A 57,511-nucleotide genomic window follows, 5' to 3' on the forward strand; every position below is an offset into this window, starting at 1 on the left:
CCACCGCCCTGCGGGCGGACCGGAGCGGGAGGAACCACCCGCTCGAACAGCTCGTACAACTCGTCCGGCACCAAACGCTCAACCATCGACACCAGCCCAGGCTACCGAGCCAAATGAGATGACGTCTTAGGCCGTGTCCTACGTGGTCGTTTGGTCGTTGGGTCTGCATGGGGACTTCGGGGTGGGATTGGGTCGTTCCTGATGGACTGTGGGACATAGTCAGGCCGTTGCTGCCGCCGGAGCGTTTGCGTCCGCAGGGCGGCGGGACGCGGAACATCGACGACGAGGCCGTGTTCGCGGCGATCGTCTACGTGCTGACGACCGGGTGTGCGTGGCGGCATCTGCCGCCGTGCTTCGGGGCATCGAAGTCGACGGTGCACCGGCGCTTCACGATCTGGTCGGATGCGGGGTTGTGGGGCCGGCTGCACCGCAGGCTGCGTGAACTCCTGTCGGACAGCGGGCTGGTGGACCTGTCCCGGGTCCTGGTCGACACCGCGCACGTCCGCGCGAAAAAGGGGGCGGACTCACGGGTCCGAGCCCCGTCGACCGCGGCAAACCCGGTTCCAAGCTGCACGTCCTGTCCGACCGCACCGGGCTGCCGCTCGTCGTCGGGGTCTCCGCGGCCAACTGTCATGACTGCAACGGCCTGACACCGCTCGTCGAAGCACTCATGGCAAAGCACGACCCGCATCGCGGCCGACCGTGGAAGCCCGGCAAGCTCCACGCGGACAAGGCCTACGACCAGCCGCCGCTACGGCGCTGGCTGCGCGGCCGGCGCATCGGCATACGGATCGCCCGCAAAGGCATCGACACCTCCCAACGCCTCGGCCGGCACCGCTGGGTCATCGAACGCACCATGTCCTGGCTCACCGGCTACCGCCGCCTGACCATCCGCTACGAACGCCGATCCGACCTCTTCCTGGCTTTCACGACCCTGGCCGCAGCCCTGATTTGCTTCAAACGACATCGAGGCCACACCACGTAGGACACGGTCTTACTGCCTTTCAGCGGGAACCAAAGGCAGACTCGAAAGTGGCAGTGGCGACCGGGGTGACGTGGAGCTGGTCGAAGTGCCGCTCAGGATGGCGCTGTGGCGCCGCGGCCACGAAAGAACCCCCATCGGAAGGGGCCCGTTGATCCACCACAGCGACGCAGGCAGTCAAGGTGGATTCAACCGTTCGTAGCAACACCGGATTCTGGAGGTGTTGTGTGGGCAGGCCGGCGGGGGAATACGGCGATGAGGGGACCCGGCGCATCTCGCACGAGGCGATCTACCAGGCTCTGTTCGTCCAAGGCGCCGGAGCGGTCAAACGCGAGTTGGTTGCCTGCGTGCCGACCGGGCGCGAGCATTGCCGGCATCCGAGGTTCGGGCGGGCGGCGGTAGCACCTTGCAACGTCCACCGGGCACCGGCGGAGGACCGGACGGCTTCGGCAGAGCTGGCGCGCGAAGTGCTCGGACGCGCTGTCGGGACCAACAGCGGTGAGCCAGCGTCGGGGAGCCTGGTTGCTTCTCACGCATCGTGCGCTGCGGCGCGGCGAACGAGGTAGGCGGCTGCGCCGGCAGCGAGAACCGCCGTGCCTGCGGCCACGGAGGCGGTTGGGAGTGCAAACGCCAGCGCGAGGCACCCGGCGAGCCCGAGCACGGGTATGAAGCGTCTGGGACGGCCTTCAGCGGGGGTTAGCGTCCAGGCCGAGGCGTTGGCGATGGCGTAATACGTGAGTACTCCGAAGGACGAGAATCCGATGGTGCCGCGCACGTCCACGGTGGCCGCAAGGACGGACACCGTGGCGCCAACCGCGAGTTCAGCCCGGTAAGGGACCTTGAATCGAGGGTGCACGGCGGCCAAACAATGGGGCAGGTTCCGATCGCGGGCCATTGCCAAGGTGGTACGTGAAACCCCCAGGATGAGGGCGAGCAGCGAACCGAGGGCGGCTACGGCGGCGCCGATTCTGACCACCGGGACCAGCCAGCATGCGCCCGCGGCGGCGGCCGCGTCCGACAGCGGCGTGGTCGTGTGCGCGAGTCGCCCGGGGCCGAGCACCATCAGGACTGCGATGACGATCGCCGCATACAGGGCCAGCGTGATGCCGAGTGCGATCGGTATCGCTTTGGGGATAGTGCGTGCGGGGTCACGGACCTCTTCGCCAAGGGTGGCGATACGCGCGTACCCGGCGAACGCGAAGAACAGCAGTCCTGCGGCCTGGAGCACCCCGGTGAAGGTCGCGTCCGCGCCGACGTGAAGCCGCTCCGTGTCTGTCGTTCCGCAGGTGAGCGCCACGACGATCACGGCGCCGAGCACCACGAGGACCACCGCGACGATCGCGCGGGTGGCCACCGCGGACTTGTGCACCCCCACGTAATTGACCGCCGTCAGCACTGCTACCGCCGCCACCGCTATGGCGTGCGCGTGGTCAGGCCAGATATATACGCCCACCGTCAGCGCCATCGCCGCGCACGAGGCTGTCTTGCCGACCACAAAGGCCCAACCGGCTATGTAGCCCCAGAACGCCCCGAGCCGTTCGCGGCCGTAGACGTAGGCACCGCCGGAGACTGGATAGCGGGTGGCCAGCCGCGCGGACGAGGTGGCGTTGCAGTACGCGATGACTGCCGCGAGGGCCAGTCCTGCCAGCAGTGCGGAGCCCGCCGCCCGCGCGGCCGGTGCGAGCGCCGAGAAGACCCCAGCGCCGATCATCGCCCCCAATCCGACCACTACTGCGTCGCCCACCCCTAGACGCCGCTGGAGCCCGTCCGGAATCCCGGAGCTGCTTGACGGCATGCTCATGGGCTCACTCCTCGGCAGCACAACCAGCGTTGACGAAATCCGAGATCGGAAAGCGATACCTCAGTCGTGCCAGGCCGCTGTTTCCCCGGGGGGCGACGCCAGAGCGCGGGAACCCTGGGCGGGTTCCCGCGCTCTGGCGATGAGAAGGCGTGCACGTGGCTAGACCGCGGCCGTCTCTTCGATGTCGGTCCGTGACGTCGGCCTTGTCTGCGAACGCCCACGTCCGGGCATCCACCAGTTGGCGTTGCCGCACAGCTCCATGACCGCCGGGACGAGGACCATGCGGACGATGGTGGCGTCAATGAGGACGGCCACCGCCATACCCAGGCCGATCTGCTTGACGGAAACGTCGGGACCGAGCAGGGATGTCGTGAAGACGGCGATCATGATGGCCGCCGCCGCGGTGATGACTTTGGCGGTCCGCGCCAGTCCGGAGGCGACAGCGGTGCGGGTGTCGCCGGTGCGGTCGTACTCCTCGCGGACCCGGGAGATCAGGAAGACCTCGTAGTCCATGGACAGGCCGAACAGCAGCGGGAACATCATCATCGGCACCCAGGTCGTGATCGGCATGTCGGTGGGGAAGCCGAAGGCGGAGCCGAGCCATCCCCACTGCACGATCGCGACCAGCACGCCGTAGGAGGCGGCGATCGACAGCAGGTTCATCACGGCGGCCTGGAGCGCGATCGTGACCGAGCGAACCAGGGCGACCAAGAGCACCAGGGACATCGCGATGACCACCGCGATCATCCAGGGAAGCCGCGAGCCAGTGTCCTCCGCGAAGTCGATCGCGCCCGCGTTCGGGCCGCCGACGTACACCTTTGCGCTGCCTGCTGCCTTGGGGAGAACGTCGTCGCGGAGTTTGTGGACCAGGTCTGTCGTCGCCTGGTCCTGGAATCCGGTCGTGGGGAAGGCCATGAACGTGGCGGCCTGCGCGTCGTTGCTGATGCGGGCCGGTGTGACGCGGGCGATGCCGTTGGTCGTGCCGACTGCTTCGAGCACCGGGCGCAAGTCGGTGTCCGGGGAGTCGATTCGGGTGGCGAAGATCAACGGTGCGCCGTAGCCGGGGCCGAAGCCCTCGGAGACGATCTTGTAAGAGGTGTAGCTGCTCCGGTCGTGGGGCTGGACGCTCGCGTCAGGCAGGCTGAGCCGCATCGACAGCGCGGGGGCGGCGAGGACGAGCAGTCCCACGCCGGCCAGGATCGCGGCGGCCAGCGGTTTGCGCTGCACCACGCTTGCCCAACGCTCCGCCGGCGTACGGCGCCGGAGGGACGGGGTCTCGCCGATCCCTGGTCGACGAGACGCACGGCGGGGCAGCCTCAGCGAGTCGATCTTGCGTCCGGTGAAGCCGAGGAACGCAGGCAGCAGGGTCACCGCGGCGATCATCGTCACCAGCACGGTCGCCGAGGCGCCGATGGCCACGCCGGTCATCATGCGCTGTCCCATCGCGATGAGGCCCAGCAGCGCGATCACGACGGTGGTGCCGGCGAACAGCACGGCATGGCCCGCGGTGGTGATGGCTTTGACGGTGGCGGTCTCCGGCTCGTCGCCGTCGTGCAAGCTGTCCTTGTAACGGGTCACGATGAACAGGGCGTAGTCGATGCCGACGCCGAGTCCGATCAACGCGGCGACGAGCACGGTGAAGTCCGGTGACGGCACCAGATGCCCGACGAGCTTGGTCAGGGCGATGCCGCCGACGATTGCCATGAGTGCGGTCGCGATCGGCAGGCCCATCGCGACCAGCGACCCGAAGGCAATGAACAGGATTACCGCTGCGGCCAAGACCCCGACGCTCTCGGACGGGCCTGGTGCTGGGGTTTCGGCCCGCTCCGCCTGCTTCCCGCCCAGTCCCAGCGTCACCTCGCCCCCGGAGGCGTCCTTGACTGCGTCCACCAGAGGCTTGACGGCAGACTTATCCGCGTCCTTGTCGTTCAGCGGGATAGTCGTCCGGGCAATGTGTCGGTCCGCTGTCACCAGGCTTTTGTCCTGGTACGGCGAAGTGACCGGTCCGGTGAGGGGAGAGGCCACGAGTTCGGCAATGACCTTCTCGATGGTCGTCCGGGCAGCGGGGTCGTCGATGCCCTTGTCAGCCTTGATCGCGAGAGTCAGCGTGTCCCCTTGCTGTTCGGGGAAGTGCTTCTCGATCAGCTTCTGGGCCTTGGCAGACCCGGAGTCGCCGCCGGAGGGGTCGTTGTCGGCGGGAGCCCCATAGCCGAAGCCTGCGAACGCGACCGCGACCACGCCCACGATCCAGACAGCCAAGACCAGGCGGCGACGCAGGAAGCAGAACCGGGCCAGGCGAGCAAGGGCACCGTCGGTCCGAGCGGTTTCGGTTGCCATTAATGCGTCCTCACGTCGTCGCGAAAAAGCTCCGCAGCCCCGTCCAGCACGGGAAGCCCCGTCCGAACGGTGCCGGACGAACGGGTCAAAGCAAGCCGGACGAGGACGATGTCGATCAGCCCCAGCATCGTGGCCACGACCGCCCCTGCACCTGCGGTTTCGGTCTCAACACCGGCGGAAGGGTCGGCCAGATGAAGCCCGACCAGAACGACGGCGAACAGCCCCGCCCCGACGGCCGCCACTGCACTGTCCGACCCGGTACCGCCTCCAGCGCGGGCAGTTATGTGGCCGGCGGCGCGAGCCGACACAAGCACACCGACAACCACGCTGGTCAACGCGACCACCGCAGCCGCGGTCGCCCCCACGCGCTCGTTGCCGATGCCGAGATCAGCGGCCATCACGCCCATCAACAGGCCTCCTGCTGAACTCATATGCCTTCCTCTGCATTCGTCTCGTGCCCAGGTTTTGGATTTAGCCTGATCGTGTCCGTCCAGGCCCTGTCCGTCGTCCCGCAGAGAGATGCACTTCGCGCTGCCGCAGATAGGTCACACGGGTACGGCGGACGCAGTAGATACCCGGCGAGATACTGCGGATGCGCCGGCACGTCGCTCACCCGCGGGGAGGACTCGCCCGTTGGCGACCTGCGGTTAAGGTGCGCGCATGAAGGTGCGACAGTCCGGTGTTCCAGCCGGAGTCAGGGACGGGGCGATCGCCGTCGGCGTAGCGGCGACGCTGCTGGCCACCGGGCTGTCGACGGACCACTCCGTCGGTCGGTTCGGCTCACTTCTCGGGTATGTGCTACTGCTGGTCGATGGCTTGGCACTGGCTGCCCGGCGCCGGACCCCGGTTCTCGTTCTGGCGGTCACCGGGTTGTGCGCGGCGGGTTACCAGGCAGCCGGTTTCGACGTGCCGGCAATCGCGTTCCTGTTCGCGGTATACGCCGCCATGCGCGAGGGGCACCGCCGCGTCACTATCGCGGCATCCGTCGCAATGTTGGCCACTCTTCCGCTGGCGGCCCTGGTTTCCCTCCACGACCTGGGCGACGCGTTCGCGCAGGCCCGAGGCGCCCTCGAGGTCGCGTGGCTGGTCGCGGCCGGCGCGGCCGGCGAAGCGCTGCGGCAAGCCGAACAGCGGGGCGACGAAGCCGAACGCACCCGAGAGGAGACCGCGCGGCGCCGCGCCCAAGAGGAACGCCTGCACATTGCACGGGAGTTGCACGACTCGCTCACCCACCAGATATCGATCGTCAAGCTGCAGGCCGAAGTTGCCGTCCACTTGGCGCGCAAGCGCAGCGAAGAAATTCCGGCGGCGCTGCTGGCGATCCAGGAAGCCGGCCGGGAAGCCAACCGAGAGCTGCGCGCCACCTTGGAGGCGTTGCGCGACGACGACACCACCCCTCCGCAGGGGCTCGATCACCTTCCCGAACTCGTCGAACGCGCCCGCGCGATCGGCCTGGACGCGACACTCACGGTCGCAGGGCAACCGCGCGACGTGCCAGCCGCGGTGCAACGGACGGTCTACCGCATCGTCCAAGAGTCCCTGACCAACATTGCCCGGCACGCCAACGCCGCCACCGCGTCGGTCCGCATCGACCACCGGCCCGACGCTCTCGCGATCCGCGTCGACGACGACGGCAAAGCCGGCCCGGACGCGGAGCCGACACCCGGCGTCGGCCTGCTCGGAATGCGCGAACGCGTCACCGCCCTCGGCGGGAGACTGCGCGCGGAGCCGCGCCACGAGGGAGGATTCACCGTCCAAGCCGAACTCCCCGTGGAGCAGACCTCGTGATCCGTGTCCTGCTGGTTGACGACCAGCCGCTCATCCGCAGCGGATTCCGTGCCCTCCTCGACGTCGAAGACGACATCGAGGTCGTGGCGGAAGCAGGCGACGGCAACGAAGGCCTCGCTCTCATCCGCAAGCACCTGCCCGACGTCGCCCTAGTCGACATCCAAATGCCCGTCGTCGACGGAATCGAGGCCACCCGGCGCATCGTCGAGGACCCGGCCCTGGCACAGGTGCACGTGGTCATCCTCACCAACTACGGATTCGACGAATACGTCCTCGACGCCCTCCGTGCCGGCGCCGCCGGATTCCTCGTCAAGGACATCCAGCCCGAAGACTTCCTGCACGCCGTTCGGGTCGCAGCCCGCGGCGAAGCACTGCTCGCACCCGCCATCACCCGCAAGCTCATCAACCGGTACGTAACCCAGGCGCAACCCGTCGCTGTCAGCGGGGCCCTCGACGCGCTGACCAACCGCGAACGCCAGGCCCTCGTCCTGGTCGCTCAGGGCCTGTCCAACGACGAAATCGCCGACCGCCTGGTCATCAGTCCGCACACCGCGAAAACCCACATCAATCGGGCCATGACCAAACTCCACGTCCGCGACCGCGCCCAACTAGTCGTCGTCGCCTACGAATCCGGCCTGGTGACCCCAAGGAACCACTAGCCTAAAGCGTGTTGCAGAATGCTGTGAGCTGCGTGTTTGGGTGGGTCCGGGGTCCGGTTGCTCAGGCGGCGTAGGTGAGGTTGTGGAGTTGGGCGATGGCTTGGGCGGCGGTGTGGAGGCCGTCGCCGTGTTGGCGGCAGTCGCGGAGGATCTTCCAGTTCTTCATCCGGCCGATGGCGTGTTCGACGCGTACGCGGACGTGGCGGTGGTCGGCGTTGTCGTCTTCCTCGGCGGGCAGCAGCGGGCGGCCTGGGCGTTTGCGGTGGGGGACGGCCATGCCGGTGTTGATGTAGGCGCTGTCGGCCATCAGGGCAACGCCGCGGCAGTCGTCGGCCAGGCCGGTGGCCCGCCAGGCCTGCGCGTCGGAGCGGTTGCCCGGCACCGGGCGGCCGGTGGCCACCACCAGCCGGCTGTCCGCGTCCACGACGACCTGCACGTTCGCGGAGTAGCGGTAGTTGCGGCTGGACGCGGCGATCCGCCGGTCGCGGACCGGGACCAGCGTGCCGTCCACGATCCACAACCGGTCCTCGGCCTGCAACGGACGCCGGACCGGCTCGACCGCCAGCAGCGGGCCCAACCGCTGGATGACCCGGCACACCGTCGCCGGCGACACCCCGAACGGCGGCGCCATCTGCCGCATCGTCAAGTTCGTGCGGTAGTACACCGCGACCAGCAACACCCTGCGGTCCAACGGCAGACACCACGGACGACCCGTCCGCGGCCCCTCACCCCCGCGCTCGCGGACCACCCTGACCAGCCGGTGAAACTGGTCCAAGGGCAAACCCGTGAACGTCTCCACCCACACCCGCTCGACCGTCAACACCCCACCCACACAAGGGAGATGCCCAGATCAGGCCGTTCTGCAACACGCTTTAAGCAGCTGCTCCCACGCGACCGCGCACGCCCCAGCCCGCTATCGGCCGTCCCCGGGGGCGGCAATGACAGCCACCAGCTCACATAAGACACCACTGGACTACTGGGGCACCGGCCAGTGGGCGGGAGCCAGCAGACCCTCAGCCCATGCACCGCCTGCTCAGATCTGGCCGCGGGTGGCACCGCAACCGCCACACGCCCCGCAGCTGTCCGTCCTGCGCCGCGGCCGAGGTCGCCATCCACTTTGCCCCCGTCGGGGTGAATGCGTCCGCTTCGCCCTCATCGCGCAACGGGTCCCCTCAGCGAGACGAACCCGAATACCTTCTCTTTTTCTTCTTCTCTTTTTTCATTTATTAACTCCGATAATCAAAAGGAACTGTGTCGTGTCGCGATTGCGGCGGAGCATGCGGATCGATTCCACTGCGCCGCGGGCCCTGTGTTCCGCGCGATCTGGATTGCCGGAAATCGCAAGCCAAGGCAATAGTTTCGACAGACTGGCTCGTCAGCTCCGGGCCTCGGGCTCACCCGGGAGCTACCCAGTTGGTAGGTGGAAATCTTCGGAGGACGTCATGGCCGCATCGATGCTGGGTTCCGGCATCTCGAATTGTCTCGCGCTGCCCGTCCAGACCCTGCCGGCCGACCAAGTCGAGCCTGTGACGCCGCCAACGACCACTGGCACGGTCACGCCGCTGTCTCCGAGCACCTACGCCGGCATCAAGAGCGGCTTCATGCAACAGCTGGGGCATGCTCGGCTGGGCCCAGTCGGGGGCGGGGACGGTCGTGGGGAGTCCCCGGTGAATGTGCAAATGGGCTCCCATGTCTAGGCGGGCAAATCCGAATGCGAATCCATGGGTGCCCTCGAGTGCCAGCGCCGAACCGGCGCCGCGACCGAAGGTTGTCGCAGCTGCAGAACCGCGTGTCACGGCAATTACCCGGGGCCTTGTTGCGCCGGTGAGCGGTGAAGGCCTGCCTCTGTGGCGAATCGCCCCTGCCATTCCCGTACCGCCATGGTGGTGGGTCGCATGCCATGGCGGCGCCGGTGCGACCACTCTGGCGACCATCCTGGGCGGCGGCGACACGGATTCCCGTGGATGGCCGATCCATGTCGACGGCTCGCGTCCCGGCGTTGTGCTGGTCGCGCGCACGAACGCGACAGGCTTGCGTGATGCGCAACACGCAGCACGTCAGTGGGCATCCGACTCGCTCGGAGCTGTCCGGCTGTGGGGGCTGGTCGCGGTTGCCGATGCCCCTGGCCCCCTTCCCGAAGTTCTGGGCCAACGACTTCACGTCGTCGGCGGCGGCTTCCCGAGGGTGTGGCTGATTCCCTGGAACGCGGCTTGGCGACTGGGGCAGGGCCTCACGCTGCCGGAGGCACCGCCCCAGCTTTCTACGCTCGCAGGCGAACTCAGGCAGGCTGCCGCACGGGCTGCTGCCCCCAACACCGAGCCGAGCCGCCCGTCGGCGACCTCGGTGTGGGCGGGGCGGTAGCAATGCCGCCGAAATCAGCAGCAGCGGAGAACCTGTGGCTACCGGGCGACCGGGTGGCCGATGTCCGTCCGGTCTCAGTGACAACGGCGCGAACGAGCCTGGGAACAAGCACACTTCCTGGGTTGGCCTTCGCGACTCGGCTGTATGAGATCCAGGACGCCTATCTACGACCGTTCGGCGTCCTGCACATGCCGGTGCCGAACCACCACACGATCGTTCTCGAATCTCCCGTTCCTGATCAATCACCCGTCGACGTCACACAGGCAGCATCCTGGATCGCTCGCTGGGTGAGGACGATTGCACTGCTCAGCGGGATTCCGGACCTGATCGGCGCAGGGCTGACGATGGACTTGGCCATGGGCGACGACGGCACGAGGACACCAATGCCTGTGCTCCCCGCGTCCGGCATCCGTGAACGGCTAGCGGCGGCCTGGGCCGGGGCACAGTCACCAACTCCACGACGGCCGGCGGTAATATCGGTAAGGATCGCGTTGACCTTCGGCAGTGCCGTACGGGGCGGCCGTTTCACCCGCGGGCCTGACACCACGACCACCTCACATCTCGGACGTAGGCTGCCGGGACTCTCCGCAAGCTTGAAGATTGCCGGGGACGAACCTGCAGCCCCGTTGAGCGGTGCCGATGTCGCCGAGGCTATCCGCGTCGCCTACGACCCCAGCATCGCGGGATATGTCAATCGATATGCCCCGGAGAGACGCGGTACATCCCCGAGTTGGGATGACGCCTGCCCGACGGTTTCGGTTGACGACTGGGATCACTATCAGCACGAGACGGCGTGCTCCGTCACCTGGAGTTCGGCGAAGCGCTCCGGGGTCGCCGAACTCCCGGAACTGGTCGCCGAGGTGCTGCGGCCCGACGGCGCGCTGCTACGAAAGCGGATCACCCTCCTGTACAAGCAGCCCGACCACGGAAAGTATTCAGCCGCGGATCAGCGCGTTGACCGGGCGAAGCTGGCCATGCACGGCCTCCTCGTCACGGCCACAGCCAACGATCGCCACGCACTTGCCGCGGCAGACCGGATGCTCCAGGAACTCCGAGTCTCGTCGCGGTTGTCGATACGCAGGGTGTTCGGTGCTCAGGCATCCGGATTCGCCGCATCGCTTCCGCTCGGAATTCTCGCGCCGGAGCATCTCAGTCCACCGCAATCGGCTCGCACGCCGACTGGTCGCCGTCGAAGGCGGCGCAGGGGCAGCGCGGCGTCCGTGTAGGGCACCGGCACCGCCGCACCAGTAGAGAATTCTCCCGCTGCCCACGGACGACGCCGACGAATGGAAGGCAGCTTCCGGCGGAGAACGGGAATCTCGATAAGGATCGTTCTGGAGGGTTCCATGTCGGGCCTCATCATTCACGTTTCCAATCATCTGTTCTCGATGTTTCCAGCCGATGGAACCGGCGGCGGGACGGGAACCGGGACGGGAACCAACACTCCCTTGGCACCGAGCGATACGGTCGACATCGGGGGAAACTTCATGACGAAGCTCAAAGATCTTCTTGGCTGGGCAAGGCTCATCGCATGGTCCGTTGCTGGTGTCTCGTGGCTGGGGGTCGGCGGCATGATGGCCTCGTCGTGGTTGACCGGGAAAGGATTCCAGGCACTCGGAAGAGCCGGATGGGTCGCTGGCGGAACGCTACTGATTGGCGGGTCGGTGGAATTGGTCAATGCTTTTCTGGTATCCAGTCCCTCGCCAGCTACGAAGTAGCGGCAGGTGCTTGACGGAGATCATGTATGTCCCGCTTTCGAAGGACGCTCACCAGGCGTCCGGTGCACAACGAGGACCCCTTCAGATCTCGCGGGTTCCTTATATCCGCAGGATTTCTGGCTGTCGTTGTGGTTCTGGGAATTGCCACGTTCGTGTCCAGCCGCAGGGGCGCCGAGCCACCTTCCTCCCGAGGCTACGCCGGGTCGAATTCCCCGGTACCCGCTGCTTCGCCGCCGACCGATACGCAGGCGGCGCCGTCGCTCCCCACAATCAACACTGCGTCCCCTTGCCCCACAACGCCGCCGAGCGATCGAGCGGTTCCCGTGGCACCGCCTGGGGGCATCATCTGGTCCCAGTTCCAGGGCGAGTTCGTGCCGTATTCGGACACGGCGGGCCCTGCCCGCCGGAAAGACGACGTGGTGCGATGCTTCGCACACACCCCCACCGGCGCCCTGATCGCGGTGGTTCAGATCAGCGTCAGGTTGACTGTTTCGCGCGACCGACGCTCCGTGTTAATGCAATCGGCGACCGGCACACAACGGGACCAGGCGCTGGCTGCACCGACGACGGCTCCTCGGCAACCCCAGGCCTCGGGCGAACTGACCGGTTTCCAGTTCCTGAGCTACACCGACGACGCCGCGACGCTCATGCTTGTCCGCACGTCGTCCGGCGGACTCACCACCGCTTCCCTGTATGCCGTGAGTTGGAGCGACGGCGATTGGAAGCTCCAGGTACAGCCTGACGGATCAGCAGCCGTGATGACCGAGCGGGACACACAACCGGCGGGGGTAATTGGCTGGTCTCCGGAGGGTGCGCGGTGACGCGAACGTCGGTGAGGTTTCGTCCCTCGCTCCGCAGACTCGGCGAGGTGTTTCTGCTCGTCCTCGTCGTGGGATTTCTCATGGGGGGCGCCGCTTCAGCCGCGTCTGCTCAGGAAAATAGTCGGTCAATACCGGCATTATTGCCAATGGGAAATTGCGGCCAGCCCTCCGGGTCTGGAGGTGAGCTTCCTCTCAACGAGAACGAATCAGCGTACGGGAGTGACAGGGATGTTTGCGACCTGGCGAATGACTATAAGAATTGGGGCAAGACTGCTGGTACCGGTTGCGACGGGTGGGGGGAGCCGGCCGGGTTTTGCGAGAACTACGCCGCCGATGAGGACAAGGCGGAACCCAACTGGCTGACCGCGTTTCCCGACTGGTGCCAGTGGCAGGTCTTCCAGCTGGCGGGGGACGTCTACACCTGGTGGACCGAGGCGAAGGATCCCGTGCTGCTGGACGGTGGCAAGATCCGTGCCAGTGTCACCGACGTCAGCGGCGGTACTGCGATCGTCGTCGTCGCGCTGTGGACGGGCGGAGTCATGGTCGCCTGCATCCGCCTGGCGATCCGTCGTGACGGGACACCCGCCAAAGACATGGTCAAATCGGGCCTGTTGGTCGTGGGGGCGTCCGGATTCGCCGTTCCCGCTGCCGATCTGCTGGTCCGCTTGTCGCGGTCGTTCTCCGATTCCTACGTCGTGCGGATCCTCGGTGCTCCGGGTGAAACCACCGGGGATGCCTCGACGGTCCTCAAGCGATCCACCGTCGGAATGCTGGATGCGGTGGACAGTGGAAGCGGCTTCTCCCTCAAGGAGATTCTCGCCGGAATCGTGTTGGTATTCATTTCCTTTGTCCTCTACATCTACATGGTCGCCAGGTATTTCCTCATCCTGTACTGGGTCGGGACAATGCCGCTGATGGCCGCCGCGGCCTCACTGGGGGAATCCGGGAGACAGGCGTTCAGGCAGCAGATCATACGCATGGTCATCTGGATCCTCCTACCGGACTTCATGATGGTGATCTTCGTTCTGGGCCATCAGGAGATCGTCGCGAATGCGCAGGAAACCGGCGCCGGAACCGGTGGCCCCGACCAGTGGCGCGGCCTCATATTGATGGCTCTCGTGACCCTGGTGGGACCGGCGACCCTCAGAGCTGCTGCGCCTTTCATGTCGCCCGCGGCGGGGTCGAGCGGAACGAATTTCGCAGCCGTGCGTGCGGGGATGGCCGTCGGCGCAGTGTCGTTGGCCGGTGCCGCCTACGTCGCCAGGAGGGCTGCGCCGCATGTGATTTCGGGCGCGGGGAATTCGCTCCGCGCAGTCCGCGCGGGCGCGGCGGAAACCGCCAGAGCCATCTCCGTCGGCACCGGTGGGCGGCCTGCGACAGGGGCCGCCGGCGGACAGGGCTCGCCTGACCGACCCGAAGGCCCAGGAAGCGATCCCCGCGACGGGGGATCCGGACCGACCGGGGGCGGAGGCGCACCAGGACCGAACACCGATGACCCCGCAGGCACCGGCGGTGGGTCCGCGGATCTCGACAACGGCGTCGAGCCGGGTCCCGACGGCGCCGGTCGGGGCGCGGATGGCAGCCTCCCCGGTTCGGTCGACAGCCCAAACGGCGGTGCCGGCGGAGGCGCCGTGCCGCCGGTGCACGAACGCTGGGCGCCCCCAGAGTCCTTGACCCGACTCGACCGGCGCACCGTCGACCAGCAGTTCCCGAACCAGCCCGTGGGCTTCGGCGCTCGCGCCGTCGATTTCATCCACAAGGACATCGCAGCAGGCCCCAATTCGTATCCCGGCGGCCCGGACGCGAGTTCGGCCACCGCACGCGCCCGCGACGCCGCCCAAGCCGCCTTGGGTGCTTCCCCTGCCTCACCCGCCACCGCCACCTTGATGCCGACGGTTCTCAATTACGCCGACCGGCTGAGCCAGGGCCAGATTCGCCGGCCGGCCAGTTTGGCAGATGTGGTGCGCGAGGAAGCCAACGGGTCGCTGGGCGAATATCTCGACCGCCTGGCAGACGGTCCCCCGGGAAGCCGGACTGTGCAACCCCCCAACTGATAAGGAAGGAGGAACCCGGTGCCGGAATCCGAAATCCGAACCTACGGCAATTGGCGCAAGCCGTCCTCACCGGGCATCGGCCGCCTGGGCCTGGGCGGGACCATGGTTCTGCTGGGTGGAATGGCCGTCGTTAGCCTGACATTTATGGCGTCCCGCGCCCTCGGAGTACTCCTGGGCATCATCATGCTGCTGATACTGGCACCACTTCAGGTCCGGGATCAGCATGGGCGCAACGGGTTGCAGTGGCTGGGCTCGCGAATGGCGTGGTTCCGTGGACTGACACTCGGCCAACACCTCTACCGCGCAGGCCCCATCGGGCTACTGCCCAATGGTGGCTGCAGTCCGCCCGGCCTCTTGGCCGGTGTCACGCTGCACGAGGCCGTCGACGGGTACGGAGCCCCTTTCGCTTTGGTGGTCCACCCGGCAACAGGCCACTACTCGGTCGTGCTGAGTTGTACTGCCGACGGCGCATCACTGGTGGATCAGGCGCAGGTCGACGTATGGGTTGCCTATTGGGGCCAGTGGCTTGCCTCATTGGCTTACGAACCGAGGCTTGTCGCCGCCGCGGCAACGATCGAAGCGGCTCCGGACACCGGCGAGCGGTTGCGGAGAGAAGTCATCGGCAACATCAATTCGCTGGCTCCGGAAATCGCCCGGGACGTCCTTGCGGATGTGATGCGTGAATATCCCGTCGGCTCCGCGGAGATCACCACATGGGTGACGCTGACCTACGCCGCCGAAGGCAAGCACAACGAGCAGCGGACACCCGGTCAGATCGGTGACGAGATCGGACTGCGGCTGCCGGGGATCATCGACGGATTGATCATGACCGGTGCGGGACCTGCCGAGCCTGCGACCGTAGGCGAGTTGGTGGAGATGGTCCGTACTGCTTACGACCCTTCGGTCAGCGCGGACGTGGGCTTCTCGCGCGAGACGAGCGTGGACTGGGAGAACGCGGGACCGATCGGCGCTGTCGAGGCATGGGACCACTACCGGCACGACGGGGCCCACTCGGTCACCTGGACCATGACCGAAGCACCACGGGGCGAAGTGTTCTCTGGCGTGCTGACGCGCTTGGTCGCGCCACACCCCGACATCGTGCGGAAGCGGGTCACTCTCGTCTACCGGCCGCACAGCCCTGGCGACTCCGCACGGCTCGTCGAGCGCGACCGCAAGGACGCCCTGTACAAGGCACAGCAATCACGTCTCGGTCAGGCCAGGGACTCGGTCGAATTGAGTGCCGCGAGTCAGTCCGCACGGGAAGAAGCGGTCGGCGCGGGGCTCGTCCGCTTCGCGCTGTTGCTGACCGCCACGGTTCTCGACGGCGACGACATGCCCAAAGCCGGCGCTGCGGTCGACAACCTGGCGGCGACCGCCCGGATTCGCCTTCGTCGCGCATATGGGGCACAGGCCATGGCTTTTGCCGCGGCACTGCCACTGGGCCTGGTGCTCGGCGATCACCTGCGCGTTCCGCGGAAGGTGCGGCGCAGACGGTGACGCACCGACCGCTCGGCGGTTCGAAGAAGACGAGACAACGAAGAGGGGCGAGGTCGTGTTCGGATATGAATCCAGGCCGCGTGGGGACCGGGCGTCGGCCTCCGAAGCCGCGCACGCAGGGCCGCGGGTGCCGGACGCGGCGCAGCGGGGGGATCCCTCGAAGCAGCGCGGATTGCGGCGAGTTGCAGGGCAATCTCAAGCTCCGAGCCCGCGTGGCTGGACCGGCTGGGGACGCGGGCGGACGTCACACGTCGAGGCACCCGTCGAATGGCGCGGGACCAGCGTGCAGGTCTGTGGTTTGTGGCCCTTCGGCGCGGGCGCGGGAATCCCCGTGATCGGCGTGCCGGTCGGCCGGTCGCTGATCAGCGGAGCCTCGCTTTGCTGCGATCCGATCAGCTGGTTCCAGCGCGCGAACCTCATTCTGAACCCGAGTGAGTTCATCCTGGGGAAGCCGGGATTGGGCAAATCAACTCTGGTTCGACGCCAGGCGCTGGGGCTTGCCGGATACGGAGTGAACCCTCTGATCTTCGGTGACCTCAAACCCGACTACGTCGATCTGGTGCGGGCGTTGGGCGGCCAGGTCATCACCCTGGGGCGGGGGCGCGGCAGCCTCAACGTCCTCGACCCGGGCGAAGCAACGATGGCGGCGCAGCGTCTCACGGGCGACGCGCGGCGCGCACTCATCGCCGATGTCCACGGTCGCCGCGTCATCACGGTGGCGTCGTTGCTGACGATCCTGCGCCAGAACCCCGTGACGGACCGTGAAGAAACGGTGCTCGACGTCGCGTTGCGCCTTCTGGACGAACGCCTGGGGCGCACTCCGGTGATGAGTGATCTCCTGGATGTCATCCGCCAGGCGCCCGACGAACTGCGCACAGCCGTCTTGGACCGTGGCGACATGGCTCGATACCGGGACATCGTGGAACCTGTGGAAGCCTCGCTGGTAGGGCTCCTCGACAGCGGACGCCTCGGAGGCATGTTCTCCCGTCCGACGTCGGAACCGATGCAGCACGACCGGCCGGTCTGCTTCGACGTCTCGAGTATCGACGACTCGGAAACCCAGGTTCAGGCTGCGGCACTGCTGGCCTGCTGGAGTTACGGCTTCGGCGCCGTCTCTGTCGCCCAAGCCCTCGCTGACGCGGGACTTGAGCCACAGCGGCACTACTTCGTGATCCTCGACGAACTCTGGCGTGTGCTCCGGGCCGGACGTGGGCTTGTCGACCGCGTGGATGCACTGACACGGCTCAACCGCCAACGCGGTGTCGGAGTCGCGATGATCACGCACACCATGGCGGACCTCTTGGCCCTCGGTGCCGAAGAAGACCGCATGAAGGCCAAAGGCTTCGTCGAGCGTGCCGGCATGGTCATCTGTGGTGGGTTGCCCGCTGCGGAGATGCCGGAGTTGACCCAAGTGGTCGGCATGACCACGGCGGAACAGCGCATGGTCACCGACTGGGCCACACCGCCGGCCTGGGACACCCGAGCAGACCGCAAGGCTCCTCCGCCCGGGCTGGGCAAGTTCATGGTGAAAGTCGGTGGCCGGCCGGGAATCCCGGTGCGCGTGGAGCTTACCCGTGCCGAGTTGTCCATCAACGACACGAATCGCCGGTGGGTGCGGTGAGCAATGTCGGAGCAACACGTCCCGGCTTGCCGTGCCGACGTACGGCGGTACGGACCTTGCGGTGTCTGCTCGGGATGCTCGCGGCCGTACTGACGCTGTCGTGGGTCGTGACACCCGCACCCGCATTCGCGGGCGACCCGGAGGGCCTGCGGGTCTACGGGGATAACTGCCTCATCGTTCCGGAGGATATATGGGGCGTCACCTTCCATTATTACTGCGCAATACCCGACACGATGGATCAATGGAACCAGTGGACTGCTTCGGACGCACAGTACGTGCCCGACGGTGAGCCGAAGACAAATCTCGATATTACACCGCCGAAATGTCGTGCCGCATCGGTCCCTTCTTGCTCGAAAGGATCGATGATGAAGTGGATGCAGGATGTGGGGACGGTAGCCGACCTGCACGAGAACCCATGCGACGGACTCCCCGCAAAATGGCGAAGCCTTTGCGTGAGCCCGGTCGGCCAAAACCCATGCCTTTCGGCGAAGTCGGATATGGCGCGAAATAAATGCCAGCAGCACTACCCCGGCTTCAAGCAATTGACACCCGGCCAGCTGAGCCCTGACGAGAGCTGTCAGAATCTCACAGGTGGCGACCGCCAAAAGTGCCTTCTCGCGCTCGGCCCGAGTCAGACAAAAAGCGAGGGGGCTGACATCGAGCTGCAGGATGGTCTCCAGGAAGGGCTCGGCTGGCTGCTGCTCGCCGCCTGCACCGCGTGCTTTGTCGGAGTTTTGCTGACCGGTGCCGGCATGGCCGGCGCCTGGTACACCGGAAACCCCGCCCTCGTTCATTTCACCCGGTTGGGCTGGGTAATTCTCGCGGCGATCGGTGTCGGATCCGCCTCCGGTGTCGCCTCGATATTCCTGCTGTGAAGCATTTCGACGGATACATTACCGGCATGATGGGAGTGGAACGTGGCTGACGGCGACAACCCTGCAGACATGCTTGCCGAGATGGCCAGTGAAAGCATCAAGGATGTGGCACAAAGCAAAAATCTGAGGAAAATGGTTCGCGACGTCACCAGCGTCGGCTTCAGGAGCGTCAGGGCTCTTGCTTCTCGGGTCAGGAAGAATAACTTGGCCTACCGCGTCACCCCCCGTGCGGACACGTCCCAAAAAATTGAGGTCCAACAGGGATACAGCGAGATCGTATCCGAGAGGATGCAGCCCAGGAGGTCCGAGTCCGAGTATGCCCTATGGGACTAGAGGCAGAATATTGACGACTAATATTCCGCGATGGCGCACACCGATGGCCGTCGTTGTATCACTTTGTTTCCTGGCCGGCTGCTCCGCATGGCAAAAAGCAGCGGACGTTTCGCATGGCATCATGAAAGTCATCGACTATGTCGGCCTGAGCGAAGCAGCCAAGAAGGGGATGCACTACAGCAAGGTCGTCATCAACGCGATCACCGCTGCAGCTCAGCAACCAGCATGCGACCTTGTTTCGCCGGCTTTGCTCGCTGCACAGTTGACCCAGGAATCAAACGCGAACACTGACCCGCCCGACAGCAGTGCCGGTGCTCAAGGGATATCACAATTCATGCCGGGGACCTGGAACGACCTCGTTGCCAGGGGGCGCGCGGTCGACGGGAACGGGGACAAGAAATACGACATCAGGGATCCGCAGGACGCGATTCCCACGCAAGCCTACTTCGACTGCGAGGTCGCGGAGAAGGTGGCGAACGTGCCGGGCGACCGGATCGACAACATGCTCGCCGCCTACAACGCGGGCCCGGGTGCGGTGATCAAGGCGGGAGGTGTCCCGCCCTACGGGGAGACCCAGAAGTACGTCAAAAATATTCGCACCAACATGGAGACGTACGCCACACAGATAGTAGCGTCGGATACCTCACCCGCGTCCACCATCGGTTTGGAAATCGTTCGTCAAGCGCGCCAAGAAATCGGACTCCCCTATATTTGGGGCGGGGGCGACAAGAACGGGCCGACCGGAGGAGGATTCGACTGTTCCGGCCTCGTTCTCTACGCGGTATATCAAGCGCGGCGGGCCATGCACATCCAGCCCGACGTCCCCCTGGCCCACTACACCGGATATCAGGTGAAAGACGGCACCGGCCAGCCCGTTGCTGATCGGGCTCAGATGCAGCCGGGCGATGCCATATACATCTGGGCCGAGAACTCCGGACGCGGAGACGCCGCCCCGAAATCGGATCCTGTCCACGTAGTCATCTGGACGGGATCTGTCCGCGACCCGAAGACGGGTGCAACGACCGACATCATCGAGGCACCGCGGCCGGGACGAAACGTACGGGCCGCAACCCTCAGCCAGTACGCGGGACGGCAGATCGCCATCCGGAGATTCTCGTGATCCGGATACGACGCCTCATCGCCCTTGCGACTCCGGCTTTCGCCGTCCTCTTCGCCACCGCCGCGTGCAGCCTTCACAGCGGCCCGCCCAAAGCGGAGGGATATCGGCCTCCCACGCCGGCGGAGGTGCGTTCTTCCGGCTCTGCGGTGCCGCGGAGTCGAGACACCGCGACGGAATCCTCGGCGACCCTGGTGCCGCGTATTCCCTCAGCCACCCCTGCGGGGGTCCCGGCACCACAGCAGATCGACCGTCATGATGCCACCGCGACGAGCAAGTCGGCGGTTATTGTCATGTATGCCGCTGACACTGACATCGACCGGTCCCCGTACGACTCGATGTTGCGCACGCTGCCTTATCTGGACGAGACACTCGCGGCCGATTTTCGGGAAGCCAATCAGCAGTCGGGCGGAATGGGCGAATGGCTCGAATGGTCGACGCATCACGTGGTCACCACAGTCGTCGCCGAGCCCGCCATCGAAATGGGCCAACCAGCCGACACACCATTTGACGCATACCGTAAATGGGCTGTCACCGTGACTCCACGGGGGCGTGACGGCTGGCAGGGCGAACCGTACACAACCGTGGTGTACACGACCTTGTCGCGCGACGGTGTGGACGCGGCGTGGCAGGTCAGTGGAATCGTCGCTGACTGATTTCGATTCCGTTCCACAAGACCGCTTCCGGCGGCCCGACAGAGGAGGCCAACGCGGCGCGGCGTCCGAACCGATTCTGTTTTTTCGATTCCACCGACGATTCCGTGACCGGGTACCTGCCCTGGTTCTGCACCGAAGGCCTCCCGGGCCAACGCCGTCGCGGCAGCACTCCGAGGCGCTGATGCGGATCTGTGCCATCTGGGCGAGACTTCGAGGCCGTGCCTCATCTGGCCGCGGGCATGTCCGACACTCCGGTAACGCGCCGAGACGAGAAGGAGCGCGGAAACTTGCTGCGCCGGAACCCCCCTTCTGCACCCACCACCAGAGACGTATACACGCATGTACTCCGGGTATGTCTGATGCGATGATCCGTGTTTCGAGCGAGGTGCGTAACCGGCTGGCGGTGCTCGCGGAGTCGAGGGGGACGTCGATCCGGTCGCTGGTCCAGGAGTTCGCCGAGTCGACCCTGACCGACGAGGAGCGGGCCGAGCGGGCGAAGCGGACCCGCGCTTACCTGGCCGAGCACTTCGGGGTCGAGGTGTCCGACGAGGAGAGCAGCGACATGGGCCGCAGGCTCCGCGCGGCGTTCGCCGCGCAGCTCGGCGACGTCGCGTGATCCTCCACCACCTCGTCCTCGACACTCCGTCCCTGGCCACGCTCGCCTGCTCGTTGGCGCGTTCCGATCACCGGCTGCACCGCGAGGTGATGGACGAGGACCGGCGCCTGACCGTGCATCGCGACGCGGAACGCGCGGCCGCGTTCGCCGAACCGGTGCGGCCGATTGCCGAGGCGACCACGTCGGCCCGGGGCGTGCCTTACCACCGGCTGTCCAACACGAGTTCGAATGGATCTGGCGCGAGCTGATCGTCCCGGACTACCTCAGCGGTATCACCATGCACGACGTCCCGGTCGTCACCTACATGATGGGCCAGCCCGGAGCGGGGAAGACGAACGCCGCGTACCTGGTGCGGCGCGCGGTGCGCCATCGCAGACCGGTGGCGGTCTCCGGGGAGACGTTCAAGAACAGCCATCCTGACTACTGGCACTCGTGACCCACCGCCGCCTGGCACGGGACTACGAAGTACTCCCGGCCAGCTCCGAGACCCACATCCGCATCGCGATGATCGACAACCTACTCAAACGCGCCACCGGCGAAACCACCCGCGCCGCTCCTGGCCCCCTGCTGTCCGTCTCGGTGCCGAACACTGCGGTGAGCGGCAGCCGCTGGTGGTAGCCGATCAGCGCCAGGTTCGCGGCGCGCAACGTGTTCGCTGTTTCCGTAACCGCACGGCCGGGGACCGGCGGTTACGGCATCCGCCGGTGGGTGGACGCCTCCTCTCACGGCGGGTCGGGCGGTGTGGTGCGCAGGGCGGTGAGGTTGAGGAGGGCGCCGGGTGCGCTCGGCGCGGTCGGTGATGGTGCGGGCGGCGTGGACGGTCTCGTCCTCCAGAGCGTCGCGGCGGGCCTCGGCGTGCCGGGTGGCGCGCTCGTGCTCGCGGGCGGTGCGGACTTGCAGGACCTGGTGTACGACGACGGTGGACGCGCCGAGCAGGTGCAGCGGAACGGTGACCCACAGCGGGGCGTTGACGGTGGCGGACAGCAGGGGGGCCAGGAGCGGCGCGGCGGTGGCGGTGAGCTGGTTGTTCATCGCGGCCCTCCGGGTGTGCCCGGGGCGGTGTTGCCCCGGATCTCCACCATCGGGGCCCGGGCACAGGGCCGAAGCCGGTTGCCGGCAAGGCCTGTCGATCACGGGCGGGATCTGCCGCGGGCGGGCGCCGGTGGGGGTCGGTGGCAGCGTTTCGCCGCGGAACGGCCCGCATGGGGTGGCGACTTGGCAGTTCTGGGCAGGCTGCGGGCCAGCGGTCCGCCTCGTGGGGCGGGGGGACATGTGCCGATCGTGATGCCGGGCGAGGACCGGGTGTCGGAGGGGCCGCGGCGGGACCTGGTCGCGGCGCTGCACGAGCTGCATACGAACGCGGGCCGCCCGAGCACCCGCGAGCTGGAGAAGGCGATCGGCGCGGACCTCGCCCTGCCGGCGACGGTCAGCCGCGAGACGCTCGGACAGCTACTCAACGGTAGGTCCGGGCCGGACTGGCCGCGCCTGGAGTCGGTGGTGCGGCACTTGACCGGCGCGTCCGTCGTCCGCCCGCGCCCGGACGCGGAGACGCAGGTCGCGCGTCCACGTGCTGTGGCAGGCAGACCGCGGCGCCGCCCGGCCGTCGACCGGCCGGGCCACGGGCCGCTCCCGCCCACGGAACACGGCCCCGCAGAAGGGGAGACCCGCCGCGGAAGTCGCCCCCCCAACCTCGCCCGTCCGCTCGGTACGCGGCGGTTGGTGACCCCTTCGCCGACCGCCGCATCACGGTCAATACGGTGGCCGTGTCCCCGGACGGGGCGCTCCTGGCCACCACCGGTGACCAGGACTCCACGACGGTGCGGCTGTGGGACCTGGCCACCCAGCGTCCGATCGTTGCCCCCTCACCGGCCACACCGCCACAGTCAATGCGCTGGCGTTCTCCGCGGACGGTTCCCTGCTCGCCTCAGGCAGCCGGGACAGGACGGTCCGATAGTGGGTCCCGGCCACCGGCCGCCAGATCGGCAACCCCCTCACCGGACACGCCGCCCCCGTCCACACGGTGGCGTTCTCCCCGGACGGGTCGCTGACCGTCGGCGGTGGGTCGCTGCAGAAGTGCGCCCTCTCACCGGCCCAGCCACGCCCCTCGCCGACCGGGCTTTCGGGGCCGATCGCGCCGCCCGGCCCGTGCAATTGCTGCCCCTCAGCACCCCGCACTTCGGTGCAGTTGGACAGGACGCCGACGGGCAGGTGGCGGCGGAGCTGGGTGAGGAGGCCGATCATGACGGGGTCGGGTTCGCCGCGGTCTGCGCGCCAGGGGCCGAGGCTGGTGCGGATGTGCGGTCCGAAGTCGCGGGAGAGGCGTGTCGGTGACGTCGTCGGCCCATTCCTGGTCGGTGAGGATTCCGACGCGGGCGAGGCGGTAGGCGCGGTGCTGGTAGGCGTAGCGGTCGATGGTGCCGTGGGGGAGTCCGGCGAGGGTTTCGCTGGTGCGGGCGCCGGTGTTGTGCCAGTGGCGGAACAGGCCGTTCATGTCGAGAAGGAGGCCGTCGATGGTCGGGGGCATGGGGACTCCTTCGGCCGGGGTGGTTCAGACGCGGACGTGGCGGTGGTCAGCGGGCGGCGGCGGTGTTGTAGGCGGCGAGGTAGGTGTCGGCGGTGCGGGTCCAGCTGTAGGCGGTGTCGATGTGGCGGCAGCCGTTGGCGCCGCGTCGGCGGCGTTCGTGGTCGTCGCGGATGGCTGTGGCGCGGGCTGCGGCGAGGTCGTCGGGGTCGTCGGGTTTGACGAGCCAGCCGGTGGCGTGGGAGGTCGTGCGGGGTGACGGTGCGGGCGAGGCCGCCGGTGGCGGTCGCGATGGGCGGGGTGTCGCAGGCCATCGCCTCGAGGTAGACCATGCCGAACGGCTCGTTTACGGCGAGGGCGGCCCTCCGCCTCGACCACGCAGCCGACACGACGTCGGACTGAACCGAGGCATCGGCGCCGCCGTGTGGTGCAACGTGCGACCCGACAGGGCCACGCCATACGAGCGCGCAGCCGCATGGTTGTGTCGAGCCAGACTCGACGCCGCCTGCCGCTCGGACGCTGCACAACAAGGGCCCAGCCGATCAAACCCTTGCGCTCGGCATCCGGCACAGCCGGTCCGCGGGGCGCCGGTCAGCGTCGTGGCTGCGTCATTCGGGCGTGCAGAAGCACCGCGCGAGTCAGTTCGGCTCCGGCCTGGTGTTCCTTCGAGAGCAGCGCGGTCAGCCCGGCGGGGGCGCGTTTCCAGTGCAGGTGGAAGTCCGGGGCTGTGGCGGGGGCGTCGAGAAGGTGGTTCACCACGAAGTACGCCTCGGTGGGCCGGTCGCCCCAGCCATCGCCCCACCACAGGTGCAGGGTCGGTGCGCACGGCGCGGGATGCACGCTCCCGTCGGACATCACCGCCCACACTGTGCGGTCCAAGACCACAGACGCCAGTTCTCCGCCAGGCGGCAGGACGGTCGGAGCGAAGAACAGCCAGCAGCCACCGGGGAGGTCTCGACCGTGACGGTCACCTGCGTCCCGTAGGGCAGCAGCTTCTCGTCGGTGAGGAACGCGACTTCCAGCGCGGCCGCCGCGAGCGGGTGCGACGCTGCGGCGATCTCCCGCCATCCCTCAGCCAGCGCCGCCTCGTCCTGGGACGGCTCGTCGTCGTCCTCGTCGGCGGCGGGCAGCTCGTCGAGGAGGACCGGGATGACGATCGGCCACTCGACCGTCCCGAGCTTGCTGTGGATCCCGCTGCCGAAGGCACGGATGTCCATGCGCGTGTTGGCGACCCGGGACGCATGGATGCTGTCCGCCATGTCCAACAACGCCGCGTCCGCCTCGCGGCCGAAGCCCCCGTCGGCGGCGGCCCGGTGCAGCGTCTGCTCGCGTTTGCTATCCGGCACCTTCACCGCGAGGGGCGCGGCGCCCGGCTGCCGGCGGCCGATGACCTCCGGCAGGCGCAGGTGGTGCGGCCACCACGGCAGCTCGTCCTGGCCTGCCAGCTCGGTGACCCGGTCCCAGCGGGCCTCGTACTCGATGCGCGGCTGCGCGGTGTCCGCGGCGACCAGCGCAGGACCGCCGATCCCGATGTCTCCGTACAACGCGCACACGACCGCGACGTCCGATCCTCGGCGCGGTTTGAGCCGGCCGCGGCCGCGGCACCGGCGGAGGCCGCGCCGGACCGCTCCGTGTAGACGACCCGTACGACGCCCAGCGCGGTCTGCCAGTCCAGTGCGGGGCCTTGCCGGGTCTGCCGGTAGGCGAGCCACCGTCCGGGCGTTCGGTCGGCGTCCGTGTCGCGGTGCAGCAGCGCGGCACGGTGCCGGAACGCGTCGCTTCCCGCCGCCCACCGGTAGACGTTCTGCGCTTCCCACAGCGGGCTGTCCTGGCCCAGGCCGCGGTGTCGTCCGTCGACGGCTCGCTCCGGCGCCGGGAACCCGTCCTGCCGAAGCAGCCCGCACCACCCCCAAGTGCCCACGCCGAGCAGGGTGCGGACCTGCGGTGCCGTGAGATAGACCGTGCGGACGCCCATCCGGCATCACTCCCCCGATAGCCCTGACACCTCCCCTCGCGCAAACACCCAACTCCGCAGATGCGCCCGGGAATCCACGCAGCTCACCGGTCCCCTTCCGGCTGCACGCCGGCCAGCGCGACGGGGAGGGTGGGCATTCGTCCCCGATGCCGGGCGGGATCTGTCCGCGTGGCCGCAGGAGCGCGGCCGCGGCCCAGGCCGAGGCGGTGAACTGCCAGCGCCCCGGCTCGTGGCCGTTCAAACGGGCTGCGACGCCCCGGTGCTTGCCGTGGCCGTATCCCATGCCGCCTTCGCCGAGTTCCATTGCTGGCGCAGTCGAGGCGGCAGGTCGTTGTGGGCGCTGATTTCGGCGACCAGCGGAGGAACGGTCACGGCGTGGGCATCGATGGAGACGAACCCGCGGGCGGCAAGGCGCAGGTGGGCGTGGTCGATTTCCGCGGGTGAGCGCCAGGTGACGGGGTTGAGCATGATCAACAGCATCGGGTTGGACACCAGAAGGCGTTCGTCGTTACCCCAGTCCCGGATCGCACGGTCCAGGACACGAAGGATGAGGACGGCCAGTTCGTCGTGGTCGAACCTGAGGATCCGGCGTACGTCCCGGTGCAGGGACACGACGAGGTGGTCGCGGCGTTCGGTCCCCCCGAGCGGCAGGTACATCCGGTCCCCACCGGGGGCCAGGAGGTAGTGCGGCGGCGACGGCTGCAGCGTCCGCTCGGCATCGCGGATGCGGTCGCCGTGGAACCGTGAGCGCCCCGCCCGGTCCGGTGCGCAGCGTTCCGCGGGCGCGGCGTGGCAGTGCGGGCATGTCCTCGTCATGGCCGCGGCACGCAGTTCGGGTGTCAGTTTCGGTGTCATTGCGGGGGCTCCGGGGGTGAAGGCGTGCGGTCGTGCTGCGCGGGGCCGGGGATGCGAGCGCTGTCTGGGCCGTGCCGCGGGGAGGCCGGTGCCGAACGCGTCGGCGCGTCGGAGGCGTTCGGGTCGTCGTGCCAGCGGCGCAGGAGCACGGCCGCGTCCTGGAGGTGCTCGTCGGTGGCTCCGCTTCTGCCGCCGGGGAGGCCGATCGCACGGTTCAGCCGGGCTTGGAGCACGGGGATCAGCAGGTGGAGCTTGCGGGCTGTCCGGGGTACGAGCGTGTTGACTGCTGCCCGGAGTTCCGCGCCGTGGAGCGCCTGGACGGCGTCGGGGTCGGGAAGCGGCGGGTTGAACTGGCCGGGGGTGTGGTGGGCGAGCCAGTCCTCGGTGGCGGTCATGGCAAGCGCGAGCTGGGAGAGATGCCTGCGACCGCGTGCGGACGCCCATGACGCGCTTGAGGCGGCCGTGGACCATGGCAACGGGCACCTTGTGCCGGCGTCCGAGTCCCGCGGCCATCTCGTCGAGTACGCGGGTGGCGTGTCGGCGGCTCATGAATGGGACGGGCTCGCAGGTCTGGCACGGGACGCCCGCTGCGACGGTGGGGTTCGCGCCGCAGCTCCCGCACACGGTGCCGTCGCAGCCGAGGCAGATCCACTGTGCGTCGGCCAGGTCCGCGGCGAGGGCTTGCGCGGCGACGGGGTGGGTGCCGTGGAGGAGGTCGTCGGACTGGGGTCGGCATGCGCGGCGGCAGCGCGCCTCCGCCTCGGCGCTGTCGGCGCGGGCGACGAGTGCGTGGCGCAGGACCGGCGTGCGGGCGTCGATGTACGCGTCGTGGTCCGGATCCGCGGCGGTGAAGTCGTCGTCGGCGGCGTGGTGGGCCGCGGTGTAGGCGGCGAGGAGGCGCGGGTCCGCGCTGTTGCAGGTCTTGTCGTGCTCTTCGGCGTTGCCGAGGCAGCCGCACGCGAGGCGTTCGGCGCGGCCGAGGAACTCGGCGCCGCACCAGTCGCAGCGCGGGCACATCGTCCACTGGTAGGCGCCGTCGTTGTGCGTGCGCATGCCTGAGTCGGGGTGCGATTCCCACGGGCCGGCGGCGGAGTACGTGTCGGGGAGGGGGCCTTGGGCGAACAGGGCGGTGCCGCGCCATGCCTCGTGGACGTCGTGCAGCGGCAGGGGCGTCCCGTCCGGCCTGGTGTCGTCGTCGTGCTGGCCGTGTCCGCCGGGGTCCTGGTCCTCGGCTGCGTCGTTGGGGCCGTCGAGGGGCTCCCCCCAGAGATCCGATCTCTCCAGGTCGCAGTTGGAGGTGCATCCGGCGGCGGCGCACGCGAACCGCTGCCAGCCGGGCGGGGGGCGCAGTGGGTCGGCGTCGAACCAGATCCGGGCGTGGGGGAGCCAGAACGCGGGGCGGAACGTGCCGCCCGAGGCGTCGGTGAAGGCCTGCGGCCGGTAGAGCCACGTAACACCCAGGTGGTCGAAGAACGCCGACCACCAGGCGTGCAGCGCGGTGTCGAACCGGGCCGCCACGACACTGAAAGGCATGGGCGCCTCCGAACTACCAACTGGTTGCCCGATTAACGGGGGCCGACACGGTGAGGGTGCGCGCCGCCGCCGACTTCACCCGGACGGGCGACCCCGCCGGCGTTCCGGGCCCAGACCGGCCGTGTGGACCGCCGATGAACGCGGCATCCCGGCCCGGCAGATGACGCGTCGTCCACCCGAGCGGGTGAACTTCTTTCCGCACCTCCCGCGCGCACGGCTACCGTCTGGTTGTGGCCACCACACCGCGCTTCCCCACCGGCTTCGGACCGTCGCGTCGGGGTGTCCAATGACCGGCACGCCGGAGAACGGTTCGTGCGAGCCCGGCTGGCGGCAGAGCACCCCCGCGCTCCATCACGCCCAACTCGACGCCCGCCGCGGCTGCGACGAGCACCCGGGGCAGCCGTACGGCGCGTCCTGCCCCATCTGCCACCCCCCTGCACCCCGACCGGCGGCATCGGCGGCCCGACCACCAGAACCCGCGGGACCGGCCCCGGTCATGCGCGGCCAGGCACCCCCGGTGCAGCCCGAGACGTTCCTGCCGCCGGACGTCGACGACTGGTGCCCGCGCCACCCCGGCGGCCGAGTGGGTTCCTGCGCCGGGTGCCGCGCGGACGTCATCGCCCCGACCCCGTCGCCGCACCTCATGGCGGAAGGCCTCCCGCGCAGCCGCATGGACGCGGTCATCGCCTACCTGCAGGAGGAGGACCGCAGGCTGTCGCGCCACGGCGGGCCGGGCTGCGCCTGCCAGGAATGCCGCGACTCGGGCGTCTTCCGCTGGGAGGGGTGCGAATGCTGCGGCGCCGCCATGCGCCCGCAAGACAAGGCCCAGCGCGGGGGCCTGTGCCGACCATGCGACGACCTCGCCCAAGACCTGCGCGCCGGACGTCCGCTGCCCCAGCCACCGCCGCTGCCGCCAGCGGCCCAGGCGGCCCGCGCCGCCGTCCAAGCCGCAAAAGCTGGCAGCATCGCAGCCCGACGGGCCGAGGAATGGCGGAAGCTCCGTCCGCGGTCCCCAGACCAACGCCGAAGCGGCGACGCCCCGTTCAACGCACGGGACAGCACATAGCCACCCGGCACATCGACCTTGTCGCAACGTCCGCGCGTACACATCCGGGCCACGACCGGCGTGTCCGCCGTCCTGGGTGGCCAGAACGGCACTCTGGCGCGCATGCGGCCGGGCGGCTCACCGCCACCACCACTCCAGGAGGCGGGCCCGACCTCGGCCGCGCGCTCCTTCCTTCGTACCAAAACTGGCGCCGACCACGTCGACTGCGGATCGTCGGCGTCGGGCCTGTACACACGCACCGCAGGCCCTCGCCCATCGGCGAAGGCCTGCGGTGCGCACAGGTTCAGACAGAGGCGACGACCAGCGCTGCCGGGACGAGCCAGCCGACGCGCCAGGCTTTGTCCAGCGCGTAAGACCTCAGTCCCAGGCGTGCCGCAGGCCTGCCCTCCGCGTCCACTGGGCACCGGGAGGTGTGCGCCGTGGCCAGGCGGTCCGGCCCTATGCCGCGTCGGTGTCGGGGTCCGCGGCGCCGTCGCGGTCGTCCAGTTCGATGCGGACGCGCTTGCCATCGGTGGCCAGGTGGGTCAGCCGATCGGCGATCCGCTGGTAGAAGCCCTGGGCCAGCGCCCAGTCGCCGGACTCGTCGCGGTTGCTCTTGGTCTTCCACAGGGAGATCAGCACGGCGATCAGGGACCTGCCCGACAGTTCCCCTTCGACACGTCCGTCCTCGAGGGCCGTGACCTGGGGAGGGTGACGGAAGTGCTGGTGGGCGCCGGCCTTCGCGACGAGGAACTCCCAGGTGTCGCGGTGGCACAGCACCGGGGCGGAGGAGATCCGGGCTGCGGCAAGGAGCAGATCCTCGTGGTCCTTCATGGCGGCTGCTGCGGATGCCGCCTGCGCGTCGTCGCCGGCCGCGGGTGGCTGCGGGTCCTGTGTCGCGTCGGCGGGGATGCGCAGTGCCGCGATTGCGTCGCGGAGTTCGGCGACCTCGCGGCGCAGGTCCTCATAAGCGTTGCCCGCGACGATCTCGCGCAGTTGGGCGAGGACGTCTCCGACCACCGCGGGCGGTTCCGCGTCGTTGTGTCCGGCGGGGTCCGGGTCCGGGGTGGCGGGCGTGTCGTGCACGGGTGCGGCCTCCGTCGTGGGGTCGGGCGCGGCGATCACGTTCTCGTCGGTCGGCGACGTGCCCGTGGCCGGTGGGACGGGCGCAGCGCCTTCCAGGGCGTGAGCGGACTGCGTTTCAGGGTCGGGGGGTTCGGCCTGCGTGGGCGGTGCGGTGGGGGCGGGGTTCGGGTCGGTCTGCTGGAGGAGGGTCCGGAGCTCGCGGAGGTCCTGGCGCAGGTCCTGCACGGCGCCGGCCGTCGCGGCGGAGTTGCGGGCTGCGCGGACGTCGGCGCGCAGTGCGGTGATCTCCCCTGTCAGCACCCGCACGGATTCCTCGCGGGACCGGTCGACCGCGGCACGGACCGCGTCCGCGTGCGCGGCGACGGCCTGCTCCACCCTGGCTGTGTTCTCGCGCGTGTTCTGACGGGTCTCCTGTCCATCGCCGAGCAGCGTGCTCAGCTCGCCTTTCCGCACGAACTCCCCCTTCTCCCCCGCACGTTGGCGGGCGGTAGCGGAGTGATCCCTTTCCGTGCCCAACCAGCGGCATGCCGCCGCGACCGAAAGCCCACGAACATGACCGAAAGCCACCCCCACGCCCTCGGAAGGCGACCTCAGGCCGACTCGCGCAGCCCCGACGCAGGACCGAGTGTTGGCAGGTGCGGGCCGCACGGTCGCGCGCCGCCTGCCGACGTGGGCGCTGGTAGGCGTCGGACCTGCGGCCAGCACGCCGAGACCTCAATTCGCGGCGACGCGGAAGCGTCCGGCTGATTCCGTCGCCGGATTTCAAGGTCGCCGGGAGACGCGGTGGGTACGCCGTTCGCGCAGCGCGCATGTGCACACTTCCGTAATGTGGTGTGCATGACAGAGACGACGTATTCGATCGTGGAGGCCCGCGCCAAACTGGGCGCCATCGCGCGGGAGGTCGGCGTCACCCGCGAGCCGGTCGCGATCACCGACCACGGCAAGACCATCGCCATACTCGTCAGCCCCGCCGATGCCTTGGAGCTCCAGGAGATGCGCGCCCTGGCCGCCTACCGTGCCCGGCAGGCACACGGCGACGACGCAGGCGTCCCCCACGACGAGGCGTACCGCCGCGTCTTCGGAAGCGACCAGGCTGCCGGCCAGGCGGGCCGCGAGGCGTGAGCCACGAGGTCATCTGGGAACCCGAGGCCCTCGCTCAAGCGGAACGCCTCGCCAAGGACGACCCCGACGGCGTGCGGCAGGTGTTCGCCGCCGTCGACCGCCTCGCTGAGAACCCCCGGCCCGACGGCGCGTTCGGCAGCGCCGACCTGCTGCGCATCCACGTCGGCGTCTACCGCGTGCTGTACGAGGTCAACGACCGGCAGGTCCGCGTCACCGTCATCCACCTCGGACGCCTGCGCTGATGCCCCTGACGCGGTAGGGCGCAGGCGGTTCACGCGGTGTCCCGCAGTGGTGCCTGGGCGGCCGCCGGGGCCGTCGTGATGGTCGGCAGGTTGCGCGCGGCACGGTCCCGCGCAGCCTGCTGCCGGGCCCGCAGGTAGGCGTCCGAACCGCGGCCGGGCCCGGTCTGCCCGGCGTCCTGGTCCTGGCGGGCGAGCACCGCGCGGAAGGCGGCCTCGGGCTCGCGGTGCGAGGCCAGGTCCCGGTCCTGCCGCTCGATCGCGGCCCGGACCGCGGGAGCGATCTGCTTCTCTGGGGCGGCTGCGCGGTGCGCGGCCACGGCCTGCCGTTATCCGGGCGTCGGTTCGGGCCGGGCTGCGGGCGGGGCTGGTGCGGGCGCAGTGCTCGTGTCGGTGGCGGCTACGGGCGCTGCGGGCGTGGTCCTGGCCGCCGGGGACAGCACGCGGATGCTGCGGACGGTGGCCGCGCCGGTGTGGTCGGTGATGCGCTGCAGGAGTGCGGGGGTCTGGAGGCGCAGGTGGGTGGCCCAGGACGCGGAGTCCGGGCGCAGGTCCAAGCGGCCGGTGGCCGGGTCGAACGCGGCGGCTTGGACGTGGCCGGCGAGGTTCGGGGCGATGCGCTCCCAGTCGGCCAGGATCCCGGCGCCGGCGGCCAGTACCTGCCAGGCCCGCGCGGCGACCAAGCCCTCGAGGACGGCGGTGAGCCCCAGCGGATCGCGACCGTTCCGCCGGGCCTGCGGGCGCGCGGTGCCGGAGCCGGGCGGCCGGCGCTTTGGGCGGCAGCTGCACGGGCGGCGCGCAGGGCGACCCTGGCCAGGTCCATCCCCGACGTCCCGGGCGTCCCGGCTCCCGCCGAGTCCGGGCCTGTCACCACGCCACCGCGGCCGGTGCGGCGGTGCGCTGTTTGTGCAGGACCCAGTCGACCAGGCGGTTCGTGTACAGCCGCCGCGCGAACGCCTCGCCCATCAGGTCGATGGTCGACAACACCGCGTCGTGGTCCTGCTCCCCCAGGCGCCGCAGCTGGAGGACCTCGTCCCGGGTCAGGTCCTCCAGCTCCAGGACCTGGTCGTCGACGTGGTGCACAGTCGCCCCGTCGACGCCGTCCCGGGCCTGGTCGACCGAGGCGAACGCGCTCTCCACGTCGGCCGCCGGCTCCGCCGTGACCGGGAGCTGCCAGGTGCCGGACATCCACACGTGCTCGGCGTGCCGGGCACGCGCGGCCCGGGCGGAGTCGCGCCAGTGCTCCACCTGCACGGCCCGCTCCGCTGCGGTGCGCCACCCGCGCAGCGTGGTGACCCCCCGCAGCCGAGACGCCAGCAGCCCGGACGGGCGGCGGGCGCCCGCGGCCGGGGCATCGACGGTGGCCAGCCAGGCGGCCACCTCCGCGCAGGTCCATCCGGCGTCGGAGACCTCGCCGACCACCCACGCGACTCGAGGCACGGAGGCCTTCGCCAGCCACGAGATCTCGCGGACGAGCGCCGCGGCGAGGTGGAACCGGCGGCCGACCTTGTTCAGAGCCCGGCGGCGGGGCTCGCACGGCGCGGTCTGCTGTTCGGCCGCGGTGCTCGGGGCGGTGGTCGTGTCGGTGCCGGGTGCGTGATCGTGCGTCCCGCTTGCGAGCCCCGTCTCTAGAGGGACCACAGGAGAAAGTCCCGTAGAAGACCCTGAAGTACGAGCCTGCATTGGGGTGCAACGGCCGGAGTGATCCACAGCCGCCCCGGAGCCGTCCGTCTCGCCCCCCGCCAAGGTCTCCTCCGGCACGTTCACCTGCGGCTTCGCGACCGGTCCCGTGCCCGGCACTGTTGCGGCCGTGCGCGGCGCCCGGACCTTTCGCGAGGCCTTCCGTGCCAGCCTCGCGACCAGGTCGCGGCCGGCCTCGGCGATCCCCGTCATCCGCCGCGTCGGGCCCTCGCCGGTCGTACGGATGCCCAACGCGGCGTCATAGGCGGGCGGAATCACCAACGCGAACTCGCTGGCCCGCGCCGCCTTGCCCCGGTACCGGGTGCCCTTCTCGATGTAGACCAGCAGCCCTGACTCCCGCAGCATCCCCAGGTGGTACTCCACCGCCCGCTCGCTCATCTTCAGCCGACGCGCCAGGAACTCCACCCCCGGACGGCACGGCGACAGTGCCGCCAACTCCTGTGCGACCCGCAGCGTCGTGACGTTCATCGCCCTCGGCCCATGTGATCGCAACGGCACGTAGCAACCCGACCCGACCACCCAGTGCCCGGCCTGCATCCACGAATGGCCGTCTTGCGTCACCCGGCCCCGTGTCGTCTCCACCCACTGCTCCGACGCTGGCACCCACAGCCGCGGCAACTCGCCCTAGACCGGCGCGAACCTCGCCACCAGTCGCCGAGCCTTGATCACGGGCGACGCCTTGTGCGGCGTGGCCTGCCTCGGGAGCGTTCCGGACGGCTTGCGAGGGCTGGGCACCGGCACCGTGGCGGCGGAGTCCGCTGCCACCGCGCTCACCGGCCCACCCACACGGCCCCGCTCGTGGCACCGCCAGCACGGGCACCCGACGAACAGGACAGAGGAACAAGGACACGCGCGGGCGCGAGGGCGCAGGTGCTCGGCTGTCGTGTGACATCAATGCGCGAGAAGGATGCGCTCACGCCTTGGCCGGGTGTTGCGCAGGCGCGCCGATGCGACGCCAACAAGAGAGTTTCGTCGGTGGGTTGCCCGGTCAGCCCCTGTTGCCGCGCCGACACCGTACGCCTACCAGCCGCCGGCAGAGGCGTGGGACACGTGAAATCAGTCACCCTCGAACGGGTGAACCCCTGCTCACGGCAGGCGAAACGCCGCACGCGGGCATGCCAAAGCTGGCAACCCGCCCCCGAGACATGCAAAATGAACTCCTCGCGTGCATGCGCACGCGGGCATGCCAAAGCCCTGCGGCGCTGGTGTGGGTTCTGGAGCGAACCGAGATCGAACTGTTCGACCGGCGGCAACCGGGCGAACAGTCCCTTCGGAGGAGCGGCAAACTCCTTCGGTGTTGGGCGGGCCGCTGAGCCAGGTGACGGCAAATCACCGAGGACTCAGGGCCCGGGGCGGCAGAAGACCCGTTGAGGGCCGCCGCGCCGAAGACGCGCTACGTCATCCCGCCTCCATCCTCAACAGAGGTCGGGGCGAGGGTGCGTGCAGGCAACACGAAAGCCCCGCCGAAGAGCCAGCGGTCGGAGTACACGCTGGCACCACGGCGGGGTTCTGTGCGTGAAGGCACGTACACGGGTACCCTGAAGATCACGTCGCCACCTTCGGATAGAAGACGTTAGGTGCGGCAGGCTTTCGGACCTTGTAGGAGGGGTCCGTTGGCCACTGTGGCCCCTCCCGCCTTGCCAAGGGCGGTCGACGGGGCCACTTCAATTTTTGATCAATGCTGCGGGCCACTGTATCCCCACGGAGGTACCCGGGGTGCCTATGAGTTGCCGTGTCGCAGCTGGCGAGGTGGCCACGGCAGCACTGACTGAACCTCCTTCAGAATCTATGAAATGGGGGCGAAAGCCGCGTCGGATCCGGCCCCGGAGTCCGACGCGGCGGTGTTTGTGCGTCAGCCAGGTTCACCCAGGTGGAGGTGGGCATTGACGCGCCGGGCCGCCTCGGCGAGTTCTGGGAGTTCGACGACCGACCAGCATCTTGCAGTTGTTCCACGCCGGTGCAGTCGGGGCCGCGAAGCCGCCGTCGTCCGCGACGGCGCCACCGTCGCGCGCATTTCTGCAGCCGGCCTCGCTGCCACCGCTGGTATCACCCATACCCGACCCGACCACATGGACCCGCTCCCCCAGCCAGCTGCTTCGCTCGGACAGGCAGTCCTCCTCGCCGGGGGGCTCGCCCCCGCCACCGTCCAATCGCGCGCCGGCATCCAGCACGACGGCGTCTGGGTGTTGTCCGTCGACGCAGCCGATTTCCCGGGCGCGGCCGACCTTGCGGACGAGCACCCGGACACGGTCCCGGGCCGGACTGGACCACTTGGCGCGAGGAACCGCCCAGCGCCTACATCACCGCCGTCTCCGACAGCCTGACCGACGGCTTCGGATGGCCGTCGCCGAGACGAACACCCACGGATTCTCCGTTGACTTCTCCCCCAAGGAACCCGAACCCCACCGCGGCTGGACTGACCGCCAGGCCGCGGGAGACTACTGGTGGGCCACCTTCATCCCCAGCCGAGGATGGGAATGCGGGATGAAGGCCTCCGGGCCGCACCGCCCGCGCGGCCGCAGCCCACACGGGCTGCCCAGCCCTGGCCCGCCGACCCTGGACACCCCGGTGAGGTGGCTGTGTACCTGAACCTTGCCCTGGAACGCGGGCTGCTGCGCCGAGCCTTCTGGCGGAGGTTCCTGACACGTCCGTGCTGTCGATGGGATGCCTGGGCGGTACGAGTGTTGACGTTGACTCCCCAGCTGCAGATACGGATTGGTGGCTGACTGCCCCGTGTTCGCGTCTGATCAACCGGAAAGGCCTTGCTCCCCCGCAAACTTCTGGGGGAGCAAGGCCTTCGGCGTGGCGGAGGTACCAGACTCTGGGCCCTGCCCCCGACAGCCGGACGGTGCAGCAGATCCGTCTGGCGGCGGGTACAGAGCAGTTCTGTCACCGTGGCCTGAACCTTGCCGAGCGCTGGGTGTCCCATTGCTCTGGAGCCGGCAGCTGTTGGCGGCTGTGGCTGCTCGGGCCACGGCCTTGCCTAGTCGCTCGTCTCGTTCTCGTCCTGGGGCGAGTCAAGCTGGCCTGGCCGGTCTTTCCGGCCGGGGAGGTAGTAGTTGAGGCTGATGGCGATCAGCTTGTTGCGGTCTGGCACCCCGGCCTCAAGGACAGCCCTGTCGATTTCGGCCAGGTCTTCATCGGGGATGCGGACGTGGATGGACTGGGAGCCGGTGCCAGCGTAAGCGCGGTCCTTTATGGCGCGGTTGGCACCGAAGCGGCGGGTTTTGGCTGGCGGCAGAGATGCAGCGACTACGGTTTTCCAGCCGGCTTCGTCGGCGGCTTCCAGCGCGGCGAAGATGAACTCGAGGTGGCTGGTGCGGCTGCCGGTGGTGAGCGCTTTGGCGTAGGCGCGATCGAGACGGCGGCGGACGCCTGCCGAGACGGAGAAGCTGACCGGGGCCCCGTAGGCGCGCAGATCACGCGCAGGCGGCCTCGGAGCGGTGTCCTGGGCGCTGGTGCGGGGTGTCTTCGTGGCCTCATTGTCGGCGGCAGAGGCCGGGGCCGGGGCGGGGTCCGGGAGTTGCTGGGGTAGCGGCTGCGAGATCCCGTCGTCGACGGGCTGCGTGATCGGCTCAGGCTCGGTGTGCTGAGTCGGCTGAGGAATTGCTTGCGCGGCGGGGGTGGTGTCGTGCGCGGCGGGGCGGTTCTTGCGCCCGCGGAGTGCCGAGAGCGAGGGCGGGGCGTAGACGTCGTGTGTGTCGGTTTCGTTGGTGGCCACGCTCAGGACTCCTCGATCTGCTGCTTCAGTTGGGCGCTGCGGGCCGTCACTTGATTGGTGAGCTGCAGATAGTCCTCGTGGACTGCGCGGACTGTGCCGGGGAGGCTCGTGTCGCCCTTCTCCGCGCGGTCGAACAGCGCGACGAGCGGTTCGCCGTCCAGGTCGCGGGACTGCTGGGCAACGGCCTCGCTGTGTCCGATGTGCTGGCCGAACTTGTAGTAAGCGTTGCCAAGAATCTGACGCAGCCGCCCCTCGGCCTTGCCGTGGATTTGGCTCGAGGTGCGGCCGGTGGCGAAGAGGACGACTCCGAGGAAGGTCAGCAGCGGGTTGACCCGGCGGGTGAGTTCGAACTGCCTCTTCATCTCGTTGACGCCGTCGAGAGATCCGCGGTCCGTCTTGGACGGGGAGATCACCCACCGTGCGGCGCCCATGGCAAGGCGCTGAAGCGTCGGGTTCTCGGGAGGCGTGTCGATGATGATGTAGTCGTAGTCGCCCGCAATGGGCATCAAGCACTGCAGCAGCCGCAGGTCGGCGTTGAGGGTGTATGCCTGCATGAGCCGGTTGTAGAGGGCCGGGATCTCTTCCTTGAGCTCGCGGCCCCCCGGGATAACGTCGAGCCCCGGGCGCACGGTCACAGGCCGGAGCGGGGTGCCGCGGCGCAGCGCCTCGAGGATGCTGTCTCCGTCGTCGTTGAGGTGCTCGGGGACGCCGAACTCGTGCACGGTCAGGTTGCCCTGTGCGTTGAGGTCTATGACGAGTACGCGGGCGTCCGGATCGCCAGGGATTCCTGCGTCGGGGTTGCCGGCCTGCAGCTGCTTGAGCAGCATCAGTGCCAGGTTGGCGGTCAGCGACGTCTTGCCGGCGCCGCCTTTGTCGTTCGCGATGACGAAGATGTGCCACAGGTCTTCCCAGGGCACGTCGACGGGCGCTTCCCTGTCGAACTCTGTGAGCACGATCGTATTCGGCGCTGCGATGCTCAACTCTCCAACCTCCCCTCGGCCTGAGTTCCCGGTGTCTCAGGCCTCTGCTGCGCAGACGTGGTCAGTGATGCGTGTGTGACGCCCGGGTGCGAGCAGCATTGAACCACGCGCGGTGTGAGGAACGGTCGGAGACACGCTGGTACGCGCTCGTTGCCAGGAGGTCAGACGCCGTTCGGTGGCTGTGTTGTGGACTACAGGATCCATGTCTTCGTCGCACGGTGTCAGTCGAGGTCTGAGGCGTAGTGGTTGTGTTGCGTACTGGAGAACCGTCCAGAGTTTGTCGTGCTGCGCGCCTTAAGGGAACGCACTCTGACCTGCATGGATACGTGTCAACAAGGACGTCACGTCTTCATGCACAACTACCTGAACAACTACATGCACAGGGTCCTGCATGACGTCCTTCGTCTTGTCATGGAAGGTTTCGTTCAAGGTGACAGGTCAGGAGGCCTTCTAGGCGCATGTGATCCTCTGATCCTGATCGCATGGGTAGATGTAGCGACGTGATCAGGTCTGCATGTTCGTGCCAACGAGTCGCATAACTGGCGTGTAGTAATGGTTGCTGATGCAAGGTTAAACGCAGGGATTTCTATGATGACTCATAGATGCCTCGACGAGAGATTTCAATGACGCATGCTATTCCGGTTGACAGTAGGTCTGAACATCAACTCATGTACGGGTTGAACATGAGGTATGGACGTGGCTTACAAACGTGTGTGGTGGGGATGTTTAGCAGTCGTTCGAGCGCGACTTCATGGAAAGCTTCTTCCTGTGCGGCAAGACCGGCATGCCGTCTGCATGGGAGTACCACGTGAAGAAGTCAGACTATCTGCGGTTCATGTCGAACTGATAGTTTTGGTTGGTGTCCAGGTCCTAGGACGATGCAAAGAAGCGTTTTGAGGTGTAGTTGACGGGTTGCGCCAAGAACTCTATGTAAGCTCCGTCTCGAACTTGCATAATTCCTCGGTGATTGCGGTCAATCTGAGTATCGATGAACTCGGGCTACTTGCCGCGAGGATGTACTCCCGATGGATGGCGTGGCTTCAACGCCGCACTTCCTCTTATGAGAACACAACAAGTGCTGCTCGTGATTCGTCGACACTGTCTGCTGTTTAAGTCGCTGGCCATGCATGCGTCTCTGACGAGCGACGGTCCGTGCGTTGAGGATTCGGTAGAGCAGGTGTCAAAACGTGTTCGGCAGGGGCTCGTTGATAGATTGATTTGCCTGTTTTGCGAATTTTTCGTAGGCGTAAAAACCGCCTCTGACCTGCGGAAATGCAAGCTCAGGCGCTGGTGGCCAACACCTGGGGTGATTCCCTTCAGGTCGGCGAGAAAGCGCCTCAGCACGGCTCGTACGCGTTTCTGTTGCGCTGCTTGCCCCATCGGGACAACGGTGCATGCGTGTGTGACACGCCATCCACGTGCGGTCGGCGATTCTTGCGCCCGAATGCCGCTCACCGCGGTGACGACTTGCATCAGCTTCTTGTCGGCAGACGGTGAACACCCGGCCTGCCGATCGTGGGCGCAGTCGGCCACCAGCGTGCAGATCCTGGGTGGCCGACCCGCGTCGGCTGGCATCGACGTGCTTCGGTCGACCTGTCACGCCTGCCGTGTCGCCCTCGGGGTGAGGCACTACGGAGGGAAACCGCGGCTGTGGTCTGCCGCCCCGTTCGGCCAACGTTGAGCGTGGCAAATTCGAAGGGCGGGGTGACTGCGCGGGACGATGACTTCCATCCCGAAGATGTCCGTTGATCCGCCCGTTGCCCCGCGCCCAGGGGCGTGTTGGATGCGCAAGCAGGCGCTTTACACGCCGCGTGTCAGAGAGCTGCGGTCGTTTCCTCGCGGCCTGGGGGAATGAGAGCGTTCGACGCGGTGCGCTGATACCGGACCTGGGGGTCGCGGAGTCCGCGCTTGCGCGGTTCGCGCTGCATAGGTCCGCTTTGTAGCGGGCGCGTGCGTCCATAGTTGCCACACGTGCCGTCCGCGGACGGGAGCGTTCGCGGAGTGACGCGCCAATCGGGCGTGCCTGGTGTCGCAGTAGGGGTAATCGTCGGCCGGCTGCGGTGCGGCGTTCTTCGCTGCCGCAGCCCGCTTCCGAGTCCGGGTGCCCGGCGTTCCGGACCTGAAGTCACGGACCAGGGGGCACGTCATGCACGCTGCGGAAGCCGCACCAGGCTGGATGTGTGACTTCTCGACCTGGATACTGGCGACGGCAAGCCGCTGTGCTGGGTTTCGTTGTCGGCGCCACATTGCCGTGAATCGTTCGCCTGCCTGCGCCGGGACAGAGTCCTTCGCGGACGCAACCGACGCCGGGCCCGGTGCCGTCGACGCTACCGATTGCTCGCGCCATCAAGGGCTTTGCCGGTGCGGTTCGGTGCGCGATAGTCCTTCGCGAAGCGGCACCGAAGTCCGTGCCGGAACTTGCTCCGGAAGACCCGTGTTGCGCCTGTCGCGACGGCTGCACGTCGGGAGGGGCGGCGGCTGGACGCGGTGAAGGGTCCGGCGTAGTCGGCGGACGCGGGGGAGCAGCACTTGGATGATATGCCTGATTTATACGCACCTGACCTAGCGAGAAAACACCATCTGACCTGCGCATATGTCGACTGGCGGCCTATCGGGAGTGCCCTGGGGTGATTCCCTGTGCCGATGCGGAAAACCCGCCCAGACGGCCACTACGGGCGTTTCTGGCCCGCCCTCAGCGCGAACCTCTGCGGCTGAAGGGCATCGCCGCAACCGTCAGGGCATTTCGGCTGTCCTGCCGCTGGGCTGTGCAGCAGATGGGTTACGACGACGCGGCCGGCGTCCCGCCAGACGCGGACCTCCTGCCGCCAGAAGTCCACATAGATGCCTTGGTCGAAGCCCAGGTAAGGCTCGTCGAGCGGCAGGAGGTCGGGCGTGTGCAGTTGGCCGAGGACGAGGTTGAGTTCTGCCGGGTGCCGCCGAAGAGCTGTTCGCGCGCACTTGCGCGGTCGGGGACAGGCCAGGCGCTGGTCGAGGTAGTCTCCGGTCGATCGGGCGCGCCGCGGTGCCGTATAGGCGGCGGCACCGAAGAGGGCGAACTCGCGGGGTAGAGCGTGCCGCCAGGCACGTCCGAGACACCGTCTGTGGACAGGCGCTGGGATAGGCCGTATCCGTAGTCGGGGCGTTCGTGGAGCATCGCCAGCAGGCAGAAGTCGAGGAAGCCCTGTAGCTACGGCCACGCACTCAGCACGCGAGATAGCGCAAGCTGGCGCGAGCCCTGCGCGCCGTAACCCTGCGACACAACTGCCGCCCCCGCTAGGCTCCCGCCCACGATTCCAGTCGCACGGGGGCCACTGTGAGCGAAGACAACCACATCGACCGTGCCCTGAGCCCATGGCTCTACGAGGGCAATGACCCGCCTTCCGCTGAACCCGCCGAGACCCGGCTGCTGTCCGCCGCTGCCCCATCGGGCGCAGTCCAGTTGACACCCGAGGCGCTGCTGAGCGCCGCTACCCGCCTCGAAGGCCTGCGCGGCGAAACGAACGCCGACGTCAACGTCGCGTTGAAGGACAGCGACCACGCGGCCATCGGCCGAAACCTCCAACTCACCCAGGCCGTCGACCACGTCCACGAACGCTGGGGCGAAAAGCTCAAGCACCTCCTGGAAGACATGGACGACCGGGCCGGCCGGATCCGCAAGGCGGCCACGAACTGGCACGAGACCGAGCAGGCCATCACCAAGGCGTTGAGCAAGAAGTAGGGGGCGCGCCATGGGACTCTCGATCGAGGACCTCGACACCTGTTCACCCGACGCGGTCGACGCGGTGGCGGCAAGCTGGGAGAAACTCAGCGCCGCGATGACCGGCGACAAAGCGTCCGTCGACCGCGACGTCATCGGCCCGCTGGCCGGCGCGTGGATCAGCGACGACGGCCGCCGGGCGGTGCAGCTGATCCGCTACGTCGGCGACCAACTCGAAGCCGTCCGGGCCGAGTCCGGAGCGATGGCGGCGATCCTGCGGGAAGCCGCGGGCAAACTCCGCACCGCCCAGAACACGCTCCATCAAGCCTTGGACGACGCCCGCCGCAACGGCATCACCCGCCAGCCCGACGGGCGGCTCACATGGACTGCGATGTCGGACACCGCGCAGAGCAACCTCCAAGGAATCGCCGACGACATCGCCAAACGCATCACCGCCGCAGTGGAGCAGGCCACGGCCGCCGACGAACTGGCCGCCATGACCCTGAAAGCCAACGTCGACTTCGGCCCCAAACAGGACTTCAACGTCCACTCCCTCGGTGCCGACCCGACCGCGGACGCCCAGCGCGCCGCGGACCTCCTGACGAAGCTCGATAGCAAAGACGGACTCAGCTCGACGGAGATGCAGGAACTCCGTCTTCTGGTCGCCGACAATCCGGGCGACCCGACCTTCCGGTTGCGCCTCATGTACGACCTGGGCCCCGACGGCTTGCTCACCGCCACCCGCATGACGGGTATCCCCGGCGGCCTGCCCGGCGTCTCGGCGGGGGACCAGCAGTTCATCCAGACCACCCTGCGCGACGCATTGTCGTCGTCCAGTGCGGCGCTGGCCAAGGACGGCCGCTGGATGGAGCAACTGCGGCTGGCCGGCCAGTCTGCGACCCGGGACGAGTGGCATGAAAGCGGGGTCACCTTCGGCTACCAGTCGCTCGACGTCCTGCTGCGCCAAGGCAAATACGACACGGCGTTCCTGACCCAAGTCGGCGAAGGCCTGCTGGATTTCGACAAGAACGGCATGCGCAAGGGCGACGGCTGGCTCACCACGGACCCGAAACGCGATCCGGTGACCGGGTTCATGGTCGCGCTCAAGAACAACCCCGATGCGGCCACCGCGTTCTTCAGTGGCCCCAAGGGCAAGGAACACGTCTCCTACGTGGCCCTGGAGCATGCCCTGTACGACATCACGGACGGCTCGATGACCATGCCGCACCGCGTCCAACTCGATGCTTTCGGAGAGGCAGTGGTCGCGGCCACGACGGGCCGGGTCACCGATGCCCCCATGGCGGAAGTGGTCGGCAACGTGATGAACACCCTGGGAGCACGGGACGTGCCACAGGTCTCGGACAACTCGGCCCCGCTGCGCCGAAGTATCACGGAGATGCTGGCGAAGAACTCCGACTCGATGCATCTCGGCCTGACCCAGACCGGTGCCCAAAAGGACCTGTCCGCCGTGCCGTTCGCCGGTCCGACGGCAAGCATTCCGCTCGAAGCCATGCAGAACGTCCTCAAAGGACTCGTCGCCGATCCCTCGAACATCGAGGTTCTCAAGGAGGCGGAGGAGCGGTTCACCCGCGCCGGACTCAGCCTGACCCTCAGTGACCCGAGCCCCTGGGACCGGGGGACTCGCAACGCGCATGTGGCGACTTTTGCCACCGCCGCAGGGGAAGCGTTCGGCGAACTGGATGCCACGGTCACCGACCACATGCGCAATTTCGGGGCGACCAAAGACGAGAGTACAACCGCATCGGACGGACGTGCCGAACGCTGGACCCAGGCCGGCGTCAGCGGTGCCTCGGCCGCAGCGACCTTGCGGGCCGCCCAGGTCGCTGCCGCCCGCACCGCCGCTCTCGGCCGCGCCGTCTCCGTCAATCCCTTGGTCGGTTTCGGGCTGACTATCGGGACCACCGGACTCAACGGCCTGATCGGCGAGTTCTACGACGCGCACCCCGCCGGTGCGGCCGACGATCTCAAAGCGCCCATCCACGACGTTTTCACGAACGGCAAGGAGCAGGTCGAAGGCATCATGCGCACGTGGGCGGCGGAGAACAGCGCAGCATACGACGGGCCAACACTCGTCGAAACCGCGGGGCTGGGATACAACAGCGCGTTCACGCCCGAGCAACGGCCTGCCGGATGACGCGCGGACGGATGTGGGCCGGCATAGCTGCCGCCGTCGTGCTGGCCATTGTGGCGGCCGGGCTGTTCTGGACGCGGGGCCGGGATTCCGCGGAGGCGAAGGCCTTCTGCTGGGGGCTCATCCCTGCCCGGTCGCTCGAAGCCCTGTTCCCTGAGGGCGCTTTCGAGGAGCCTCGGGACGAGCCGTTGGCATATCCACGGGTGATCGACGAGCGGTGCCGGGCCTTCAGGAAGGGCTCCCGGCTGGAATGGTTCGAGTACAAGCTCACCGACGCGTACGACGGCGTCATGGTCGACAATCTCAGTCAAGTCGGCGGCGAGTACCTGATGTCCCCGCTGGGGAGCGGCCTGGTCGGTGCCGCGTCCGACCTCGGCGGCTGGGTGGAGGTGCCGCCGTGCCGTCCGGGCGACGCGCCCCGGTTCTTCGCCATGTACGCCCGGCGCCTCGACGCCGAGGTCTGGTCGCGTCCGGACGCCAACCGCGTCGCCGCGAAGCCCGGCAACCGGCCCGCGATCACCGCGCTCCTGATTGGTACGGCCAACGCGATCCGGCGGCAAGCCCACTGCGGCGGCGACCCGTTGGCCATGCCCGAGCTGCACAGCGAAGCGCCGCCGACCCCGTTCGATCCGCGGACGCTGTGCGGCATTCCGGTGGCCGCGTCGGGGCTGCCCGCCGATCCGAAGTGGATCCAGAAGTGGTCCGGGCCCGACCCGGTGCGGGAGAACTGCTACGTGGCGACCGGCCCGACCGACTACCGCCACGTCCTCGAACTGGACGTGGACCGCGGCCCGATGGCCGACCTGGTCGCGCCCTACGCGCGCTGGGGCGCGGACGGGCAGGTCGTCTCGCTCGGACAAGGCGCCGGCTACACCGAGGTCTGCACCTCGGGCCGGGTGGTCTACCGCCTCGACACCGGCCTCGGCTTCGTCGGCGACCCGGTTCGCCTGCTCAGCGCACTGGTTGCGGCGAACGCGGCGCGGGACGGCTGCCCATCCCCGCAAACCCCCTCCCCACCGTCCTGATCGCCTGCGTGCGCACCTTCTGCCCGCGGCAGCGTCCCTGGGCGGTCAGGTTGGTGGCCGAAACGCGGCGTCTGGTGGGAGTTGGTGGGCGGCCAGGCGGCCGATCATCGCGGCGACGCCGTGGAAGGTGGCGGCTGACAGCAGGTAGCGGCCCGGGTCGCTACCAGGAGTCGGCGGTTTCCGCGGCTGCCGCGACCATGCCGCGGTCGCTCGCGAGATGCTCTGCATCCCGGATCCGTGCAGAGTCGCACGATGCACAGCCGGTCTGGTCCTGAGCGTGCTGCCATGTCCGTGTTCATGTCGTTCAGCGTTCCATCGGGCAGGAGGCCGGGTCGCATGTTCTGCGGCCGGATCACTCGTTGTAGTCGGCTGCGGCCGGACGGATTCCGGGGGAGCAGCGAGGTGTGCGGGCTTGCCGGGACTTGACGGGTGGTGTCGTCGGCGCGAGACCGACTTGCGTGCGTCGGTGGCCTTGGGGCTGCTTCCGGCCCCCGATTGATGCGTGCAGCACGGCCATGAGGTCAACGGTCGGCACTTCCGGAACCGGCGCGGCTTCGGGTGTGGTGCCGGCGAGCCTGGCTTCGACGACCTGTTCGACGGCTTCGACGTAGTGGTCGCGTTCTTCGGCGAGGTCGGCGGTGCCGATCGCGTCGATCAGGGCGTCCGCGGCGCCCAGTTCGGCGTCGGTGACGGTTCACGCGGTCCGGCGGCGTGAGTCCTTCGCTGGAGTCGACTTCATCGGGCCAGTGAAGTTGCCGCAGGACTAGGAGGCTGGCGTGTGGATGGACCAGCGCCAATATCTCGCGGCCGCTTCTCTGAACCAAGCCATCGCACCAGCTTGCATGGATCTGCTCGAACAGCTACTTCACGTTCGGCTCTTGCTCCCGCGCGTGACGCTCTTGACCCTCACGTGGCGTCAGGTTGGATAGTCGATGCCGTAGAGGATCACTGGACCGCAGGACGCGTGGCCGAGTCGGCTGGCGTGAGCGTCCGCACGCTGCATCACTACGACGAGATCGGGCTCGTGCGTCCTCGGCGCGGACCGCGGCCGGGTACCGGGCCTACTCGGCCGGCGACGTGGAGCGGCTGCGGGAGGTTCTGGCCTACCGGCGGTTGGGCTTCAGACTGCGGGAGGTCGCCGAACTGATCGGCGACCCGTCCACCGACGCGGTCGCGCACCTGTGCCGACTGCGCGGCCTGCTGCTGGAGCGGCGTGATCGCGTTGATGCCATGGTGGCGGCCATCGACAGGGAACTTGCTGCACGGGCAAAGGGATTGAACGTGACCCCGGAGGAGCAACTGGAGATGCTCGGCGCACAGCTGTACGACACGATCGGCGGCGCCTACACCGCGACACGGCGTACCGAACCGCGGATCGCAGCGCAGATCTGGGACGCGCTCGAGGACGCACAGACCGTGCTGAACGTCGGGGCAGGTACCGGCTCCTACGAGCCTGCGGATCGCGACGTGACCGCGGTGGAACCGTCGGCGGTCATGCGGGGGCAGCGGCCCACCGGATCGGCGCCGTGCGTGGCGGCCGCCGCGGAGAACCTGCCGTTCGAGGACCAGTCCTTCGACGTCGCGATGGCGGTCTCCACCGTTCACCACTGGGAGGACCCGATAGCGGGGCTGCGCGAGATGCGGCGCGTGGCCCGCCGCGTGGTGGTGCTCACGTTCGACACCGACGAGCCCGGATGGCAGGACCGATTCTGGCTCACCCGCGACTACCTGCCCGAGTTCGCCGCCGTCCTCGCCCAATTCCCTTCCCTGGCAGGGATGGCCGACGCGATCGGCGCCCACGCTGAGCCGGTGCCCATCCCGTGGGACTGTGCTGACGGCCTGTTCGAGGCCTACTGGCGCCGACCGGGGGCGTATCTGGAGGATCACGTGCGCCGCGCGATGTCGGTGTGGACCAATGTCGGGCCTCAGGCCGAGCAGCGGGCGGTGCGAAGCCTCAGCAAGGATCTCGACTCCGGTCGGTGGGCCGAGCGCAACAGCGACCTTGTCAGCCTTGCCTCGGCAGATCTCGGTCTCCGCCTGCTCGTAGCTTGAACCGCACCGCACCGCAGCGTCATGGAGCTGTGGGCAGGGCCGGATGGGCGCCGCGGCCCGGCATGCCCAGTCGACCGCCCGCGCGGCTGCCGAGCTGCGCGATGCGGCCCAGGCCCGCGTGGACGCCGTCCGTGCCGCGGAACCCGGAGCCGTGTTCACCGTGCTCGGAGAACGCCGGATGCGGGCCCACACGCCTGGATCGCATCAGGGAACCGCGGTGGGCGCCGACGGCCGGCCCGCCGGGATCCGCCGCCAGTTCGGGCAGCTCACACACCGCGCGTTCTGGGGCTGGGCCGCCGTGGAGTTCCTCAGCCACACGGGCGCCCGCATCGAGGAGATGCTCGAAGCCGGCCACCACAGCCTGGTCCAGTACCGGCTCCCCACCACCGGGGAGATCGTCCCGCTCTTGCAGATCGCCCCGTCCAAGACCGACCAGGAACGCGTCCTGCTCGTCAGCCCCGAACTCGCCGACGTCCTCGCCACGATCATCCGCCGGGTCCACGACCCCGCACCGGCACCATCCCCCTCGTCGCCGCCTACGACTACGAGGAACGCCGCTGGAACCCGCCCTCACCCCTGCTCTTCCCATGGGACCGCAGCGGCGAGCCCTCCCGAATGACCGCCGAGTTCATCCGCGTCGCCCTGCGCGACGTCCTCGACGCCACCGGCCTTACCGACACCGCCGGGCAGCCCCTGCACTTCACCCCACACGACTTCTGCCGGATCTTCATCACCGACGCCATCCGCACCGGCCTGCCCCCGCACATCGCCCAGGTCATCGCCGGACACGCCGACCTGTCCACCACCATGGGCTACCACGCCATCTACCCGGCCGAAGCCATCGACGCCCACCGGGCGTTCATCGCCCGCCGCCGCGCCCTGCGCCCCGCCGAGGAGTACCAGACCCCCACCGACGAGGAATGGGAGGCCTTCCTCGGTCACTTCGAACGCCGCGAAGTCTCCCTCGGCACCTGCGCCCGCGCCTACGGCACCGCCTGCGCACACGAACACGCCTGCATCCGCCGCTCCCTGCTCCGCCCCGACCCCGCCCAACGCGCCCGCCTCGTCGAGATCCGCGACAACCTCGTCGCTCGCATCACCGAAGCCGGGAACGAAGGCTGGCTTGGTCAGGTCGAAGGCCTCCACATCAGCCTTGCGGCAGCTCAGGACAAGCTTGCCCAACTCGACACCGCCCGACGCCCTGTCGATCTCGGTATGCCCAAGCGCCAATGACTCGCAAGCCGCTTGCCCGGTGCCGTCGGAGGCTCGTGAGTGTTCGTCTCTGATGTGCCCCGAGGTTCTTCGTTGTGCTCCCGAGGTTGTTGAAGGTCGGCTTTGGGTGGAGCTGTCCGCGATAGGAGGGCTGGCGAAGGCGGGTGATGCGGATCGCCTCGGGGTTCGCCATCGGCATGGGGCCCGGGCGAGGGCTCGGTTCGTCGGATACGCACAGCGTGGACCTGGACAGCACGTCCCTGGTCGCCCAGCCGTCGGGAAAGGGCTCGGACGCGTTGTTTGGGACCGACGTGGGGCCCGTCGTGACCCTCGTGGTGCCCCGCGGGGAGCGCGCCGAGGCAATCATCTCGCCTGACGGCCCCGAGCCGACCCGGGACCAGTGCACCGAGTCCGTCACCAATCGCGGCAGCCACACCAGCGGTGAACTGTCCCAGGGCATGCGCCTGTGCCTGGTGACCGATGAAGGCCGGACCGCCTACCTGCGTATTACCTCCGTTCCCACCCTCAAGACGGTCACGCTCGAGGTCACGGTCTGGGAATGAGCTCCATACCCGACGACGAAGTCACCCCGAGGGGCGACGAAAGTCCCGGGTGTGCTCCCGTGGCGGTGCAGAACGAGGCCGAACGCCCGGAGGACTCTTGGGGGACCTGGGCCAAATACGTGATGCCGAATTTGGTCCGGTGAGCGAGCGGGAGTGCCTCGGAGGCCGGGTCGGCTCTCGGTCCCCTTCTTGAACGGCCTGTTGAACGCGCTGGTCAGGCGGCCTGTTGCTCGCGCTTCTTGCGCCAGGGGTCGGCGGTGCGGATGATGCGCCCTTGCGGGTGAGGCGTTTGGTCATCACGGCGATCGCGGCCCAGTTGACGTGTGCTTCGCTGTGGGTGGGCCGGGTCTCGTAGTCCCTCACGCTGCGGCGGGCCCGCAGCGTCCACGAATTCGTGCGCTCGACAACCCAACGCTTGGGGAGCACGACGAACCCCTTCTGGTTCTTCGGCCGCGGGACGGTCGTGAGCGTGATGCCGAGTCAGGCGGCACCACCACAGAACCTGCTGAGCTTGGGCTAACTCGCGGACAAAGCCAGTGGACGAGCCACTGTGACTGCGTAGTTCAGAGAACTGACCAGCCCGACGTTGATCGCGCCTTTCCAGATCGCCGGCACTGCGCGTCCTCCACGTTCGCGGGACGCCCCGAGTACCTACTTCCATGATCACTCGTGGGCGGCGCGGCACCAATCGGCCTGGTGACCTGGGGCGTAGCCTCGCCTGGGTGAGCGAGAACGACCTGCCTGCCGATCTGATCGACCTCCAGCGCCGCATGGACGCTGCGCACGCCGCGGTCGACGCGTTCCTCGAGGGCCGACGCGGCCGGGAGTGGGACGAGGCGGAGGGTGCCCGCTGGCAGGAGCTCATGCGCGAGCGGACTGACGCCGCTGTGGCTCTGCAAGCCCACCCGCGCATGGCTCTGGCTCCCGGTCGGCTCGACCTGATCGCCCGGCTGCGGGTTGCGGCGCGCACGGATGAGGAGTCGGCGGCCTCCTGACGTCGTCTGTCACTCGAACACGCGACGTGCACAGATCCCGCATCCGGCGGCTTTGCCGGGGCCTTTCCCCTCCAGGTTCGGCGGGTAGAGCGGGGTGCCCGGGCCAGGCTCGCGCGGACCGAGCACGTCCATGCTCACGGTCGGTCTGCCGCACAAGGTGAAGGCCTCGGGCAGTTCCGAACCGGGTCCGCCGGGACGGGCGGCGTGCAGCGTCCCGGGGTAGGGGATTGCGTCTCCGTGCTGGTCCATACGGCGATCGGAGTCGTCGAGCAGGATGACTTGCATGCCTCAACCCTCGGGCGGTCCGGCGCCCGCCGCACGTCGTGCCGAGGCCTGACCGGGCCGGTCCGCGTAGTGCCCCGCGCAATGGCTCCGGCAGCCGGATCTCGGTCCTTCCCGGCGGACTCTTGCCTGGGCGGGCCTGCGTGGCCGCCTTCGGCTTGGCCCGGCTGGGTACGGGACGGCTGCAGCCTTCCTGGGAGATGACATGGATGCGATCGACCGCGTATTGGCGGTGCGCCGAACGGGTCCGCTGGAGGTGTTCCTCGCGGATGTCGGCGTGGTCTTCCGGCGGTTCGAGGACCAGGACTCCGGTTGCGCGTCGTACGGCGTCCGCACCGCGGGCGGCTGCTGGTTCGTGAAGACCGCGCGCTCTCGGGCGGCGGCACGGTCTCTGGAGCGCGCGTGCGCGCTCCACGCACGAGTCCGGCACGAGGCGGTCGTCCCGCTGCTGCACAGCTTCCACGCGGCGGGGCACCCGGTCCTGGTCTACCCGTGGGTCGAGGCCGAGGCGCTCTACCACCCCACCGTGCGGGCCCGGCCGGATCGTGCCGACCCGGCGGGCCCGATGGCGCGCTTCCGCCAGCTGCCGCTGGCGTTGGTCCACGCAGCGCTCGACCGCATCCTCGACGCGCATCTCGCCGTCTCAGCAGCCGGGTTCGTCGCCGTCGACTTCTACGACGGCTGCGTGATGTACGACTTCACCCGCCACCGCGTCCACTTGTGCGACCTGGACGAGTACCGGCCCGGGCCCTTCACCCATGACGTCGACCGGCTCCCCGGCTCCACCCGGTACATGGCACCCGAGGAGTTCACCCGCGGCGCCGTCATCGACGAGCGCACCACCGTGCACGCCCTGGGCCGGGCGCTGCGCCTCTTGCTGGACGCCGGCGACTGCGAGTCCGCATGGCGGGGGACCGGCGCTCAACTCGGCGTCGTCAATCACGCAACCGCCCCGAGCCCGGGAGACCGCTACGCGACCGTGTGCGAGCTGGCGGCGCAGTGGCGCGCGGTCACCACCCGTGCTTGAGCGGTTGTGGGGCCGCCGCGGGTGCCTACGCCGCGGCAGTGTCGCCGGTCGGCGGTCGGTGTGCCGCAGGGCGTCCGGTTTGGGGTTGCCTTTCGTATTGCTTTTCCTGTTGCGTTCGGAGCCGGGCGCCGACGCACGAACTCCCCGGTCACAGGGTCCGAATGCGCTCGGCGGGCGTGCTGACTAATTCCCCTGGACCCCTTCGTCCGAGGCCCGGGGTTGTGTACCCGTGCCGAGTGAGCGGCGGCCGCGGTCGAGTCGGGGGTGCTCCTGACCGGTGCCGGGTGCCGGCGTCGGGCTGGTCGGCGGTGAGGCGGGTGACGTAGGGGAGTCGGAGGCTTGTGTCGGGGGAGGCCTGCGGTGCGGGGGCGGGTCCGGTACCGAGTCGGCGGCGTGTGGCTATGTACGTGAGTAGCGGTTCTGGCTCAGGTTTTGTGGTCCGTGCACGCTGAGTGACTCTCGGAACTAGCGCGAGGCCTCTGCAAGTTGTCCAAGAGTGGCGCTTGGTGGTTGGCGATGATCGACCGTGCGGGATCGTGGACGACGTTCTGCCTTCGGTGAGGGATCTGCTGTTGCCTGCGATCGTGGACGTCGCCGTGACTGCGGTGGAGGCGACACCGGAGGGCATACGGGCAGAGGTCCGAAGTACGGCGCCGGGCGCGTGCTGTCCGGGCTGCGGTGAGTGGTCGGGCCGGGTTCACGGTTCCTAACTGCGGTTTCCTGCCGACACTCCAACGGCCGGGCGCCCCGTTGTCCTTCGGGTGCGGGTCCGCCGCTTCGCATGCGTGAACGCTGAATGCACTCGGCGGACGTTCGCCGAGCAGTTGGCGGGGCTGACGCGTCGATATGGCCAGCGCACCGAGCGCCTGCGGTCAGTGGTGACGGCCGTCGGGTTGGCGCTGGCGGGCCGGGCTGGTGCCCGTCTGGCCCGTGTCTTCGGTGTCGCGATAAGCCGCAGCACTCTGTTACGCCTGGTCTGCGTGCTTCCCGACCCGCGGTCGGTCACGCCTCGCGCGGTCGGCATCGACGAGTACGCCACCCGCAAAGGCCGTGCCTACGGCACCGTCATCATCGACCTCGAAGCGCACCGGCCAATTGACGTGCTGCCCGACCGTGAAACGTCCACGGTCGCCGCCTGGCTGAAGGAGCGACCCGGCATCGAGATCGTCTGCCGCGACCGGGCACCGTTCTTCGCCGAAGCCGCCGCTGTCGGAGCCCCGAACGCGGTGCAGGTGGCCGACCGTTGGCACCTTTGGCACAACCTCAGCGAGGCCACCGAACGCGCCGCCCACCGCCGCTGTCTGCAGGTCCTGGTGAGCGGCTCGAGTGCGCCCGAGGCCGGCCCGGACTTGGCAGAGCCCGCTTCGGGGTCGCCCTGGCCGACCGGACACCGCTTCGCCGACCGCATCCGCGACCGGCACGCCGCCGTCCACGCGCTCTTGGAGGCTGGTCACAGCAAACGCTCGATCCAGCGGCAACTCGGCATGGGCTCCACCACGGTCCAGCGCCTGGCGGGCGCCGCGGCGCCGGAAGACCTGTTCACCGGACAGTGGCAGAACCGGACCTCGGTCCTCGACCCGTTCAAGCCCTACCTCGACAACCGCTGGGACGACGGCTGCACGAACGCCTGGAAACTCTGGGAGGAGATCGTCCCGCTCGGCTACCCGGGCAGCTACCAGCGCGTCCGCGCCTACCTCCGCCGCAAGCGCACCTCACCCGGCCCCGTCACTGCACGCCCGCCGGCACCACGCATCGTCGCCAGCTGGATCCTCCGCCACCCGGAAGCGCTGACCGAAGGCGAGCAGATCAATCTCAAAGCCGTCCGCGCCCACTGTCCCGAACTCGACGCCCTGACCACACACGTCCGAACGTTCGCCGACATGCTCACCGAGCGCCGCAGCGAAGAGCTTCCCACCTGGCTCGACGCCGTCCGCCGCGACAACCTGCCCAGCCTCCACACCCTCGCCGCAGGCATCGACCGCGACCGCGACGCCGTCATCGCCGGACTCACCCTGCACTGGAACTCCGGCGTCGTCGAAGGACACGTCAACCGCATCAAGATGCTCAAACGCCAGATGTTCGGGCGAGCAGGCTTCTCGCTCCTGCGCAAGCGCATTCTGATGGCATGACAGCCTGCAGCTGTCAGCGGCGCAGGACTCGACCAGAGGAATAGCAGGCACATGACCAGCGCATCGTCGGAGCGGAAGCTCGCGTTTGCCCAGGACATCACCCGCGACGACGTCCGTGCGCTCGAGGGGGTTCTGCACACACAACTCGGCCGAGTGTCCGAAGAGGTAGGCGAGACCGGCGAGACCGCCTTCGCGATGCGCGCACTCGTCATCCTGGTCTCCGACTCGGCCGGGCTGCTCCACATGCTGCTAAAAGTGGAGCAGCCCGACTGGTGGCAGAAGGCAATGATCGTGAGCGAATGGCAGCGACTGCGCCTCGTCGCCCATCCCTACAACCACTGCGACGGATTCGACCACGAACGCTGGTGGCATCGCGTCGATCGATACGACGCCGACGACACCTTCATCACGCAGCGACGTCTGGCAACCGGCAACCCACGCGCATGACACGGAGTTGCCGAGTGCATAGGGCACCACAGAACTTGAGCCAGAACCTGAGTAGCGACGTCGTTTCGACGCGGGATGGGAGTCGCACGTCTACACGAATAGGCGATGTACGCGGGAACGGGAGTCACCAGTTCGCTGGCCGGCGGCTGTCTTGTGCCACCGAACCTTGAGCGTGCACCAGGGACATTTGAGTGGTGAAGGCCGATCGCTGAGATTCGTGGCGCAGGATGTCGAGAACGTGCCACCTGCTCCGTCCCAGGGGCATCAGCGGCCGCCACCGGTCGCACGCGGAAGAAGGAGAAACCAGCATGGCGATTCAGCGGATGGACAACGTCGGCATCGTCGTCGAGGAGATGGATGCCGCCATCGCGTTCTTCGTGGAACTTGGTATGGAGCTGGAGGGCAGGGCGGAGGTCGGGGGTCTCGTCGCCGACCAGTGCACCGGACTCGACGGCGTGAGCTGTGACATCGCCATGCTTCGGACCCCGGACGGTCACAGCCGGCTTGAGCTGGCGAAGTACCGCAGCCCCGCGGTGATCAGTGCCGGGCCGCGCGACAGGCCGCACAACATTCTGGGCACGCACCGCGTCATGTTTGCCGTCGACGACATCGAGGACACCGTTGCCCGCCTGCGCACTCACGGCGCCGAACTCGTGGGCGAGTTGGCACAGTACGAGGACAGCTACCGGCTCTGCTACGTCCGCGGGCCCGAGGGCATCATCGTCGGACTGGCCGAGCAGCTCAGCTGAAGGGTGGCGGGGATCCGGTGCACCCGCCAGCACTCCGGCCACCACGCACGCTCAGGGCTCGGTCGCACAGGACAGCGGCGTGCGGCGCTGTGGACCGTTCCTCGATAGCTGCGGGCCCTTGGCCGTCGGCGGTCATAGCTTCTGGGAGCTATGGAAGGCGCCTTCGCGTTTATAGCTCCCAGAAGCTATGAACCGGGCGTTCGTTACTGCATGGGGTGTGGCACCAGTGGGCCCGTGGGTGGGCGACGCGTGGATGCCGCGCACGCCGCGGTCGAGGAGTTCCTCGACCGGCTGCGCACCGCGGCCTGCGGATCCGTAGGGCCGCCGTCCGGCTGACGGCCGGGTTCCCGGATCTCAGGTTGCGGGGCGGCGGATGTGTCGCCCCGTCCGGTGCTGTGCCGGACGTCGGTGCCGGCGTGCTTGGCGAGGTCGGCCACGACCGCGGCGGCGGATGGCGCTCACGTCGGCAGCTGGGCAGGCGACTTCCATTTGAATGGAAGTGCCGGGCGGCTGGATCACGGCGCCAGCTGCCCGTCCTCGTCGCGTGCCAGGCCGGTGTAGTCCTGGCCGGGATGGGCCGGACCCGGGTGCCGGGGACGACGTGGTACTCCTCGACGGGTGCGGCTTCCCAGCCGCCCTCTCCGGACCAGTCCGTGATGGACCCAGCGGAGTGCGTGGACGACGACGGTGCCGGCGCCTGCGGGGGTGGTTCCACGGCGGGGGCTGTGTCGGTTGTCGTGGCGCGTTCGGCGAGGGCTCGTGCGGTGCGTTCGCCGAACGTTCCCCAGGTGCCGGCGGTCAGGTCCTTGCGCCCCATGCGTTGATCCTATGCCGACAAGGAACCCTTGTAGCAAATATGTTCGAATGTTGGGCTCGCGGTGCTTGGTCGGCGTGTCAGGGTGTCTGCCCTGCCGAATGTGGGGGAAGGACCACGGCGGCTGGCGGACGAGCACTTGGGGGAGCGGATGGCGAACGTGTCGGGGTACAACGCGGTGATCAAGGGCCAGGGCGGGAGACTGATCCGGTGGGACGTGGCCCTGTGGGACGTCGACGAGGCGGGGCGCGGCGTCGGGTAGGTGGTCGGGGACGGCAAGCTCGTCCCCGCGGAGGTGCTGCCTGGGTTCGTCGCCTACGAGAAGCACGACCCTGCCCCGGTCATCTCCGCGCTGCCGGGCGACGGGTGGTGGGCGACGTTCGACGCTGGCCCCGACGGTGCACCGGCGATGCCGCAGGAAGTCCTGTGCTGGACCGTGGACGCCGACGGTTTCGTTCGCGCCGTGGTGATGGACGACGCCGGGTTCGGATTCGACCCCGCCGACAGCAAGTCGTTCGCCGGTTTCCGTCGCTCCCGGGACAGCGCACCGAACCCACCGACCGGCCCCGAACCCGGGTAGCGCGAACGGCGGGCAGGCGCGGTTTGCCGGCACCGGGTGCACGCGTTCGCACCGCGCACCGTTGGCGCACAACGCCGCCTCCGCACCGGCCGATGCGCCGTGCGCCTGGCGTAGCGAACCGCGCACCCGGGTGCCTCTGCCGCCGGTCCGACGACTACGGAACGTGGCCAGAGATCGGGGAAACCTCCTGGACCGCGCCAGGACAAGGGGTGGCCGTGCGCACGGTGTGTCACTGCGCACCGCACCTCTCGGCATCCGCCCACCGCGCGGCGCACCGGATCCCGGCGCGTTCGGTTCGGGGTGCGCTGCACTTGCACCCCGACCGGTTCGGCTGCTCCCGGCATTCCGTCGACCTCGAGGACGCCGTCGCCGTCGTTGATGACGCCGAGGCATGCGTCGCACACCGCGACCAAGTCCGCAGCACGATCGCTGTCCACACGCGCCTCCTCAACTTGTCGGCGTCTGCCGAGCGTACGGCGCGCCGCCTCTGGACCCGGGAGGCATCACTGGGAAGCGACCGGACCGGGTGAAACCCGGGTGTTCCGGATGTGAGACTCGGATACCTTCGGTGTTCCACAGTCCAGGAAAGGGGCCTGCGTTGGCTCGGCTGCTGTGGCAGCAGTTGCCCGCCCAGGTGCGTGACGCTGCGGAGGCCGCTTTCGGATCCGCGGTGGTGGACGAGGTCAGTCAGAGCGGCGGGTTCTCGCCCGGGTTGGCGTCGCGGCTGCGTCTTGCCGACGGGCGCCGGGTGTTCGCGAAGGCGATCAGCCCTGATCGCGACCCGCTCGCCCCAGACCTGTTCCGGCGCGAGGCCCGCGTGATGGCGGCGATGCCCGCCACGGTGCCGGCCCCCGGGCTGTTGTGGACGTACGACGACGGCGACTGGGTGATGCTGGTCCTCGAGGACGTCGACGGACACATGCCCCACGAGCCTTGGCAGCCCGACGAGTTGCAGCACGTGATGACCGCACTTGCCGACCTCGCGGAGTACGCCACACCGAGCCCGCTGCCGGTGCCGTCGGTGGTCGACGACCTGGCGGACAACTTCGGCGCGTGGCGCGCGTTGTCCGCGCAGCCGGAGGAGTGGCCGCGGCTGGACCCGTGGGCGCGCGACCACCTGGACCTGCTGGTCGATCTGGAGCACGGTTGGGGGGACGCGGCGAAGGGCGACACCCTGGTGCACGCGGACCTGCGCGCGGACAACCTGATCGTCACCGCCGATCGGGTCGTGGTGATCGACTGGCCCTACGCCGTCGCCGGCGCCCCATGGCTGGACGCACTGTTCTTCCTCCCCTCGGTCGCGGAGTCCAGCCCGGGCCTGGACCCGCAGGCGGTGTGGGAGTCCTACGGCCCGGCTCGGGCGGCCGACCCGGGCGCGGTGGACGCGGTGCTCGCCGCGCTGGCCGGCGACTGGGTCCGCCAGTCGCTGCGCCCGGCGCCGCCGAACCTGCCGACGCTGCGCGCCCACCAGGCGGCGAAGGGCGCTGCGACGCTGGCCTGGCTACGGTCCCGCCTCGGCTGACCTGTGCCGGAAGGGGCCGCGGGTCAGCCGGTCTTGGCGGCGTCGCGCAGTCCGGCCAGCCCGAGGTCGACCAGGTAGGCGGTCTCGTCGGTGACCGTGCCGTGGAGGCGTTGTTCGGCGAGGGCACCGAGGAACTCCATGGCGGCGGCCGCGTGCCCGTACACGGCCAGGGCGTCGCGTTCGCGGTCGGTGAGGCTGGCGGTGTCGGCGTACAGGTCGGCGACCTGGGTGACGCGTTCGGTCAGCGGGCG

Annotated in this window: 55 protein-coding genes and 3 pseudogenes (1 of these 58 cut by a window edge); 39 read left to right on the plus strand and 19 right to left on the minus strand. The window is 68.6% G+C overall.

What is annotated here, in order from left to right; translation table 11 throughout:
• Positions 1-86, minus strand: a pseudogene (locus tag ABEA93_RS34860) (IS5/IS1182 family transposase); the annotation flags it as partial.
• An 81-nt stretch (positions 87-167) separates the two neighbouring features.
• Between ABEA93_RS34860 and ABEA93_RS34865 the strand changes: the two are divergent.
• Positions 168-985, plus strand: a protein-coding gene (locus ABEA93_RS34865) for an IS5 family transposase (protein WP_345679934.1) whose coding sequence is annotated in 2 segments (ribosomal slippage) — positions 168-525 and positions 525-985 — 819 coding nt in all. Because the reading frame shifts where the segments join, the coding sequence is not laid out codon by codon here.
• Between the two features lie 526 nt (positions 986-1,511).
• Here ABEA93_RS34865 and ABEA93_RS34875 read toward each other — a convergent pair.
• From ABEA93_RS34875 to ABEA93_RS34885, 3 genes are all read right to left on the minus strand, one after another.
• A complete protein-coding gene (locus tag ABEA93_RS34875) occupies positions 1,512-2,783 on the minus strand; it encodes an APC family permease (protein ID WP_345679935.1) in 1,272 nt (423 codons plus the stop codon).
• 159 nt (positions 2,784-2,942) lie between these two features.
• The gene (locus ABEA93_RS34880; RefSeq protein ID WP_345679936.1) at positions 2,943-5,120 is read right to left on the minus strand and encodes an MMPL family transporter; all 2,178 of its coding nucleotides are present in this window, start codon (positions 5,118-5,120) and stop codon (positions 2,943-2,945) included.
• Positions 5,120-5,551: a DUF6223 family protein gene (locus ABEA93_RS34885; protein ID WP_345679937.1), complete on the minus strand. Its 432-nt coding sequence runs from the start codon at positions 5,549-5,551 to the stop codon at positions 5,120-5,122. Before ABEA93_RS34885 ends, ABEA93_RS34880 begins: the two co-directional genes overlap by 1 nt.
• A gap of 229 nt (positions 5,552-5,780) precedes the next feature.
• Here ABEA93_RS34885 and ABEA93_RS34890 point away from each other — a divergent pair, with 229 nt between their 5' ends.
• Both ABEA93_RS34890 and ABEA93_RS34895 read left to right on the plus strand, forming a co-directional pair.
• Positions 5,781-6,908 carry a sensor histidine kinase gene (locus ABEA93_RS34890; protein WP_345679938.1) on the plus strand — a complete coding sequence of 376 codons (1,128 nt, stop codon included), beginning with the start codon at positions 5,781-5,783 and terminating at the stop codon, positions 6,906-6,908.
• A complete protein-coding gene (locus ABEA93_RS34895) occupies positions 6,905-7,567 on the plus strand; it encodes a response regulator (RefSeq protein WP_345679939.1) in 663 nt (220 codons plus the stop codon). Before ABEA93_RS34890 ends, ABEA93_RS34895 begins: the two co-directional genes overlap by 4 nt.
• 61 nt (positions 7,568-7,628) lie before the next feature.
• Here the strand turns inward: ABEA93_RS34895 and ABEA93_RS34900 are convergent, their stop codons facing one another.
• Entirely contained in the window at positions 7,629-8,399 is a 771-nt protein-coding gene (locus tag ABEA93_RS34900; protein WP_345679940.1) for a transposase family protein, read from the minus strand.
• An 857-nt stretch (positions 8,400-9,256) separates the two neighbouring features.
• On the opposite strand from ABEA93_RS34900, the gene ABEA93_RS42220 reads away from it, so the two are divergent.
• From ABEA93_RS42220 to ABEA93_RS34975, 16 genes and pseudogenes are all read left to right on the plus strand, one after another.
• A complete protein-coding gene (locus ABEA93_RS42220) occupies positions 9,257-9,928 on the plus strand; it encodes a DUF6668 family protein (RefSeq protein WP_425585209.1) in 672 nt (223 codons plus the stop codon).
• Positions 9,929-9,930: 2 nt separating this feature from the next.
• Entirely contained in the window at positions 9,931-11,154 is a 1,224-nt protein-coding gene (locus ABEA93_RS34905) for an SCO6880 family protein (RefSeq protein WP_345679941.1), read from the plus strand.
• A 120-nt stretch (positions 11,155-11,274) separates the two neighbouring features.
• The gene (locus ABEA93_RS34910; RefSeq protein WP_345679942.1) at positions 11,275-11,646 is read left to right on the plus strand and encodes a hypothetical protein; all 372 of its coding nucleotides are present in this window, start codon (positions 11,275-11,277) and stop codon (positions 11,644-11,646) included.
• A gap of 26 nt (positions 11,647-11,672) precedes the next feature.
• Positions 11,673-12,467, plus strand: coding sequence for a DUF8175 domain-containg protein (locus tag ABEA93_RS42305; RefSeq protein ID WP_486394663.1), 795 nt, complete (start codon positions 11,673-11,675; stop codon positions 12,465-12,467).
• Between the two features lie 47 nt (positions 12,468-12,514).
• Complete coding sequence (locus ABEA93_RS34920; protein WP_345679944.1) at positions 12,515-14,521, plus strand: TrbL/VirB6 family protein; 2,007 nt, start codon at positions 12,515-12,517, stop codon at positions 14,519-14,521.
• An 18-nt stretch (positions 14,522-14,539) separates the two neighbouring features.
• On the plus strand, positions 14,540-16,018 hold the full coding sequence (locus ABEA93_RS34925; protein WP_345679945.1) for an SCO6880 family protein: 1,479 nt from the start codon (positions 14,540-14,542) through the stop codon (positions 16,016-16,018).
• A gap of 331 nt (positions 16,019-16,349) precedes the next feature.
• Positions 16,350-17,639: an ATP/GTP-binding protein gene (locus ABEA93_RS34930; RefSeq protein WP_345679946.1), complete on the plus strand. Its 1,290-nt coding sequence runs from the start codon at positions 16,350-16,352 to the stop codon at positions 17,637-17,639.
• Between the two features lie 74 nt (positions 17,640-17,713).
• Positions 17,714-18,514 carry a hypothetical protein gene (locus tag ABEA93_RS34935; protein WP_345679947.1) on the plus strand — a complete coding sequence of 267 codons (801 nt, stop codon included), beginning with the start codon at positions 17,714-17,716 and terminating at the stop codon, positions 18,512-18,514.
• 42 nt (positions 18,515-18,556) lie between these two features.
• Positions 18,557-18,847, plus strand: a complete 291-nt coding sequence (locus ABEA93_RS34940; RefSeq protein ID WP_345679948.1) for a hypothetical protein — start codon at positions 18,557-18,559, stop codon at positions 18,845-18,847.
• A gap of 43 nt (positions 18,848-18,890) precedes the next feature.
• On the plus strand, positions 18,891-19,967 hold the full coding sequence (locus tag ABEA93_RS34945) for a C40 family peptidase (protein WP_345679949.1): 1,077 nt from the start codon (positions 18,891-18,893) through the stop codon (positions 19,965-19,967).
• Positions 19,964-20,620 carry a hypothetical protein gene (locus ABEA93_RS34950; RefSeq protein WP_345679950.1) on the plus strand — a complete coding sequence of 219 codons (657 nt, stop codon included), beginning with the start codon at positions 19,964-19,966 and terminating at the stop codon, positions 20,618-20,620. The genes ABEA93_RS34945 and ABEA93_RS34950 overlap by 4 nt, the downstream gene beginning before the upstream one ends.
• Before the next feature lie 352 nt (positions 20,621-20,972).
• Complete coding sequence (locus ABEA93_RS34955) at positions 20,973-21,236, plus strand: hypothetical protein (RefSeq protein ID WP_345679951.1); 264 nt, start codon at positions 20,973-20,975, stop codon at positions 21,234-21,236.
• Entirely contained in the window at positions 21,233-21,484 is a 252-nt protein-coding gene (locus tag ABEA93_RS34960) for a hypothetical protein (protein WP_345679952.1), read from the plus strand. The genes ABEA93_RS34955 and ABEA93_RS34960 overlap by 4 nt, the downstream gene beginning before the upstream one ends.
• A gap of 29 nt (positions 21,485-21,513) precedes the next feature.
• Complete coding sequence (locus ABEA93_RS34965) at positions 21,514-21,672, plus strand: zeta toxin family protein (protein WP_345679953.1); 159 nt, start codon at positions 21,514-21,516, stop codon at positions 21,670-21,672.
• Positions 21,666-21,854 (plus strand): annotated as a pseudogene (locus ABEA93_RS34970) (hypothetical protein); the annotation flags it as partial. The gene ABEA93_RS34965 and the pseudogene ABEA93_RS34970, both read left to right, overlap by 7 nt.
• Positions 21,855-23,061: 1,207 nt before the next feature.
• Complete coding sequence (locus ABEA93_RS34975) at positions 23,062-23,190, plus strand: WD40 repeat domain-containing protein (protein WP_345679954.1); 129 nt, start codon at positions 23,062-23,064, stop codon at positions 23,188-23,190.
• A gap of 207 nt (positions 23,191-23,397) precedes the next feature.
• On the opposite strand, the gene ABEA93_RS34980 is transcribed toward ABEA93_RS34975, so the two are convergent.
• The 5 genes from ABEA93_RS34980 to ABEA93_RS35000 form a co-directional block, all read right to left on the minus strand.
• On the minus strand, positions 23,398-23,760 hold the full coding sequence (locus ABEA93_RS34980; protein WP_345679955.1) for a hypothetical protein: 363 nt from the start codon (positions 23,758-23,760) through the stop codon (positions 23,398-23,400).
• Positions 23,724-24,146, minus strand: coding sequence for a glycosyltransferase (locus tag ABEA93_RS34985; protein ID WP_425585211.1), 423 nt, complete (start codon positions 24,144-24,146; stop codon positions 23,724-23,726). Before ABEA93_RS34985 ends, ABEA93_RS34980 begins: the two co-directional genes overlap by 37 nt.
• 202 nt (positions 24,147-24,348) lie before the next feature.
• Positions 24,349-24,615: a hypothetical protein gene (locus ABEA93_RS34990; protein WP_345679957.1), complete on the minus strand. Its 267-nt coding sequence runs from the start codon at positions 24,613-24,615 to the stop codon at positions 24,349-24,351.
• Complete coding sequence (locus tag ABEA93_RS34995) at positions 24,612-25,310, minus strand: hypothetical protein (RefSeq protein WP_345679958.1); 699 nt, start codon at positions 25,308-25,310, stop codon at positions 24,612-24,614. Before ABEA93_RS34995 ends, ABEA93_RS34990 begins: the two co-directional genes overlap by 4 nt.
• Positions 25,311-25,969: 659 nt before the next feature.
• Positions 25,970-28,120: a hypothetical protein gene (locus tag ABEA93_RS35000; RefSeq protein WP_345679959.1), complete on the minus strand. Its 2,151-nt coding sequence runs from the start codon at positions 28,118-28,120 to the stop codon at positions 25,970-25,972.
• 286 nt (positions 28,121-28,406) lie between these two features.
• Here ABEA93_RS35000 and ABEA93_RS35005 point away from each other — a divergent pair, with 286 nt between their 5' ends.
• Positions 28,407-29,186, plus strand: coding sequence for a hypothetical protein (locus ABEA93_RS35005; protein ID WP_345679960.1), 780 nt, complete (start codon positions 28,407-28,409; stop codon positions 29,184-29,186).
• Positions 29,187-29,624: 438 nt separating this feature from the next.
• Here ABEA93_RS35005 and ABEA93_RS35010 read toward each other — a convergent pair whose 3' ends face one another.
• Entirely contained in the window at positions 29,625-30,704 is a 1,080-nt protein-coding gene (locus ABEA93_RS35010; protein WP_345679961.1) for a hypothetical protein, read from the minus strand.
• A 384-nt stretch (positions 30,705-31,088) separates the two neighbouring features.
• Here ABEA93_RS35010 and ABEA93_RS35015 point away from each other — a divergent pair, with 384 nt between their 5' ends.
• Entirely contained in the window at positions 31,089-31,373 is a 285-nt protein-coding gene (locus ABEA93_RS35015) for a type II toxin-antitoxin system Phd/YefM family antitoxin (protein ID WP_345679962.1), read from the plus strand.
• Complete coding sequence (locus tag ABEA93_RS35020) at positions 31,370-31,615, plus strand: type II toxin-antitoxin system RelE family toxin (RefSeq protein WP_345679963.1); 246 nt, start codon at positions 31,370-31,372, stop codon at positions 31,613-31,615. The genes ABEA93_RS35015 and ABEA93_RS35020 overlap by 4 nt, the downstream gene beginning before the upstream one ends.
• A gap of 29 nt (positions 31,616-31,644) precedes the next feature.
• Here the strand turns inward: ABEA93_RS35020 and ABEA93_RS35025 are convergent, their stop codons facing one another.
• The 5 genes from ABEA93_RS35025 to ABEA93_RS35045 all read right to left on the minus strand — a co-directional run bounded on the left by ABEA93_RS35025 (position 31,645) and on the right by ABEA93_RS35045 (position 38,014).
• Positions 31,645-31,932, minus strand: coding sequence for a hypothetical protein (locus ABEA93_RS35025; protein WP_345679964.1), 288 nt, complete (start codon positions 31,930-31,932; stop codon positions 31,645-31,647).
• A 9-nt stretch (positions 31,933-31,941) separates the two neighbouring features.
• A complete protein-coding gene (locus ABEA93_RS35030; RefSeq protein ID WP_345679999.1) occupies positions 31,942-32,322 on the minus strand; it encodes a DciA family protein in 381 nt (126 codons plus the stop codon).
• A 157-nt stretch (positions 32,323-32,479) separates the two neighbouring features.
• A complete protein-coding gene (locus ABEA93_RS35035; RefSeq protein WP_345679965.1) occupies positions 32,480-33,781 on the minus strand; it encodes a helix-turn-helix domain-containing protein in 1,302 nt (433 codons plus the stop codon).
• A 2,515-nt stretch (positions 33,782-36,296) separates the two neighbouring features.
• Complete coding sequence (locus ABEA93_RS35040; RefSeq protein WP_345679966.1) at positions 36,297-37,034, minus strand: hypothetical protein; 738 nt, start codon at positions 37,032-37,034, stop codon at positions 36,297-36,299.
• Between the two features lie 2 nt (positions 37,035-37,036).
• Positions 37,037-38,014: a ParA family protein gene (locus tag ABEA93_RS35045; RefSeq protein ID WP_345679967.1), complete on the minus strand. Its 978-nt coding sequence runs from the start codon at positions 38,012-38,014 to the stop codon at positions 37,037-37,039.
• Between the two features lie 2,774 nt (positions 38,015-40,788).
• On the opposite strand from ABEA93_RS35045, the gene ABEA93_RS35050 reads away from it, so the two are divergent.
• The 6 genes and pseudogenes from ABEA93_RS35050 (at position 40,789) to ABEA93_RS35075 (ending at position 46,940) form a co-directional block, all read left to right on the plus strand.
• On the plus strand, positions 40,789-41,082 hold the full coding sequence (locus ABEA93_RS35050; protein ID WP_345679968.1) for a hypothetical protein: 294 nt from the start codon (positions 40,789-40,791) through the stop codon (positions 41,080-41,082).
• 245 nt (positions 41,083-41,327) lie between these two features.
• Positions 41,328-41,732 carry a hypothetical protein gene (locus ABEA93_RS35055; protein WP_345679969.1) on the plus strand — a complete coding sequence of 135 codons (405 nt, stop codon included), beginning with the start codon at positions 41,328-41,330 and terminating at the stop codon, positions 41,730-41,732.
• A gap of 10 nt (positions 41,733-41,742) precedes the next feature.
• Entirely contained in the window at positions 41,743-43,866 is a 2,124-nt protein-coding gene (locus ABEA93_RS35060) for a hypothetical protein (RefSeq protein ID WP_345679970.1), read from the plus strand.
• Positions 43,863-44,888, plus strand: a complete 1,026-nt coding sequence (locus ABEA93_RS35065; RefSeq protein ID WP_345679971.1) for a hypothetical protein — start codon at positions 43,863-43,865, stop codon at positions 44,886-44,888. The genes ABEA93_RS35060 and ABEA93_RS35065 overlap by 4 nt, the downstream gene beginning before the upstream one ends.
• A gap of 502 nt (positions 44,889-45,390) precedes the next feature.
• Positions 45,391-45,603, plus strand: a complete 213-nt coding sequence (locus ABEA93_RS35070; RefSeq protein WP_345679972.1) for a hypothetical protein — start codon at positions 45,391-45,393, stop codon at positions 45,601-45,603.
• A 195-nt stretch (positions 45,604-45,798) separates the two neighbouring features.
• Positions 45,799-46,940 (plus strand): annotated as a pseudogene (locus ABEA93_RS35075) (MerR family transcriptional regulator).
• Positions 46,941-46,959: 19 nt separating this feature from the next.
• Here the strand turns inward: ABEA93_RS35075 and ABEA93_RS35080 are convergent.
• The gene (locus tag ABEA93_RS35080; RefSeq protein ID WP_345679973.1) at positions 46,960-47,145 is read right to left on the minus strand and encodes a hypothetical protein; all 186 of its coding nucleotides are present in this window, start codon (positions 47,143-47,145) and stop codon (positions 46,960-46,962) included.
• A 12-nt stretch (positions 47,146-47,157) separates the two neighbouring features.
• On the opposite strand from ABEA93_RS35080, the gene ABEA93_RS35085 reads away from it, so the two are divergent.
• The 4 genes from ABEA93_RS35085 to ABEA93_RS35105 all read left to right on the plus strand — a co-directional run bounded on the left by ABEA93_RS35085 (position 47,158) and on the right by ABEA93_RS35105 (position 49,710).
• Positions 47,158-47,559: a hypothetical protein gene (locus ABEA93_RS35085; protein WP_345679974.1), complete on the plus strand. Its 402-nt coding sequence runs from the start codon at positions 47,158-47,160 to the stop codon at positions 47,557-47,559.
• Positions 47,556-48,173 (plus strand): tyrosine-type recombinase/integrase, encoded by a 618-nt coding sequence (locus tag ABEA93_RS35090; protein WP_345679975.1) that lies wholly within the window; start codon positions 47,556-47,558, stop codon positions 48,171-48,173. The genes ABEA93_RS35085 and ABEA93_RS35090 overlap by 4 nt, the downstream gene beginning before the upstream one ends.
• 146 nt (positions 48,174-48,319) lie before the next feature.
• The gene (locus ABEA93_RS35095) at positions 48,320-48,715 is read left to right on the plus strand and encodes a hypothetical protein (RefSeq protein WP_345679976.1); all 396 of its coding nucleotides are present in this window, start codon (positions 48,320-48,322) and stop codon (positions 48,713-48,715) included.
• 722 nt (positions 48,716-49,437) lie between these two features.
• Positions 49,438-49,710 (plus strand): hypothetical protein, encoded by a 273-nt coding sequence (locus tag ABEA93_RS35105; protein WP_345679977.1) that lies wholly within the window; start codon positions 49,438-49,440, stop codon positions 49,708-49,710.
• A 9-nt stretch (positions 49,711-49,719) separates the two neighbouring features.
• Here ABEA93_RS35105 and ABEA93_RS35110 read toward each other — a convergent pair whose 3' ends face one another.
• Positions 49,720-49,995 carry a hypothetical protein gene (locus ABEA93_RS35110; protein WP_345679978.1) on the minus strand — a complete coding sequence of 92 codons (276 nt, stop codon included), beginning with the start codon at positions 49,993-49,995 and terminating at the stop codon, positions 49,720-49,722.
• A gap of 202 nt (positions 49,996-50,197) precedes the next feature.
• On the opposite strand from ABEA93_RS35110, the gene ABEA93_RS35115 reads away from it, so the two are divergent.
• From ABEA93_RS35115 to ABEA93_RS35145, 7 genes are all read left to right on the plus strand, one after another.
• On the plus strand, positions 50,198-51,019 hold the full coding sequence (locus tag ABEA93_RS35115) for a serine/threonine protein kinase (RefSeq protein ID WP_345679979.1): 822 nt from the start codon (positions 50,198-50,200) through the stop codon (positions 51,017-51,019).
• 710 nt (positions 51,020-51,729) lie between these two features.
• On the plus strand, positions 51,730-53,148 hold the full coding sequence (locus tag ABEA93_RS35120) for an ISL3 family transposase (protein ID WP_345680000.1): 1,419 nt from the start codon (positions 51,730-51,732) through the stop codon (positions 53,146-53,148).
• A gap of 51 nt (positions 53,149-53,199) precedes the next feature.
• A complete protein-coding gene (locus ABEA93_RS35125) occupies positions 53,200-53,595 on the plus strand; it encodes a hypothetical protein (RefSeq protein WP_345679980.1) in 396 nt (131 codons plus the stop codon).
• A gap of 308 nt (positions 53,596-53,903) precedes the next feature.
• Positions 53,904-54,344 (plus strand): VOC family protein, encoded by a 441-nt coding sequence (locus tag ABEA93_RS35130; RefSeq protein WP_345679981.1) that lies wholly within the window; start codon positions 53,904-53,906, stop codon positions 54,342-54,344.
• A gap of 917 nt (positions 54,345-55,261) precedes the next feature.
• A complete protein-coding gene (locus ABEA93_RS35135) occupies positions 55,262-55,420 on the plus strand; it encodes a hypothetical protein (protein WP_345679982.1) in 159 nt (52 codons plus the stop codon).
• Complete coding sequence (locus tag ABEA93_RS35140; RefSeq protein ID WP_345679983.1) at positions 55,421-55,738, plus strand: hypothetical protein; 318 nt, start codon at positions 55,421-55,423, stop codon at positions 55,736-55,738. It begins immediately after the preceding gene.
• A 598-nt stretch (positions 55,739-56,336) separates the two neighbouring features.
• Positions 56,337-57,260, plus strand: coding sequence for a phosphotransferase family protein (locus tag ABEA93_RS35145; RefSeq protein ID WP_345679984.1), 924 nt, complete (start codon positions 56,337-56,339; stop codon positions 57,258-57,260).
• A 23-nt stretch (positions 57,261-57,283) separates the two neighbouring features.
• On the opposite strand, the gene ABEA93_RS35150 is transcribed toward ABEA93_RS35145, so the two are convergent.
• Positions 57,284-57,511, minus strand: the 3' portion of a protein-coding gene (locus ABEA93_RS35150) for a phosphotransferase (protein ID WP_345679985.1). Its footprint extends 771 nt past the window's final position; only the last 228 of its 999 coding nucleotides appear in the window; its start codon lies beyond the right edge, outside the window; the stop codon is at positions 57,284-57,286.

It is taken from the genome of Yinghuangia aomiensis (assembly GCF_039542225.1).
GTDB classification, from domain to species: domain Bacteria; phylum Actinomycetota; class Actinomycetes; order Streptomycetales; family Streptomycetaceae; genus Yinghuangia; species Yinghuangia aomiensis.

What these genes read in the sequence shown, in the direction of transcription:
- ABEA93_RS34885 (WP_345679937.1), bottom strand. Translation starts at nt 5,551, where the DNA reads ATGAGTTCAGCAGGAGGCCTGTTGATGGGCGTGATGGCCGCTGATCTC.
- ABEA93_RS34890 (WP_345679938.1), top strand. Translation starts at nt 5,781, where the DNA reads ATGAAGGTGCGACAGTCCGGTGTTCCAGCCGGAGTCAGGGACGGGGCG.
- ABEA93_RS35035 (WP_345679965.1), bottom strand. Translation starts at nt 33,781, where the DNA reads ATGAACGTCACGACGCTGCGGGTCGCACAGGAGTTGGCGGCACTGTCG.
- ABEA93_RS34910 (WP_345679942.1), top strand. Translation starts at nt 11,275, where the DNA reads ATGTCGGGCCTCATCATTCACGTTTCCAATCATCTGTTCTCGATGTTT.
- ABEA93_RS34875 (WP_345679935.1), bottom strand. Translation starts at nt 2,783, where the DNA reads ATGAGCATGCCGTCAAGCAGCTCCGGGATTCCGGACGGGCTCCAGCGG.
- ABEA93_RS35090 (WP_345679975.1), top strand. Translation starts at nt 47,556, where the DNA reads ATGACCGCCGAGTTCATCCGCGTCGCCCTGCGCGACGTCCTCGACGCC.
- ABEA93_RS35095 (WP_345679976.1), top strand. Translation starts at nt 48,320, where the DNA reads ATGCGGATCGCCTCGGGGTTCGCCATCGGCATGGGGCCCGGGCGAGGG.
- ABEA93_RS35000 (WP_345679959.1), bottom strand. Translation starts at nt 28,120, where the DNA reads ATGCCTTTCAGTGTCGTGGCGGCCCGGTTCGACACCGCGCTGCACGCC.
- ABEA93_RS35015 (WP_345679962.1), top strand. Translation starts at nt 31,089, where the DNA reads ATGACAGAGACGACGTATTCGATCGTGGAGGCCCGCGCCAAACTGGGC.
- ABEA93_RS34935 (WP_345679947.1), top strand. Translation starts at nt 17,714, where the DNA reads ATGCTCGCGGCCGTACTGACGCTGTCGTGGGTCGTGACACCCGCACCC.
- ABEA93_RS34965 (WP_345679953.1), top strand. Translation starts at nt 21,514, where the DNA reads ATGCACGACGTCCCGGTCGTCACCTACATGATGGGCCAGCCCGGAGCG.
- ABEA93_RS35050 (WP_345679968.1), top strand. Translation starts at nt 40,789, where the DNA reads ATGGGTTACGACGACGCGGCCGGCGTCCCGCCAGACGCGGACCTCCTG.
- ABEA93_RS35130 (WP_345679981.1), top strand. Translation starts at nt 53,904, where the DNA reads ATGGCGATTCAGCGGATGGACAACGTCGGCATCGTCGTCGAGGAGATG.
- ABEA93_RS34880 (WP_345679936.1), bottom strand. Translation starts at nt 5,120, where the DNA reads ATGGCAACCGAAACCGCTCGGACCGACGGTGCCCTTGCTCGCCTGGCC.
- ABEA93_RS35080 (WP_345679973.1), bottom strand. Translation starts at nt 47,145, where the DNA reads ATGCGATCCAGGCGTGTGGGCCCGCATCCGGCGTTCTCCGAGCACGGT.
- ABEA93_RS35065 (WP_345679971.1), top strand. Translation starts at nt 43,863, where the DNA reads ATGACGCGCGGACGGATGTGGGCCGGCATAGCTGCCGCCGTCGTGCTG.
- ABEA93_RS35125 (WP_345679980.1), top strand. Translation starts at nt 53,200, where the DNA reads ATGACCAGCGCATCGTCGGAGCGGAAGCTCGCGTTTGCCCAGGACATC.
- ABEA93_RS35110 (WP_345679978.1), bottom strand. Translation starts at nt 49,995, where the DNA reads ATGCAAGTCATCCTGCTCGACGACTCCGATCGCCGTATGGACCAGCAC.
- ABEA93_RS35060 (WP_345679970.1), top strand. Translation starts at nt 41,743, where the DNA reads ATGGGACTCTCGATCGAGGACCTCGACACCTGTTCACCCGACGCGGTC.
- ABEA93_RS42305 (WP_486394663.1), top strand. Translation starts at nt 11,673, where the DNA reads ATGTCCCGCTTTCGAAGGACGCTCACCAGGCGTCCGGTGCACAACGAG.
- ABEA93_RS34955 (WP_345679951.1), top strand. Translation starts at nt 20,973, where the DNA reads ATGTCTGATGCGATGATCCGTGTTTCGAGCGAGGTGCGTAACCGGCTG.
- ABEA93_RS35115 (WP_345679979.1), top strand. Translation starts at nt 50,198, where the DNA reads ATGGATGCGATCGACCGCGTATTGGCGGTGCGCCGAACGGGTCCGCTG.
- ABEA93_RS42220 (WP_425585209.1), top strand. Translation starts at nt 9,257, where the DNA reads ATGTCTAGGCGGGCAAATCCGAATGCGAATCCATGGGTGCCCTCGAGT.
- ABEA93_RS35005 (WP_345679960.1), top strand. Translation starts at nt 28,407, where the DNA reads ATGACCGGCACGCCGGAGAACGGTTCGTGCGAGCCCGGCTGGCGGCAG.
- ABEA93_RS34945 (WP_345679949.1), top strand. Translation starts at nt 18,891, where the DNA reads ATGGCCGTCGTTGTATCACTTTGTTTCCTGGCCGGCTGCTCCGCATGG.
- ABEA93_RS34980 (WP_345679955.1), bottom strand. Translation starts at nt 23,760, where the DNA reads ATGCCCCCGACCATCGACGGCCTCCTTCTCGACATGAACGGCCTGTTC.
- ABEA93_RS34905 (WP_345679941.1), top strand. Translation starts at nt 9,931, where the DNA reads ATGCCGCCGAAATCAGCAGCAGCGGAGAACCTGTGGCTACCGGGCGAC.